This is a genomic window from Acinetobacter sp. ANC 5600 (genome assembly GCF_002018395.1).
Lineage (GTDB): Bacteria > Pseudomonadota > Gammaproteobacteria > Pseudomonadales > Moraxellaceae > Acinetobacter > Acinetobacter amyesii.
This window is the reverse complement of the sequence record NZ_MVKW01000002.1, coordinates 343,204-400,874: the sequence shown is the minus strand read 5'-3', so window position 1 is coordinate 400,874 and position 57,671 is coordinate 343,204. Positions and strand designations below refer to the sequence as shown.

General features: G+C 40.8%; 51 protein-coding genes and 1 pseudogene (2 of these 52 only partly in view). 39 read left to right on the top strand and 13 right to left on the bottom strand.

Annotated features, from left to right (window positions below; genetic code table 11):
* Positions 1-4,411 carry the 3' portion of an RHS repeat-associated core domain-containing protein gene (locus tag B1201_RS05745; RefSeq protein WP_078192683.1) on the top strand. 644 nt of this gene lie to the left of the window's left edge, so 4,411 of the gene's 5,055 nt are visible here — the last part of the coding sequence; the start codon falls outside the window, past its left edge; the stop codon is at positions 4,409-4,411.
* Position 4,412: 1 nt separating this feature from the next.
* A complete protein-coding gene (locus tag B1201_RS05740; protein ID WP_078192682.1) occupies positions 4,413-4,670 on the top strand; it encodes a hypothetical protein in 258 nt (85 codons plus the stop codon).
* 152 nt (positions 4,671-4,822) lie between these two features.
* Here the strand turns inward: B1201_RS05740 and B1201_RS05735 are convergent.
* A pseudogene (locus B1201_RS05735) lies at positions 4,823-5,754 on the bottom strand (IS5 family transposase).
* 497 nt (positions 5,755-6,251) lie between these two features.
* Here B1201_RS05735 and B1201_RS05725 point away from each other — a divergent pair.
* On the top strand, positions 6,252-7,241 hold the full coding sequence (locus tag B1201_RS05725) for a hypothetical protein (RefSeq protein ID WP_078192680.1): 990 nt from the start codon (positions 6,252-6,254) through the stop codon (positions 7,239-7,241).
* Positions 7,242-7,270: 29 nt separating this feature from the next.
* Here the strand turns inward: B1201_RS05725 and B1201_RS05720 are convergent, their stop codons facing one another.
* The 7 genes from B1201_RS05720 to B1201_RS05690 form a co-directional block, all read right to left on the bottom strand.
* Positions 7,271-8,674 carry an efflux transporter outer membrane subunit gene (locus B1201_RS05720; protein ID WP_078192679.1) on the bottom strand — a complete coding sequence of 468 codons (1,404 nt, stop codon included), beginning with the start codon at positions 8,672-8,674 and terminating at the stop codon, positions 7,271-7,273.
* Between the two features lie 10 nt (positions 8,675-8,684).
* Entirely contained in the window at positions 8,685-10,664 is a 1,980-nt protein-coding gene (locus tag B1201_RS05715) for a MacB family efflux pump subunit (RefSeq protein WP_078192678.1), read from the bottom strand.
* Positions 10,665-10,666: 2 nt separating this feature from the next.
* Complete coding sequence (locus B1201_RS05710) at positions 10,667-12,019, bottom strand: MacA family efflux pump subunit (RefSeq protein ID WP_078192677.1); 1,353 nt, start codon at positions 12,017-12,019, stop codon at positions 10,667-10,669.
* A 136-nt stretch (positions 12,020-12,155) separates the two neighbouring features.
* On the bottom strand, positions 12,156-13,139 hold the full coding sequence (gene holA, locus B1201_RS05705) for a DNA polymerase III subunit delta (RefSeq protein ID WP_078192676.1): 984 nt from the start codon (positions 13,137-13,139) through the stop codon (positions 12,156-12,158).
* A 9-nt stretch (positions 13,140-13,148) separates the two neighbouring features.
* Positions 13,149-13,682: an LPS assembly lipoprotein LptE gene (lptE, locus tag B1201_RS05700; protein ID WP_078192675.1), complete on the bottom strand. Its 534-nt coding sequence runs from the start codon at positions 13,680-13,682 to the stop codon at positions 13,149-13,151.
* Between the two features lie 206 nt (positions 13,683-13,888).
* The gene (leuS, locus tag B1201_RS05695) at positions 13,889-16,510 is read right to left on the bottom strand and encodes a leucine--tRNA ligase (protein WP_078192674.1); all 2,622 of its coding nucleotides are present in this window, start codon (positions 16,508-16,510) and stop codon (positions 13,889-13,891) included.
* Positions 16,511-16,637: 127 nt separating this feature from the next.
* Entirely contained in the window at positions 16,638-16,979 is a 342-nt protein-coding gene (locus tag B1201_RS05690; protein ID WP_228144753.1) for a DUF4124 domain-containing protein, read from the bottom strand.
* Positions 16,980-17,678: 699 nt separating this feature from the next.
* On the opposite strand from B1201_RS05690, the gene B1201_RS05685 reads away from it, so the two are divergent.
* The 23 genes from B1201_RS05685 to der all read left to right on the top strand — a co-directional run bounded on the left by B1201_RS05685 (position 17,679) and on the right by der (position 40,779).
* Positions 17,679-19,406: an acetolactate synthase 3 large subunit gene (locus B1201_RS05685; protein WP_078192673.1), complete on the top strand. Its 1,728-nt coding sequence runs from the start codon at positions 17,679-17,681 to the stop codon at positions 19,404-19,406.
* Positions 19,403-19,894 carry an acetolactate synthase small subunit gene (gene ilvN, locus B1201_RS05680; RefSeq protein WP_078189625.1) on the top strand — a complete coding sequence of 164 codons (492 nt, stop codon included), beginning with the start codon at positions 19,403-19,405 and terminating at the stop codon, positions 19,892-19,894. Before B1201_RS05685 ends, ilvN begins: the two co-directional genes overlap by 4 nt.
* A gap of 109 nt (positions 19,895-20,003) precedes the next feature.
* The gene (gene ilvC, locus B1201_RS05675; RefSeq protein WP_078192867.1) at positions 20,004-21,020 is read left to right on the top strand and encodes a ketol-acid reductoisomerase; all 1,017 of its coding nucleotides are present in this window, start codon (positions 20,004-20,006) and stop codon (positions 21,018-21,020) included.
* Between the two features lie 281 nt (positions 21,021-21,301).
* Positions 21,302-21,553, top strand: coding sequence for a hypothetical protein (locus tag B1201_RS05670; protein WP_078192672.1), 252 nt, complete (start codon positions 21,302-21,304; stop codon positions 21,551-21,553).
* Positions 21,540-22,133 carry a DUF2971 domain-containing protein gene (locus B1201_RS05665; protein ID WP_078192671.1) on the top strand — a complete coding sequence of 198 codons (594 nt, stop codon included), beginning with the start codon at positions 21,540-21,542 and terminating at the stop codon, positions 22,131-22,133. The genes B1201_RS05670 and B1201_RS05665 overlap by 14 nt, the downstream gene beginning before the upstream one ends.
* A gap of 114 nt (positions 22,134-22,247) precedes the next feature.
* A complete protein-coding gene (locus tag B1201_RS05660; RefSeq protein ID WP_078192866.1) occupies positions 22,248-23,072 on the top strand; it encodes an XAC2610-related protein in 825 nt (274 codons plus the stop codon).
* Between the two features lie 836 nt (positions 23,073-23,908).
* The gene (locus tag B1201_RS05655) at positions 23,909-24,409 is read left to right on the top strand and encodes a hypothetical protein (protein ID WP_078192670.1); all 501 of its coding nucleotides are present in this window, start codon (positions 23,909-23,911) and stop codon (positions 24,407-24,409) included.
* A 91-nt stretch (positions 24,410-24,500) separates the two neighbouring features.
* Complete coding sequence (locus B1201_RS05650) at positions 24,501-25,229, top strand: molecular chaperone (protein ID WP_078192669.1); 729 nt, start codon at positions 24,501-24,503, stop codon at positions 25,227-25,229.
* A gap of 5 nt (positions 25,230-25,234) precedes the next feature.
* Positions 25,235-27,544, top strand: a complete 2,310-nt coding sequence (locus B1201_RS05645; protein WP_078192668.1) for a fimbria/pilus outer membrane usher protein — start codon at positions 25,235-25,237, stop codon at positions 27,542-27,544.
* Between the two features lie 13 nt (positions 27,545-27,557).
* Positions 27,558-27,968: a hypothetical protein gene (locus tag B1201_RS05640; protein ID WP_078192667.1), complete on the top strand. Its 411-nt coding sequence runs from the start codon at positions 27,558-27,560 to the stop codon at positions 27,966-27,968.
* A 474-nt stretch (positions 27,969-28,442) separates the two neighbouring features.
* Positions 28,443-28,916 (top strand): sensor histidine kinase, encoded by a 474-nt coding sequence (locus B1201_RS05630; RefSeq protein WP_078192665.1) that lies wholly within the window; start codon positions 28,443-28,445, stop codon positions 28,914-28,916.
* A gap of 119 nt (positions 28,917-29,035) precedes the next feature.
* Positions 29,036-30,313: a glycosyltransferase family 4 protein gene (locus B1201_RS05625; RefSeq protein ID WP_373684759.1), complete on the top strand. Its 1,278-nt coding sequence runs from the start codon at positions 29,036-29,038 to the stop codon at positions 30,311-30,313.
* A gap of 190 nt (positions 30,314-30,503) precedes the next feature.
* Positions 30,504-31,055: a phosphatase PAP2 family protein gene (locus B1201_RS05620; protein ID WP_078192663.1), complete on the top strand. Its 552-nt coding sequence runs from the start codon at positions 30,504-30,506 to the stop codon at positions 31,053-31,055.
* A gap of 121 nt (positions 31,056-31,176) precedes the next feature.
* On the top strand, positions 31,177-31,377 hold the full coding sequence (gene iscX, locus B1201_RS05615; protein ID WP_078189615.1) for a Fe-S cluster assembly protein IscX: 201 nt from the start codon (positions 31,177-31,179) through the stop codon (positions 31,375-31,377).
* Positions 31,378-31,486: 109 nt separating this feature from the next.
* Entirely contained in the window at positions 31,487-31,918 is a 432-nt protein-coding gene (gene ndk / locus B1201_RS05610) for a nucleoside-diphosphate kinase (RefSeq protein ID WP_078189614.1), read from the top strand.
* A 123-nt stretch (positions 31,919-32,041) separates the two neighbouring features.
* Complete coding sequence (gene rlmN, locus B1201_RS05605) at positions 32,042-33,277, top strand: 23S rRNA (adenine(2503)-C(2))-methyltransferase RlmN (RefSeq protein WP_078189613.1); 1,236 nt, start codon at positions 32,042-32,044, stop codon at positions 33,275-33,277.
* Positions 33,278-33,292: 15 nt separating this feature from the next.
* Positions 33,293-34,096, top strand: coding sequence for a type IV pilus biogenesis/stability protein PilW (pilW, locus tag B1201_RS05600; RefSeq protein ID WP_078189612.1), 804 nt, complete (start codon positions 33,293-33,295; stop codon positions 34,094-34,096).
* Entirely contained in the window at positions 34,087-34,881 is a 795-nt protein-coding gene (locus tag B1201_RS05595; protein ID WP_078192662.1) for a helix-turn-helix domain-containing protein, read from the top strand. The genes pilW and B1201_RS05595 overlap by 10 nt, the downstream gene beginning before the upstream one ends.
* A 23-nt stretch (positions 34,882-34,904) precedes the next feature.
* The gene (ispG, locus tag B1201_RS05590; protein WP_078192661.1) at positions 34,905-36,026 is read left to right on the top strand and encodes a flavodoxin-dependent (E)-4-hydroxy-3-methylbut-2-enyl-diphosphate synthase; all 1,122 of its coding nucleotides are present in this window, start codon (positions 34,905-34,907) and stop codon (positions 36,024-36,026) included.
* Positions 36,027-36,029: 3 nt separating this feature from the next.
* The gene (gene hisS, locus B1201_RS05585) at positions 36,030-37,325 is read left to right on the top strand and encodes a histidine--tRNA ligase (RefSeq protein WP_078189609.1); all 1,296 of its coding nucleotides are present in this window, start codon (positions 36,030-36,032) and stop codon (positions 37,323-37,325) included.
* Between the two features lie 30 nt (positions 37,326-37,355).
* The gene (locus B1201_RS05580) at positions 37,356-38,054 is read left to right on the top strand and encodes a YfgM family protein (protein WP_078192660.1); all 699 of its coding nucleotides are present in this window, start codon (positions 37,356-37,358) and stop codon (positions 38,052-38,054) included.
* The gene (gene bamB / locus B1201_RS05575; protein ID WP_078192659.1) at positions 38,051-39,196 is read left to right on the top strand and encodes an outer membrane protein assembly factor BamB; all 1,146 of its coding nucleotides are present in this window, start codon (positions 38,051-38,053) and stop codon (positions 39,194-39,196) included. The genes B1201_RS05580 and bamB overlap by 4 nt, the downstream gene beginning before the upstream one ends.
* A gap of 173 nt (positions 39,197-39,369) precedes the next feature.
* Positions 39,370-40,779, top strand: coding sequence for a ribosome biogenesis GTPase Der (der, locus tag B1201_RS05570; protein ID WP_078192658.1), 1,410 nt, complete (start codon positions 39,370-39,372; stop codon positions 40,777-40,779).
* 77 nt (positions 40,780-40,856) lie between these two features.
* Here der and B1201_RS05565 read toward each other — a convergent pair whose 3' ends face one another.
* Complete coding sequence (locus B1201_RS05565) at positions 40,857-41,426, bottom strand: hypothetical protein (protein ID WP_078192657.1); 570 nt, start codon at positions 41,424-41,426, stop codon at positions 40,857-40,859.
* A gap of 277 nt (positions 41,427-41,703) precedes the next feature.
* Here B1201_RS05565 and B1201_RS05560 point away from each other — a divergent pair, with 277 nt between their 5' ends.
* The gene (locus tag B1201_RS05560) at positions 41,704-42,345 is read left to right on the top strand and encodes a 4'-phosphopantetheinyl transferase family protein (protein WP_078192656.1); all 642 of its coding nucleotides are present in this window, start codon (positions 41,704-41,706) and stop codon (positions 42,343-42,345) included.
* A gap of 86 nt (positions 42,346-42,431) precedes the next feature.
* Here the strand turns inward: B1201_RS05560 and B1201_RS05555 are convergent, their stop codons facing one another.
* Both B1201_RS05555 and B1201_RS05550 read right to left on the bottom strand, forming a co-directional pair.
* Positions 42,432-42,851 (bottom strand): hypothetical protein, encoded by a 420-nt coding sequence (locus B1201_RS05555; protein WP_078192655.1) that lies wholly within the window; start codon positions 42,849-42,851, stop codon positions 42,432-42,434.
* Positions 42,852-43,016: 165 nt separating this feature from the next.
* Positions 43,017-43,793 carry an SDR family oxidoreductase gene (locus B1201_RS05550; RefSeq protein ID WP_078192654.1) on the bottom strand — a complete coding sequence of 259 codons (777 nt, stop codon included), beginning with the start codon at positions 43,791-43,793 and terminating at the stop codon, positions 43,017-43,019.
* Positions 43,794-43,897: 104 nt separating this feature from the next.
* On the opposite strand from B1201_RS05550, the gene mazG reads away from it, so the two are divergent.
* From mazG to yjgA, 9 genes are all read left to right on the top strand, one after another.
* The gene (gene mazG, locus B1201_RS05545; RefSeq protein WP_078192653.1) at positions 43,898-44,692 is read left to right on the top strand and encodes a nucleoside triphosphate pyrophosphohydrolase; all 795 of its coding nucleotides are present in this window, start codon (positions 43,898-43,900) and stop codon (positions 44,690-44,692) included.
* On the top strand, positions 44,670-45,101 hold the full coding sequence (locus B1201_RS05540; protein WP_078192652.1) for a ComEA family DNA-binding protein: 432 nt from the start codon (positions 44,670-44,672) through the stop codon (positions 45,099-45,101). Before mazG ends, B1201_RS05540 begins: the two co-directional genes overlap by 23 nt.
* Before the next feature lie 134 nt (positions 45,102-45,235).
* Positions 45,236-46,705, top strand: coding sequence for a polynucleotide adenylyltransferase PcnB (pcnB, locus tag B1201_RS05535; protein WP_078192651.1), 1,470 nt, complete (start codon positions 45,236-45,238; stop codon positions 46,703-46,705).
* Positions 46,702-47,187 (top strand): 2-amino-4-hydroxy-6-hydroxymethyldihydropteridine diphosphokinase, encoded by a 486-nt coding sequence (gene folK / locus B1201_RS05530; protein WP_078192650.1) that lies wholly within the window; start codon positions 46,702-46,704, stop codon positions 47,185-47,187. Before pcnB ends, folK begins: the two co-directional genes overlap by 4 nt.
* Positions 47,188-47,233: 46 nt before the next feature.
* On the top strand, positions 47,234-48,043 hold the full coding sequence (panB, locus tag B1201_RS05525) for a 3-methyl-2-oxobutanoate hydroxymethyltransferase (protein ID WP_078192649.1): 810 nt from the start codon (positions 47,234-47,236) through the stop codon (positions 48,041-48,043).
* A 3-nt stretch (positions 48,044-48,046) separates the two neighbouring features.
* Complete coding sequence (panC, locus tag B1201_RS05520; RefSeq protein ID WP_078192648.1) at positions 48,047-48,895, top strand: pantoate--beta-alanine ligase; 849 nt, start codon at positions 48,047-48,049, stop codon at positions 48,893-48,895.
* Positions 48,896-48,917: 22 nt separating this feature from the next.
* Entirely contained in the window at positions 48,918-49,769 is an 852-nt protein-coding gene (rapZ, locus tag B1201_RS05515) for an RNase adapter RapZ (protein WP_078189595.1), read from the top strand.
* On the top strand, positions 49,766-50,035 hold the full coding sequence (locus B1201_RS05510; protein WP_067763492.1) for an HPr family phosphocarrier protein: 270 nt from the start codon (positions 49,766-49,768) through the stop codon (positions 50,033-50,035). Before rapZ ends, B1201_RS05510 begins: the two co-directional genes overlap by 4 nt.
* Before the next feature lie 2 nt (positions 50,036-50,037).
* Positions 50,038-50,571 (top strand): ribosome biogenesis factor YjgA, encoded by a 534-nt coding sequence (gene yjgA, locus B1201_RS05505; RefSeq protein WP_078192647.1) that lies wholly within the window; start codon positions 50,038-50,040, stop codon positions 50,569-50,571.
* A gap of 175 nt (positions 50,572-50,746) precedes the next feature.
* On the opposite strand, the gene B1201_RS05500 is transcribed toward yjgA, so the two are convergent.
* Entirely contained in the window at positions 50,747-52,387 is a 1,641-nt protein-coding gene (locus tag B1201_RS05500) for an acyl-CoA synthetase (protein WP_078192646.1), read from the bottom strand.
* 534 nt (positions 52,388-52,921) lie between these two features.
* Between B1201_RS05500 and B1201_RS05495 the strand changes: the two genes are divergently transcribed.
* Positions 52,922-54,202, top strand: coding sequence for a D-arabinono-1,4-lactone oxidase (locus tag B1201_RS05495; protein ID WP_078192865.1), 1,281 nt, complete (start codon positions 52,922-52,924; stop codon positions 54,200-54,202).
* A 57-nt stretch (positions 54,203-54,259) separates the two neighbouring features.
* A complete protein-coding gene (locus B1201_RS05490) occupies positions 54,260-55,411 on the top strand; it encodes an alanine racemase (protein WP_078192645.1) in 1,152 nt (383 codons plus the stop codon).
* A gap of 63 nt (positions 55,412-55,474) precedes the next feature.
* Here the strand turns inward: B1201_RS05490 and B1201_RS05485 are convergent, their stop codons facing one another.
* Positions 55,475-57,094 (bottom strand): glutamate synthase-related protein, encoded by a 1,620-nt coding sequence (locus B1201_RS05485; protein ID WP_078192644.1) that lies wholly within the window; start codon positions 57,092-57,094, stop codon positions 55,475-55,477.
* Between the two features lie 319 nt (positions 57,095-57,413).
* On the opposite strand from B1201_RS05485, the gene thrS reads away from it, so the two are divergent.
* On the top strand, positions 57,414-57,671 hold the 5' portion of the coding sequence (thrS, locus tag B1201_RS05480; RefSeq protein ID WP_078189589.1) for a threonine--tRNA ligase. Its footprint extends 1,665 nt past the window's final position; the window shows 258 of its 1,923 coding nt (coding positions 1-258); its start codon is at positions 57,414-57,416; the stop codon falls past the right edge of the window.

Genomic DNA, 57,671 nt, shown 5'->3' with positions numbered 1-57,671 from the left:
TAGCAATTGGGCAAAACCGCTGATTGATTTAAGTAAAACCAGCGCACTTGCCAATATGCTACCTAAAATAAGGAAAGAACAAACAGGCACGCTGCTACAAACTCAAGCAACTCAGGCATTGAGTTCATTTCCAAATGAAATTCAACGTCAAGCTAACGCAAGTCTAAAATACAGTTTGGCATGGCTAATTCAAGAAACCTTAAAAGCCATTAAAACTCAAGGTAACAAAGCCAATGCCAGTGTGCCGATTAATCAAACTGGCGAGCATGAGCAGCATACGACGGGCGATACTTTAGAGTTTTTAGCTTTACAGGCTGACGCATTGAATGATTCGACTTGTTCGATTCCAAATGAGGATGCTACACCTAGTGATTCAGCAACTGATAACAGTATTAGTTATGCTATAGGTGCTGAACGGGTCAATCACACCGATTTTAATTTACCTAAAGTGGGTTTTAGCTTTAGCCGTCAATATAATTCGCAAATGCATGAGTTTGATGGCAGCATGATGGGCGCGCGTTGGATGATGCCTTTTTCGAATGTCATCATCCAAAATAGAAACGGCTATTTGTTTATTGATAGTAATGGGCGCAAGCATCAGCTACCAGATTCAATTACCTATGAAGCATACACGGTGCCTTATGAAGGCTTTACGGTAGAACCTTTAGAAAATGAAGATTTGCTACTAAACTTTGGTTCAGCGTGGAGTTTCCATTTTCACAGCTTTAATGGCGGAAAACACTATCAGTTGATTCAGCAATTCAATGAAGAAACAGATGAAAAAGTTGCTTTAAGTTATTTACTATTTGAACAGCAGGCTTATCTGCAAAGTATTGATTTTCAATTGAAGAAAGCTAAACACCAGCTCAAGTTTGCCTTTAATGATCAAGTAAAAGTTATCGCTGCTTTTGTGGATGAACAGGCAGAGCCAGTGTCACGTTATGAATATGATACGCAAGGCAATTTAATTAAGGCTGTAGATCAAAATGGTCACGTGCGCAGCTATGAATATAATGATGCGCATCAGCTAACCCGTTATACCGACCGTACAGGGCGTGGGCAAAATATTCGTTATGAATCCAAAGAAGCGAATGCCAAAGCCATAGCAGAATGGGCAGATGACGGCAGCTTTAAGACCCGTTTGGAGTGGCATCCACGACTGCGCCAAGTTGCTGTATATGATGCTTATGATGTGCCGACCTATTACTATTTTGACTTAGATGGTTTTACCTATCGCACACGCTTAGCCGATGGCCGTGAAAAATGGCTATCGCGTGACAGTCAAAAACGCATTACCCGTCAAATTGATTTTGCAGGCCTAGAAACCGAACAAGTTTATAACGAGCAAGATCAGCTGATTAAAATTGTACAGCCGAATGGCGGCATCATCCGTTTTGCCTATGATGAAGCAGGAAATTTGACGGAAACTAAAGATCCAGAAGGTCATATTTGGAAAAAAGAATACGATGCAGACGGTAATGTAACGAAGGAAATTAATCCTTTAGGTCATAGCACGCAATATAAATACAACAACGATAATCAAATTGTCGAAATCATTGATGCCAAAGGCGGCGCTAAAAAAATTCAATACAATGATTTGGGGCAAATGACCGCATATAGCGATTGTTCAGGTAAAGAAAGCGCATGGGAATACGATGAAGAAGGCGCACTGACGGCCAAGCAGTCTGCTGATGCGCAGCAAGTCAAATATATCTACAGCTCAGAAGGTAAAGACAAAGGTCAGCTTAAAGCAATTGTTTATCCTGATGGTTTAAAAGAACAATTTGAGCATGATGAAGAAGGGCGCTTGCTCAAGCATACGGATACCAAAGGTTTAAGTACGCAGTACCGTTATAATGCTGCGGGTTTGCTCGAACAGCGTATAGATGCGAACCGTCATCAAATTGGCTACCAATGGGATCAGCAAGGCCGTATTCAAAAGCTGATCAATCAAAATCATGCAGAATATTTATTTGAATATAACCGTTATGGTCAATTGGCGCGTGAACAAGCCTTTGATGGCGAAGAAAAGCACTATAGCTACAATGAAAACGGTCAGCTGTTCCAAATCCGTCAGCCGAATGTGTTTACTCAATTTGCATATTTTGCAGATGGCGCAATCGCTTCGAAAACTTATACCCATGTGCAAACACGTGTAAGCCAAACAGAAGAATTTGAATACAACCTGAATCATCAGTTGAGCAAGGCGACGAATAAAGACAGTCAAATCGATTTTTATCGCAATCCGCTTGGCCAATTGGTACGTGAACATCAGCACTACAAGGTGCCAAATTTAAAGCCGCTGACTGCAGTACTGCGTTATGAGTATGATGAGTTAGGTAATTTAACAAAAACCATCCGCCCCGATGGACAAGTGCAAACTAATTTGAATTATGGTTCCGGGCATATCTATGGCATCGCCTTTAACCAACAAGACATGGTGGCATTTCAGCGCGATGATTTACACCGTGAAACTGCGCGGATGCTCGCCAATGGATTGGTTCAAACCAAAAATTATAATGATGTGGGTTTACTCAGTTCGCAGCTGATTCAGCCAGAGCAAGAGACTTTAGGGCGAGTACAGCATCAGGCGGAACGACATTATCAATATGATCAAAATTATTTGCTCACCCAAGTAAATGACAGCCGATTAGGTAAGCTGACGTATCAGTATGATGCCATTGGCCGTTTAACACAGAGTAAAAGCCTACATCAAACAGAAAACTTTGCTTTTGACCCAGCAGGAAATTTGATTGACCCAATTGCCACGCAAACATCTCAAGTGAAAAGTAATTTGATATCGCAATATAAAGGCAAAAATTATAAATACGATGCACAAGGTAATGTGGTTGAAACTAACCATGCAGGTAAAACATTAAAACTGACGTGGGATAACCTGAACCGTTTGATTCGCAGTGATCATAATGGTCAAGTGACTGAATATGGGTATGATGTATTTGGACGGCGTTTATACAAGAAAAATCAAAATGCGCAAACCCTGACCTTATTTGGCTGGGACGGTGACTTGATGATTTGGGAGTCACAACAATCTAATGACTTTGAAGAAAACTACACCAAACATTATGTCTATGAACCGCAGAGTTTTGTACCGCTGCTGCAAACGGGCTATACAGGTTTTATCAAGCTTTTAGAAACCCCTGACTATGCTCAATTTCAGCATGAAGATTATTCGGTTTATAAAGATCCGCTATGGAAAACGGAAACACGAAAAAATAAAGCTGAATTGGAGCGGGTGCTTTTTTATCACTGTGACCAAGTTGGTACACCACAAACGCTTAGTAATGAGCGAGGTGAATGTATTTGGGAAATTAAGCAGAATGTATGGGGTGACGCTTTAGAAATAAAGGCTTCTCATAATTTACTTGAGCAAAGCAATCTTCGCTTCCAAGGGCAATATTATGATGGAGAGACTGGCTTACATTATAACCGTTACCGTTATTATGAGCCGCATAGTGCAAGGTATGTGAGTAAAGATCCGATTGGACTAGCTGGCGGACTTAATAATTTAGCTTATGTAAGTGATCCGAATCAGTGGGTAGATCCGATGGGGTTGATGGGTGGGAAAGATAATGGATTATTTTGGTTAACTGATTCTGCCAGCGAGGAAAGCAACAATCAAATTAAGAATATGGTGCAACAATCTAGAAATAATCCAAATAATAAAACCCAACTAGAATTAATACAAAGTGATGCGGAAAAAGGGAGGGTTTTAAGAGCAAATACGCCTGCTGTAAGTCCTACAGAAAGTCAAAGAAATGATTTTCCTGTAATCAATAATAGTAGAGGTAGCAGTAACGGTGGAGTATTAGCAAAATTACTTCCAAATACTATGTCACCTTTGGCTAAAGATCCGCAACTCGCTCAGGATTTAAAGGCTCAAGGTGCTATGAGAAATAATAACCTAGGAGCTGTAGCCGTAGCGGGTTATGCCCCTTATGCTATTGTAGGTGGAAAAGAGGCAGCACCAGTGGTTTTAAAAGTAGGTCGAGAAGGAATAAAAAGTATACCGAGTTTATCGAAAACGGCTTTACAAAATGCGAAAAATATATCGGCAACGCCAGTGGGACAGGCTGTGGTAAAAACAACTGGTGGTAGTGTACTGGTGGATAGTAGTTTACAAGCAAAAGATATGTATAAATGTAAATGTTTACAATGGGATGGATCTAGATCTTTAGTTGCCGTAGGTACGGGAGCTGCTTTTGGAGCTTGGGGGGGGGCGATGGCACAAACAGCTAAAGTTCCATTTGTTGGTACAACGGGTGTGCCTACAGCCATTGCTGGAAAAAATACTGGTGGATTAGTAATTTGGGCAAATCAATTTGCATTACAACAAACATCATCTAGAGCAATTAATAGTAGCACCTCTGATGATAAGAAGCAGGATAAATAAAATGTTAACAATTCTAGTTGAAGTAATTTTATCATTTTTTATATCCAATTATGAATCTGAAAATTATCCTTATCTAGCAGGTTTCATAAAGGGAATAGTTTTAGGTATATCAGCTTTCCTCTTGGGGATGTTGATTGATGTTATTAATGATAAAATTATGGAAACACATTTGATAATATTATATTTCATTACTTGCATTGGTATAGGAATAATAGGAGGGCTATTTTTTATGTTTTTTACTTGGTTCACTAAAAAATAATACTAATAACATAAACGCTTGGTGTGACGGTTTTAAAAGCATAAAGGAACCGATTAACTGCACAAAAGACATAAATTTGACCTACAGTTACTTTTAAAAGGCTTTGTTGCACAAAGATTTGAAATACAAAGCCCCCCCTAATTGAGCCAAATTTAAGGCGTAACTTGGGTAAGTGGTCGACCTAATTCCGTAAATCTGTTAAGGACTGCTCCACGTGCATGGATCTCATTCACTTGGCTATCAAAACTCCTTGCACAGAGTTTATCTCCTAATAATTTAATGCAATGCATCTTAGTTTCAACCAAACTTCGCCGATGATAGCCTGACCATTTTTTCCATAGTGTCCGGCCTAAACGTTTAATTGTTCGAAATAATTCATTCCCTCTAGCGAGCTACTCTTTGTATCTTTCCATGGTTTCGCATTTTTTCTAGGTGGAATCACCGCATCCTCTTGCCGATCTGCAATGACCTGACGGCATTGCTTGGTGTCATAAGCTCCATCAGTATAAACAGAGTCAATCCGCTCATCTTGTGGAATCTGATTAAGTAAATCACCAAGCACCTGTGAATCACTGACATTATTGTTTGTAAGCTGAACTGCTCGTATTTGTAGGGTTTTAGCATCTATACCAATATGAAGTTTACGCCATTGGCGACGATATTCAGGTCCATGTTTCTTGCGCTTCCATTCGCTCTCACCTCGAAACTTCATGCCTGTAGACTCCATGAGTAAATGCAGCCCATCGCTACTTTTTTGTTAGCTGATTACAATATCAATATGCTTTTGTCTTCTACAAAGCGTGGTGTAATCTGGAGCTATCCAATTTAATCCGCAAATTTTAATCAGACTTTGCATAAAGCCAGTAACCATACGTAAAGACAGACGAAATAAGGATTTAATTATTAAGCAGCATTGGATGGCTGCGTCGGAGTAGGTTTGATTTCGCCCTTGTTTGCCTTTTGATGGCGCATACCATTGCGTAGCAGGATCAAACCAAAGGGCAATATTTCCGCGACTCATGAGTGCTCGGTTATATGCGGGCCAATTGGTTGTGCGGTAGATTTTGTGTGTAGGTTTCTTCATTTGAAAATTATATCGCTGAAAAAGCCTTTACAGATAGGTTTGTTCAACAAAGCCATTGTACTCCCTCAAAATTTTGATCTAGTAAATTTTTTAATATTCTTTTCTGCGATTTTTACTTTTTATTTATGTATATTATTAAAAGTTCCGCAGCTTCGTTAATATATCTCAGTGAAAACTCTGAACAAGTTTTTGATCTGTATGGCTTTAAAAATCCTCAAGAAATATATCTATTTACTGCACGACATGAAGATACATCAGAGAAATTAATTTTAGAGTCTATTTACGATTATCGAAAAGTTATTAAAGATGATCCTTATCCTGAGGATTATTCTGATAAGAAATGAAAAAGTCTATTTTATCTTTAATTGCATATTTTGCCCAAGATAATGATATCCAAAAATGGATTCGTAAATGTTTATTATCAACGGATCAAAGTATAATTAGGTTTGATACTATTCAACAACAAATGTTGGGCCTAAAGTCGGTATACAATTAATATGAAAAGTAAAATAAAAAATCATGACTTTGGTTATGATGTATTTAAACAGGATGTTCCTTTTTCTCAGTTAGATGAAGGAGACGTTCTACTTAAACCAGAAAATGATTCTAAACGTAATCATAATTGGTCATTTGTTAGCATGAATGATGATTATATCGAATTGATTGATCAATCTTATGCAAGGTTAGGAAAAGGAATAAGTTTATTAATTCCAATGTTTCCATTATTTTTATTTTTATTTTACTACATTGGTATTCTTTCTTTTCTTGATAATTCTAGTGTAGGAGAGGCTTTTTTTTTCCTTATAGCTGTACTTTTTGTAATAGGACTTCCTTGTGTTGCATTTCTACGTCCTTACTTTAAATATGATCATAAACAACCTATTTGTAAGCCTGTTCTTTTTAATAGAAAAACAGGTAAAGTTTTTTTCTATATTAATGATCAAGAATATATAGAAAAGAAATGGACAGATGTAGTTTATATTATGGGCAGTAGTTTTGGGTTGTCTGGCATTCCATTACGAGAGCTTCGGGCACATATCATCGAAGACGGCATCCTAAAACATACCTTTGTGATTGGCTTTCCAATGATTGGAATATTTCGTACTCAAGGTTTATGGACTTTTATTTGTCATTTTATGATGAAAGGACCAGAGGAGCTTTACCCCAAACCGCATCCTATGTACGGTACCATCGATCCGTTTACCCAACTAACCTATTGTCAAAAGGTCGTGGGTGCAAAAGAAAGTTGGAGAGATACATGGAAATCATTTCGAATCATTTATCATTATAATTGGGTTCCAGCTTTATTTGCTTATCCATTTGATGTGTGTAACTTTGTTGCACGAAGAATTTTATTGCATATCAAACCATTGCCCGTTTGGCATGAAGATGTAGTACGAAAAAACAAAATGGATTTAGAGCGCCCAGAGGAAATCAGCGCAAAAGATAATTTTGAATTTACGATGTTTAAAATGATGGATAAATAAAAAGCCCTTTCGGGCTTTTTATAAAGAACTTAAGGCAACTGCTTAATCGGACTACCACCCAACGCCTGCATTAAAGTCACATAAGCATTATATTGACTCTGCTTGGTTTGAACCAAAGACAGTCGCGCATTACGTGTGGTCTCCTGTGCATCAAGCAAGTTTTTCAACGCAATTGCACCATTACGATAACGCACTTCAGTCAAACGCTCAGTCTTTTCTGCAAGCTGCACATTACGCTCTTGCAAAGCAACTTGTTGACTTAACTCAGTACGATTGGATAGCGCATTTTCCACATCGGCAAAAGCCTGATACAAGGTCTGACGATATTGAATAATAGATTTTTCATAATCTAAATCGCTAATCGCAAGGTCTTTCTTCATATCGTTATATTGCAAGAAAGGTAAGCTTAAACTTGCACCCAAAGCCAAAGCAGGGTTTTGTAATAAATTACTCAAAGAGGTACTACTCGAGCCTAAACTGCCAGTCAAACTAATCGAAGGGTAATAACTCGCTTTCGTTGCATCTTTATTTGCCAAAGCTTTACGTAATCTTAATTCGCTCGCTTGTAAATCTGGACGGCGAGACAACAACTCGGCTGGTAAACCCGCTGCAATCGTCGGTAATGCAATTCGAGGTAAACGCTGCGGCTCTGAAATATTCAGTTGTTGCACAGGTTGATGCAATAACACAGCCAATGCAGTACGTGTTTCCACTTTTTGTTGGGCAATTTGGCTTAAGGTCGCTTTTTGACTTTGTACCGACTGTTCCGCTTGGGTTAGATCTAAACCTGAAACGGCGCCGGCTTTATATTGCACTTTGACTAAGTCATAGGTTTTTTGCGTACTGGCTAAGTTTTGCTGCGCAATACTGTAGCGCTCATTTAAATAACCAAGCTGCCAATATAAGTTTGCTGTTGTCGCAATCAAACTTTGGGCAGTGGCTTGCAGGTCTTGTTCAGTTGCTAAAGCTTCCCATTTTGCGGCCTCAGTCTGGCTAGCCAAACGACCAAATAAATCTACTTCATAACTGACGCCACCACTGAGTGATACACCTTTTGATGAGTCATCACCTGAGTTAAGGTCAAAGTTATGTCCAGTAGAGACACTTGAACTCACGCGTGGCCCTTGTTTATTTTCAGCTAAACCTGCTTGTAGTCGAGCTTGCTGTAAATTAATACCTGCAACAGCAAGGTCTGTATTGGCAGCTAAAACTTGATTCACCAACTGGTTTAATTGAGCATCATTAAACAATGTCCACCATTGGTCAGCATAAGTATCTGCATGAACTTGCTGACTCATGGCTTTCGCATTTTGAAATTGCGTCGGGATTTGTGTTGCAGGGGCTTCATAAGGCGTCTTAACCACAGCGGCACAGCCGACTAAGCTACTTCCGAGAATGAAGGCACTTGCAAGTTTACTTAAGGTCATTTGCATCATTATTTCCTTATTCGCGAGAAAGCGCATCGACAGGGTTAAGCTGTGCGGCATTACGTGCAGGAATAAAGCCAAACACAATACCAATCATACTTGAGCAGACAAATGCAGCTACGATAGACGTCGTTGAATAGGCCATTTGGAATGTTCCACCGGCAAAATGACTAATCAATTGTCCAATACCTAAAGATAATAAAACCCCAAGCACCCCGCCTAAGATACATACCAACACCGCCTCAATCAGGAACTGCTGTAAAATGTCACTTTGACGGGCACCCACAGCCATACGTACACCAATTTCTTGAGTACGCTCCGTCACAGAAACCAACATAATGTTCATGACCCCAATACCACCGACGATCAATGAAATCACCGCAATTGCAGAAACTAACAAGGTCATCGTTTGAGTAGTTTGTTGAATGGTTTCACGGATACTATCGGAGTTTTGTGTAAAGACATCTTGCGCGCCATGACGTTGCACTAACAAGTTTAATATGGCGTTTTCAGCAGCAGCACTTGGGTATTCATCTTTCACTCGAACAATAATGCTGCGCACATTCGACTGACCTAGCATACGACTCATGACCGTTGAATAGGGCAAATACACATTCAGGCTATCTGAGTTACCCATCATGCTTTTTTGTTCTTCGATCACGCCAATGATACGGCTTGGCACACTGCCTAATAATATCACTTGCCCCACAGGGTTGGTGCCATCGGCAAAGAAAGTATTTTTAGTATTACTATCAATCACCACATCTTGCGCTTGCTCAGTCACACTTTCTTTATCAAAAGGTTGACCCGAAGCGAAGTTCATTCCTTTGACATAGAAGAAATCTTCACTCACGCCATTCACTGTGGTCGACGCTTCTGTGTCTTTAAAACGTGCTGTGACAGATGAATTGACCGAAGGACTAACGCCATCGACATAAGGCTGCTCAGCAAGGGCCGTCGCATCGGCTGGAACCAATGTTTTTACTTGGGAGGATCTGGAATTATCACCAAAGCCTCGACCTTGATACACCGTGATGGTATTGGTCCCCAAGCTGCTGATATTTTCTAAAATCTGCTTTTGTGAACCATTACCCAAGGCCACAACGGATACCACCGAGGCAATACCGATAATAATCCCAAGCATGGTAAGAAAAGTCCGCATACGGTGAGCATTCATGGCGAGGATCGCCATACGGAATGCTTCACCTAAACGGTCAACGGCTGAGCGCCAGCTCGAGGTTTTTTTCTGGGTATTTGGAACGAGTTGTTGCTTTTCTAAAGGTTTATCATCTGTTTCAGGTACATTGGGCTGATCTGAGATGATATTACCGTCAGAAATTTCAATAATTCGAGTCGCATTTTTTGCAACATTATGGTCGTGCGTGACCAAAATAATGGTATGACCTTTGGCATTGAGTTCGCGCAAAATCCGCATCACTTCAATACCACTATTCTTATCCAATGCACCGGTGGGTTCATCGGCAAGAATAACATCGCCACCATTCATGAGGGCACGCGCAATCGATACACGTTGTTGCTGACCACCCGAGAGTTGGCTCGGACGGTTTTGGGTTTTTTCACCCAGTCCAAGATCGGTTAGTAGTTGCTTGGCACGTGCATTGCGTTCGGTTGCATCTGCACCGGCATAGATTGCGGGAACTTCAACGTTACCTGCAGCATTCAAATCACCGAGTAAGTGATAACGCTGGAAAATAAAGCCAAAATATTCACGGCGCAATTGTGCTAATTCATCAGGTTCAAGCTCACGCGTTTCGCGCCCTTTGACTTTGTAGCTGCCATTTGTGGGTTTATCAAGGCACCCCAAAATGTTCATGAGGGTAGATTTACCAGAACCGGACTGACCTACAATTGCTACCAGTTCACCTGGGTAAATCTCAAGATTCACCCCTTTTAGAATCTGGACTGTGCTTTCACCGGCAGGGAATTCACGCGTCAGATTCTTGACCTCGAGTAGAGGTGTTTGATGTTGACTCATGATTACATTCTCATTGGGCCGCCAGCACCACCACGGTTGCTGCGTTTCGCTGAATCATTAGAGGTATCTGAACCGTCGGCAATCACGACTTTGTCACCTTGTTTTAAGCCACGGATCACTTGTGCGGTCACACGGTTATTTAAACCGAGTAATACCTGTTGTGGTTGAGCTGAACCATCGGCTTGTAGTACACGAACCATCGCAACGCTGGCTTTACCTTGTTTGACCAATGTTTTTTCAGCTTCAGTCAGTTCTAAACGTTTAGGACGGTTTGGAGTGTCTTTGTTCGATCTAGCTTCTGCGCTGGCTTTTTTATCAGCAGATTCACCATTTGCAGATGCATTATTACGGCTACGTTGTGGACGGTTCGAGGTTTGAACGGCTGCGGCAGGTACAGTCAAGACATTCTTGGCTTCATCTAAAATGATATACACCTGAGCGGTCATATCGATACGCAATTTACCGTCTTCATTTGGGACATCAAATAACGCATTGTAGTAAACCGCAGTACTTGAAGACGAAGAGGTGTTGTTGTTACTTTCGGTGTTAATTGAGTTTGGCGCAGGTTCAACTTGGCGCAGGGTAGCATAGTGTTTTGTTTCACTGTCGCCCAAGGTTGTAAAATAAACGTTTTGACCTTCTTGGACTTTCATCACATCTGCTTCAGAAATTTCAGCTTTAATGGTCATGGTGTCGAGTTTTGCCAATTTCACAATGGTTGGCGCACTTTGGTTGGCATTTACGGTTTGACCTTCTTCAGTCACAATCGCCACGATGGTTCCATCCATAGGTGCAACAATTTGTGTATAGCCTAAGTCTTCTTTTGCAGTCGCTAAAGTTAAACGTGATTGTTCGATTTGTGCATTAATGGCTGCAATATCAGCTTGCGCAGTTTTATAACTTGCTAGCGCAGATTCAAGTTCTGCACGACTAGTCGCGTCTTGAGCGTACATTGCTTGTTGACGATTATATTCAGCTTGGACTTTTGCAAGATTTGCTTGTTTAACTGCCAATTGCGCTTGTTGGTTTTTGATGCTGGCTTCTGCAGTTTTTAAATCATTTTCCTGACGTACCGAGTCAATACGGGCAATCAGCTGACCTTGTTTCACTTCATCACCGAGCTGCACATACATCTTTTTCACCTGACCAGAAACCTGTGCACCAACACTCACCATTTTGGTTGCTTCAAGTACACCTGTTGCAAGCACAGTGTTTTCAATGTCACCACGACTCACTTCAGCAGTAATATATTGCGGCTGAGTTTCTTTAGGTTTTAGGAAATGCCATGCAGTGACAGCGATTGCCAAAGCAACGATGATGGCTACGATCAATTTTGCTGGTTTTATTTTTGGCATGATTGGCAGTTAAAAGTTTATAAAGATGAATGAATTATAAGATTTAAATACGGATAAATTGTGAACTTTTTGAACAAATAGTAATGATAATTATTCTTTTATACTGGAATGCAAGTTATTACAGCATTTTATTAGACTAGAAGAGTCTGTGCCCACACAAGCTGGCAATAGCTTGTTGTACCAAGTGCTCAGGATTTTCATGACCTAAACCTTTTATTGACGCGTCTAAACGAAGTAATAGGGCAGGCCAAGTCAAAAAATCGTTCGCATTTAAACGGCGTAACGCTTGTTGATACAGCCCGACTTTGGTTTTCCAAATACCGATTTGCAAGGCATTTTGTGGCTGCTCAAACAGTTGCATCAGCAAACGCATTTCCTTACTGATACTCCATAAAATCAGCGACATCGGCTCGCCTGAAGCGATTAAGTATTGAAAAATTTTAATTGATTGCGCCAAATTGCCTTGCAGCATGGCATCATTTAAATCGTAAGTGGTATAGCGTGACTGATCTTGTAAGCAAGAGTACAGATGATCAATCTGAATCATTTCAGCTTCAGGAAAAGTATCTGCAACACGCATTAAACTATTTTTTGCAGCCAGTAAGTTGTGCTCATGATGCTGTTCTAGCCATTGCCAAGCATCATTGGCGAGTTTAATGCCGAGCTTTTGTGCTTCAACGGCCAAAATTTGCTGACGATCTTTAGGGTAGTTTGCAGTCAGTGCAACATTGACTCCATTGGCATCAATCGTTTGGAAAAAACTGGTCTTTAAACTCGCACTGTCTTGCTTTGGCATGACCACGAGCAGCAAGTTGCTTTCATTTTGCTGCAAATAGCTTTTTAACAGTTTTAGTCCATTGACATCGGGTTTAATGCTGCCATGTGCCTCAATTGCCAGTTGACTGGAAAATAATGACAAGCTATTTAAAGCATTAAAGACATTTTTCCAATCAGCAGCAGAGCTAATGTCATACCGTTGACGCTCGACTTCTCGAGTGTTCCAACTCTTACGAAATGCATCCAGAAGATTTTGTTCAAGTAATGGCTCTTGACCATGTAGCACCCAGGCACCTTGCGCTTCATCTACACGTTTTAATGCCTGAAGATAGTCAAGTTTCATAAATCAAAATTACTCAGCTTTGGTTGGTGCAGTTAGTGGGTTCGCTTTTGGTAAGCGGTTTGATGAAATTTGGCGCACGATCTGTTGTGCAATGTCATCAATAATCACTTGTTTTAAATATTTTTCTTCTTGGTCATCAGTGTTCACGGTTGCTACGTCGTATTGGTAGCTACGTGTTGCCATCAATGTACGTGGTTCTGTCACAGGGTTACCTTGAGCATCTTCAATTTGGAACGTCACATTCAAGCGCAGTAAAGTTTCAACCAATTTACCATTGAGTTCTAAACGTCGCGGAGTGTAATCCAACACATGTAAGACATAGGCATTTTGATTATTGCTCAATTGCACGCCTGCAGAACCTAAATAAATCGCTAACTTTTCATGTAAGTCATCCGTATCTTCAGGAAGTGCCAAACGCATATTGGAATAGGCTACAGGTACAGCAGCAGGGTTGGTGCCTTTTAAATGAAAACCACAACCGACCATGCCTGCGCTCAGGCCCATAGTTAATACAATTGCAGCAACACGTTGAACCAAGTGCATAAAGTGTCCTCTGTTTCCCGAAGGGATAATGTTGAAATCCTGTGTGGATTGTAAAGTCAAAGCCCGTTGACTCGCAACGGGCTTTGTTTGGGAATTGTGAAATCCTTATATTCCCTCTCCTGTTAGGAGAGGGTTAGGGAGAGGTGAGTTTTATTAATTACCCTCATCCCAACCTTCTCCCAAAGGGAGAAGGAGCTGTAAGGTTATTAAACCACCAAATTCACTAATTTATTCGGCACAACAATCTCTTTCTTGGTTGGACCAGTCAAGAATTGTTGAACTTCAGGTAATGCTTTTGCTTGCGCCAAAATGTCATCTTTAGAGGCATCGACAGACACTTCTAATTTGCCACGAAGTTTACCGTTCACTTGCACTACAATCGTTTGTGTATTGCGAGTCAGCGCAGATTCATCTACCGCAGGGAAGCGTGCTGATGTTAATTCGATACCAAACTCAGCCAATAAGGTTTGGCTTAAATGTGGTGCAAAAGGAGCAAGTAAAGTTAGAAGGGTAATGATTGATTCACGTGCAACGGCAACGTCATTGTCATCTTTGGCTTCAAATTTATTGTTTGCATTCAAAAGTTCCATCATCGCAGCAATCGCGGTGTTGAAGGCATGACGACGTGCAATGTCATCACCCACTTTTTGAATGGTTTCGTGTGTTTTACGACGTAAGTCTTGTGCAGCGGTAGATAGTGCCGCTTTGTCAATGTTTGCAGCAGAGTTGCCTTGTTCAAGGAAACCAGATGCTAGGCGCCATACACGTTTTAAGAAACGGTTTGCACCTTCAACACCTGCGTCAGACCATTCAAGTGATTGATCTGGTGGTGCAGCAAACATCATGAATACACGTGCAGTATCTGCGCCGTATTGGTCAATAATGGCTTGCGGGTCGATACCGTTATTTTTCGATTTCGACATTTTTTCTTGACCGCCAACCACGACGTCTTGACCATCACCTTGATATTTCGCAGAAATGATACGACCTTTTTCATCACGTTCTAAATCGATGTCAGCAGGGTTAAACCAAGTTTTCTTACCTGACTCTGATTCACGGTAGTAGGTATCCGCAAGCACCATACCTTGAGTAAGCAAGTTGGTGAATGGCTCGTTCCCTTGTACCACACCTTCATCACGCATCAATTTGTGGAAGAAGCGTGCATAAAGTAAATGAAGAATTGCGTGTTCAACACCACCGATGTATTGGTTCACAGGTAACCAAGTTTGACCCGCTTCAGGTTTCACCATACCGTCAGTGAAATCTGGAGATGCATAGCGTGCATAGTACCAAGATGATTCTACAAAGGTATCCAAAGTATCTGTTTCACGACGAGCATCGCCACCACAGCATGGGCAAGTGGTTTCATAGAACTCAGGCATTTTGTTGAGTGGATTGCCTGAACCGTCTGGAACCACGTCCGTTGGCAATACAACTGGAAGTTGTTCTTCAGGTACTGGAACCTGACCACATTTTTCACAGTTGATCATAGGAATTGGACAACCCCAATAACGCTGACGAGAAACACCCCAGTCACGTAAACGGAATTGAACTTTCGAGTTGGCAAGTCCAGTCGGTTCTAATTTTGCAAGGAATGCATCGTACGCCCCTTGTAAGTCTAAACCGTCAAATTCGCCTGAATTCACCAGTTTGCCTTCTTTAGAACCGTACCATTCTTGCCAAGTTGTTGCGTCAAAGTCTGCATCGTCTGCACCTTTGGCATCAATCACTTGCTTAATGTTTAAGCCATATTTATTCGCAAACTCGAAGTCACGTTCATCGTGTGAAGGCACTGCCATCACCGCGCCTGAACCGTAAGACATCAAGACGTAGTTTGCGATCCAAACAGGAACTTCTTCACCTGTAACTGGGTGCTTCACAGAAAGACCAGTTGCCATGCCTTTCTTTTCAGCAGTCGCAAGATCAGCTTCTGCAACAGAACCCATACGGCACTCTTCGATAAATGCAGCAAGCTCAGGATTGCTTTCCGCAGCTTTAAGTGCCATCGGATGTTCTGCTGCAACCGCAACATAAGTCACACCCATGAGTGTGTCAGCACGAGTGGTAAATACAGTTAAACCATCTGCATAAACGTCTGGATTCGCTGAAGGGAAGGTAATTTCCATACCCTGTGAGCGACCAATCCAGTTACGTTGCATGGTTAAAACTTGCTGTGGCCAGCCGTCTTTTAATGTTTCTAAATCGTCAAGTAATTCTTGCGCATAGTCAGTGATTCGGAAGTAGTACATTGGAATATCACGTTTTTCGACCAATGCACCAGAACGCCAGCCACGACCATTTTCAACTTGTTCGTTTGCTAAAACAGTTTGGTCTACTGGGTCCCAGTTCACTGTTGAAAGCTTACGGTAAATTAAACCTTTTTTATAAAGCTGAACGAATAACCATTGTTCCCAACGGTAGTATTCAGGTGTGCAAGTTGCAAATTCACGATCCCAATCTACAGAAAGACCTAACTTTTTAAGCTGATTACGCATGTAATCAATGTTTTCAAAAGTCCATTTTGCAGGAGCGACTTGATGTGCAATTGCCGCGTTTTCAGCAGGTAGGCCGAAAGCATCCCAACCCATGGGTTGTAGTACAGTTTCACCTTGTAAACGGTGGAAACGGCTGATCACGTCACCAATGGTATAGTTACGCACATGACCCATATGCAGTTTGCCACTTGGATAAGGGAACATAGAGAGGATATAACGACGTGGTCCTTCTACTTGGTCGGCAACTTTAAAGGCTTTGCGATTTTCCCAGTCTTGTTGGACTGTCGGTTCAATCGCACTGGCTTGATATTCAGGGTCAATGTGAGTAGTCATAAACGTAAATAGAAATAACGGTTAAAAAGTTTGTGCTACAGCATAGCGCAAAATACGCCTAGAGTGAATTTTGCGATGCTGTGTAGATGTAAATAATTTAAGTCAAAATTGAAGGCTTTGGCGTAAATTATTGTGGTGCGGAGGCTACGGCTTGACCTTGGCGGAGCGCTGCATTGGCTTCGCGTTGTTGTTCCGCCAGTTGCTCATTTTGTTCATTCGACTGTTCGGCTTCACGTGAAACCTCTTCTTGGTTTTTTGCTGGAGTTGATTGCTTAGTTGTTGTTGCACCATAGGTATTCACTTTACCTTTACGCTGCGCATTTTTTGGCGGTGGCGTGGTGGTGTAATGCGTTGAACCTTTTGCATCCACCCATTTGTAATATTCTTTCGCTGAAAGCTCCAAACTGGTCAGGCAAAACGCCATGCTAGATAAAATACATGCAGTTCGTACAATCATCGTCTTCATCATAAATTCAGTCCCAAAGTTATAGTGATCATGCAAAATTATGCTGAAAATTTTGCGCTTTTTTGACAGCAGAATCTATGCATTTTTTAGCACAAAGGATAAAAGGGGCATCGTGTGGGATGAATAACTTTGTGAATGATGAATTGGGGGATTTATAAGCAATCAAAATATTGTGTTTTTATCATTTAATCCATGCCTTAAGTTGAAAGTGAGGCAATTGAATTAAAAATCCACAGCAATTCATTTAATTTATTTATTAGATTTATAAAAGTATTTTATTAAATACATGCTAACTGGTTATAAATAAACAAACTACAAAGAATGCAAAGAACGGGAGTGTGCTTAAAAAACAAACGGTCTGTAAGTAATCAGAAAAAAGCCCATTTTTAAACTTGACTTTAATGGTTGAAACTACAAAAATGCTGTCTTTAGTTTTATATGCCTTAGATCGATCACCCTTCGAATGAGTGCATTTTAGCAATGGACTTCTTCTCTAGCCGAGAGGTTGAACAAAGCCAACAAAATATGTTTATCCCAACATGTTTTAGACCCCATATTGCTCAAACAGCAAGCAGGTCAGATTTTTTTCTTATTGCTATGAAAACTATGAAATTTGTGTGCTATAACAGAGCACACAGTTAATGAATTAACCACGACAAATGCCCTCCATTTGTGCGTGAAAAAAGATTAGGGTGAATCACGTTGGAACTTTTATCTGGTGGTGAAATGCTTGTTCGCGCTTTAGCGGACGAAGGCGTTGAACATGTTTTTGGATACCCAGGCGGCGCAGTACTGCATATTTATGATGCGCTATTTCAACAAGAAAAAATCAATCATTACCTAGTGCGCCACGAGCAAGCTGCTGGTCATATGGCTGATGCTTACTCACGTGTCACAGGTAAAACAGGTGTCGTATTGGTGACATCTGGTCCGGGTGCAACAAATACCGTAACTCCAATTGCAACTGCCTATATGGACTCAATCCCAATGGTGATTTTGTCAGGTCAGGTTGCAAGCCATCTTATCGGTGAGGATGCGTTCCAAGAAACGGATATGGTCGGTATTTCGCGTCCAATCGTAAAACACAGCTTCCAAGTACGTCATGCAAGCGAAATCCCTTCGATTATTAAGAAGGCATTTTATATCGCTTCAAGTGGCCGTCCGGGTCCTGTTGTCGTTGATATTCCAAAAGATGCGACGAATCCTGCAGAGAAATTTGCTTACGAATATCCTGAAAAAGTGAAAATGCGTTCGTATCAACCGCCGCATCGTGGTCACTCAGGTCAAATTCGTAAAGCAATTGATGAATTGATCCATGCTAAACGCCCAATTATTTATTCAGGCGGTGGTGTGGTTCAAGGCAATGCTTCTGCACAGTTGACAGAACTTGCACATTTATTGGGTTATCCAGTAACCAGTACCTTAATGGGTCTTGGTGCGTATCCGGGCAATGATGAACAGTTCATCGGTATGTTGGGTATGCATGGTACTTACGAAGCCAATATGACGATGCACAATGCAGATGTGATTTTGTGTGTAGGTGCGCGCTTTGATGACCGTGTAACCAATAACCCTGCGAAATTCTGTCCAAATGCGAAAGTCATTCATATTGATATTGACCCAGCAACGATTTCAAAAACAATTATGGCGCACATCCCAATTGTGGGTGCAGTGGAGCCTGTATTGACTGAAATGTTGGCGCAATTAAAACAATTGAATGTGTCTAAACCAAATCCTGAAGATATCGGGGCTTGGTGGAAACAAATCAATGAATGGCGCCAAGTTCATGGTTTGAACTATGACAAACCAACTGATGGTTCGATGAAGCCACAGCAAGTTGTTGAAGCGTTGGATAAAATTACCAATAGTCAAGCCATCATTACTTCAGACGTTGGTCAACACCAAATGTTTGGTGCGCTTTACTACAAATACACACGTCCACGTCAATGGATCAACTCAGGTGGTCTAGGAACCATGGGTGTAGGTTTGCCATATGCTATGGCAGCTAAACTTGCCTTCCCAGATCAACAAGTAGTGTGTATTACTGGCGAAGCATCGATTCAGATGTGTATCCAAGAACTATCTACATGTAAGCAATATGGCTTGAATGTAAAAATTCTATGCTTGAATAACCGTGCATTAGGTATGGTTAAGCAATGGCAAGACATGAACTACGAAGGTCGTCACTCAAGCTCGTATGTTGAGTCACTTCCAGACTTCCCTAAATTAATGGAGGCGTATGGTCATGTAGGTATTCAAATTGACCATGCAGATGAACTCGAGTCGAAGCTTGCTGAAGCGATGGCGATCAATGACAAGTGCGTGTTTATTAACGTGATGGTTGACCGTTCAGAGCATGTATATCCAATGTTGGTTGCTGGCCAGTCAATGAAAGATATGTGGTTAGGCAAAGGAGAGCGCACACAATGAGACATATTATCTCTGTACTTGTAGAAAACGAAGCAGGTGCGCTTTCACGTTTGGTAGGTTTATTCTCTCAGCGTGGTTATAACATTGAGACATTAAACGTAGCGCCAACAGAAGATCCGACGCTTTCGCGTTTGACTTTAACCACGTATGGCGATGAGCATAAAATTGAACAAATCACCAAACAACTCAACAAGCTTGTCGAAGTTGTTAAAGTTGTTGATTTGTCTGAAGGTGCTCATATTGAACGTGAATTGATGTTAATTAAAGTCAAAGCACTTGGTTCAGCGCGCGCAGAAATTAAACGTACTGCGGATATTTTCCGTGGACAAATCGTAGACGTAACACCAACGACATATACCATTCAAATCGCAGGTACAACTGAAAAGATAGATGGTTTTATTGATGCCTTAGCTGAAAATACAATTCTAGAAGTTGTACGTTCAGGTGTTTCAGGTATCGCACGTGGCGAAAAAGTTTTAACTATCTAATTTTATATATTCACCTCACTCCTATGGGTGAGGTACTTGAAACGTGAATAATCAAACAGAATCACGTTATCAAGTTAAAGGAAACAAAAGCATTTTAGCGGAGACAGCAATGCAAATTTTTTACGATAAAGACACAGACTTATCTATCATCCAAGGCAAAAAAGTAGCAATCATTGGTTATGGTTCACAAGGCCATGCTCATGCGCTTAACCTTAAGGATTCAGGCGTTGATGTAACTGTAGGTCTACGTGCTGGTTCTACTTCTTGGAAAAAAGCTGAAAATGCTGGTCTTAAAGTTTCAGAAGTTCCTGCTGCTGTAGCTCAAGCTGACTTAGTTATGATTTTGACTCCAGATGAGTTCCAATCACAACTATACCGTGACGTAATTGAGCCAAACATCAAGCAAGGTGCAACGCTAGCATTTGCTCATGGTTTCTCTGTTCTTTATAACCAAGTTGTTCCACGTGCTGACCTTGACGTAATCATGGTTGCTCCAAAAGCGCCAGGTCATACTGTACGTTCAGAATTCCAACGTGGTTCAGGTGTACCTGATCTTATCGCTGTTCACCAAGATGCTTCTGGTAATGCACGTAATGTTGCGCTTTCTTACGCTTCAGGTGTTGGTGGTGGCCGTACTGGTATTATCGAAACTTCATTCCGTGAAGAAACTGAAACTGACCTTTTCGGTGAGCAAGCAGTTCTTTGTGGTGGTGCTGTTGAATTGGTTAAAATGGGCTTCGAAACTTTGGTTGAAGCTGGTTATGCACCAGAAATGGCTTACTTCGAATGTCTACACGAACTTAAATTGATCGTTGACTTAATGTTCGAAGGCGGTATCGCGGACATGAACTACTCAGTATCAAACAATGCTGAATATGGTGAATACGTAACTGGCGTTGAAGTGATTAACGAACAGTCTCGTGAAGCGATGCGTAATGCGCTTAAACGTATTCAATCTGGTGAATACGCGAAGATGTTCATCCAAGAAGGTGCGTTGAACTATCCTTCTATGACTGCTCGTCGTCGTCAAAACGCGGCGCATGGTATCGAAGTAACTGGTAACAAGTTACGTGCGATGATGCCTTGGATCCAAGCAAACAAAATCGTTGATAAAGAGAAAAACTAATTTCTTGAATCAATTGATTTGAATACGAAGACCCACTCATTTTGAGTGGGTTTTTTAATATTTAAAGTTACGTGTCTTAAAAATAGAAAAGTAGTGCTTTCATTCCTTACGCGTCACTCAGAACAGTGTGCTGCTTCGTTGTACTTCGTACAAAACAATGTTTTGTACTCGTTTATACTTTGGATCCAATCGAACAAAATCGTAAGCAAAGAAAAGAATTTATTTAATTATCTTTTGAGTTTTATGATACAAGGAACCCAATATTAGCGTGGGTTAGAATAATGATTTTATATAAATATGTGAGTTTTGAAGCTGCTTTAACGATTTTAAAAACAAAATCTCTAGGTTTTTCACATTTAGAAGATTTTAACGACCCATTTGAATGCACTGGTTTTGGTTTTTATGATTTGGATGTACCGACATCCGTAGCAATAGGGGCATTCCGTAATCAGTTTTCTAGAAAGTATGTGATTTTAAGTTTGACTAGAACCGCTTTAAATCCACTCATCTGGCCACATTATGGGGATAGTTAAAAAAGGTGTCGTGATCGGAATAGACACATGCAAAGCAGGCCTTGAAGATGGTGATCAATTTATTATTCCTTCAACAAAAGGGGAGTTGAGATATTTAAAAACAGCGCCGAAGCAGGCCAATGTGGCAAGTGTTGAAAAATTAATGTCGGTAGGAAATTCAAATATTTTAAATTGGGATAATGAAGAAGTTTTAATAAAGCATGGTTTGCTTTATAAAATGCAGGAATGGGCATACAAAGAGGAAGTACGTATTGTAAAAAATATTAGCGATGCTCAATTCGGGTATCGCTTTTCTACAAAAATACATGCATATATCAATGACCAACTTTGGCAAAGAGTCCAATTGCAAACGCGTCAAATTTATACGTTAAAATTGCCTGAAGAAGCCTTTGTTGAAGTATATGTTGGGAAAAATGCATATATTGATCTTAGAAGAAAGCAAGAGCTTGTGAAGCCAGTAATTGATCATAAGGTAGATCAGTTTGAATTGCTGAAAGATCTATGTATTCAATTTAATATTGGTTTGAAATGTATTTCATTAGATTTGGAAACTTGGGCTTTAAAAGCGACTCCAATTTAATCTGATGATTTGAGTTGTAGGTGGTTTCAAAACTCCTATATTTGTGTCATCTGTGTTGAATTTAGGTTGTGATAGAGTAGGCATTATTCATGCTGTATGGAGTGTGTAATTGCAATGAAAATATCAAAAATCTCTCTTTTACTCGCTCTTTGTCTACCAGTGGTGAGTTTTGCACAAGAGGCAGATATAACACTGCCTGAGTTAAAGCCTTTACCTGATGTTCGGATATCCATGCAGCGGATGCTTCGCTCGACTGAAGGACGCTATTTCTTAGATTTGTATGCTGGTATATGGAATCCGCACGGGACTTTGACTGATCTGCAAGAGCCCAAACAAATTAACTTTAAAGGGACTCAAAAAGCTGATTTTATAGATCTGAATTCAGTCAATGTTGGGACTGAACAAAGTGCGGCAACTGCTTATCGATTGGCAGGAACCTTGAATGCAAATACAGGCTCGTTTAAAGCAGAACTGACTGAACAAACGGTACCACCATCTACAAGTTATTTACAGTTTGAACCTGCATTTAAAGCAGTAGATAAACCTATCCTGCTGTTTAAGTTTTATGGAGTGCAATCCGCAGACCAACCTTATGGGAAGTCTCTAAAACGCGTAGATGTGATTAATAAATCGAATGGCAAAGTACTACAGTCATTACAAGGCTTTAATGCTTTTGGGAATAGTATGGGATTCTTAGATGTAAACTTTGATGGATACTATGATGTTGTACTCTCAGACACTTCTGATGGTCGAAAAATAGAAGATAAGCGATTTATTTATTGGATGTACAATCCTAAAACGAAAAATTTTCAACGCTCACCACAATTGGAAAAAATTGTTGGCTTCCCAAAATTAAAAGGAGAGTTGCAGCAGATCGACTTTGGATCAGGTCAAATCTTTCGAGTCGATCAAGGATTGCTTTATCCAGTCAGTGAGTAAGTTAAATTTTTTAAAAAGCCCCATAACTTGGGGCTTTTTTTTATTTATAGAATTTTCTAAAGAAGAATCCAGGCAGTTTTAAAAGAGGTAGTCAGTATTTTGAATAAAAAATCAAAGTAAAAAATGCGTTGAAAGAGAGGGACTGAATTTCAATATATGTGATAATTCACGTAATAAATGAGATTCTAAAAATTTGAAAAACAAAAATTTGAAATTTAAAAAAGAAAATATGATTTACAAAAGCTTAACATTGGAAACTAAGACGTGTTTCCAAACCTGTAATTTAATACAAAGGCTCAGTATTTGGTGACGTGATTCTTGTATTGCGTTTCAAAAGACATACCTGAAAGTGGTGATTATACATTTGAGATTCTATTTAAAATTTAAATTTAATCGGTCTTTACTATTAATATAGTTGAATATTCACGTAGTATTGTTTTGTTTGAAAATTATTTTGAACTATTTCACAAATATTTGGTGAAATATGTAACAGCCTATATTATTTTTAATGTTACTAAATTTAATAAAAACAATAAGCTATAATATACCAAAAAATAGGGATATGAAAAAAATCCCCAAAATTTGGGATAAAGAGGAAAATTAAATAAAAACATAAAAATTAAAAATATTTAATATATTACAAACACATAATTTAAATATTTATAAAAAATAATATTACATGAATATTCGTGTGAAATTTCCATATTAGGTTCTTTTTTTCTCAACATGATTAAGAATGAATCAGCACCTAGGGAAAGTAAGATTAATTAGTTTTTCTTAATAAATATCCTTTGATGCACATACTAATAAATCTCATATGAGAATGGAGAAGTGAAATGTCTACATCTAAAATTTTAACCGCAGTACTATCTGCAACATTGTTCGTAGCACTTCCAGCAACATCTGCAATCGCTGGTGGTAAAAAAGAATCTAAACAATGTGGCGGTGCGCCGTGTGAAGGCGAAATCGACATCGAGTTACAGATTCTGAAAGCATGTGAGCTTTTGGTAGGTAAAGACATCAAACTCGTTGAAGACAGTTATACAGGTGCTAGTAGCTTTCAAGTTACAACAAACACTCCATATACACTGAATTTATCTACAATGAATGCAGGCACAAGTGCAGATACTTTTGTAAAACATGAAACGACTACTGATAAAGTAGCTACAAAAATCACGACTACAAAAGGTGGTGTGAATTATCCAATCGGCTCTACACCTGTAGCTGGTATGAGTGTTGATAACTTCACAGTATCAGTTGCTCCAAAAACTGCAATTTCAGCGACTCAACGTGCTGGTACATACAAAGATACTTTATATATCAAAGTAGCTTACTAATCCAAATTTAGGGAGTTGATTCTACACAGTTAGGGTCAACTTCTTTTTATTTTGAATTGATAATAATATTTAAATGTACTGGGGTGAGTATATGAAAAGTTTATTCAAAGTCGTTTCATTAAGTTTAATGACTTGCTTATTGAGTGCTCAAATATTTGCAGGTATTTCAATTAGCCCTGTGCAATTATATTTAACCGATAAATCTAAACAACGCAGTGCGACATTTACTTTGGAATCGAAAGGGGATGATGAGACACCACGTATTTTTGAAGCTAAAGCATTTAAATGGACTCAAAATGCTGCAGGTGAAGATATTCTTTCACCTGAATCCAATATTATTATCAATCCGAAAAATTTCATTCTAAAACCAAACTCAAAACAAATGGTTCGTGTGGGTTTTACTCAATCTGTAGAGAGTATGAATCTACAACAAGAAGAAGCATGGCGTATTATTTATACTGAGCTACCTCAAGTGACGAACTCTGAATCGAAAATTGCACTGTTATTAAGTATTAATGTGCCATTTTTTGTCGGCAAACAAGAACCAGCTTATTTAAAATTTATTGCCAAAAAAATGAATGGTCGCACCATTATTCAGGTTGAAAATTTAGCAAAATCACACATTCAAATCCAAAAAATTTATGTCATCGATAAAAGCAAGAAAACAGTCGCTGAATCTTCCGATATGAAATATTTATTGGCATTAGGTAAAAACCAATACGACATCGGGAATGTTTCTTTACAAGGCGCTAGTAATTATAAAGTCGTTGTGGAAACAGATAAAGGTGACACTCCTTTGGAGTTTAATTTAGTTGAGTAGTGGCTATGAACAGAATTACATTGCTTCTATATTGTATTTTATGTGCTAATTCTGCTCATGCAGAAGCCGTTGATATGCCTGATGATTTATTTCCAACCAGTATTTGGGTAAACGAAGTAGACCGCAAGAGCGAAGTATTATTACTGACTGAAAATAACAAGTTTTATATAGAGTGCGCAGATCTTGATAAGCTGCAAATTAAAGTAGAAATTCTGAAACGACATGCAACTAAAAATTCATTTTGTTTGGTAACGGATCAAGATATTCAGTCTGGATTTGATCCTCAATTGCAAGCCGTCAAAATTAATCTTCCATCAAAATATTTCTTTGGGCTAGAAACTGATACCTTAATCAGCCAGCCGATGCCTGCAAATTTTGGTGCATTTCTTAATTATGAAATGCATTTTGAAAATAATACTCAACATAATAATTTTGGTGTGCTACCTGAACTGGGCGTGTTTAAAGACAATTGGATTTTAAGAAATAATGCCTTTTATCGAAATAATAAAGGGGATGATTATCGTGAAGAAAAATTCGTCAGGTTAAATAGTAGTCTTGAGTTTGATTTTTCTAAAAGTGCGACCAAACTGATTATTGGTGATACGACCTCTGCATATAGTGCATTAATTCATGGTGTGCGATTTGGTGGTTTGAGTTTTGGTACAGAGTATACGTCACGCCCAGATTTCGTGTATTGGAATATTCCAAGTCTAAAAGGTAGTGCGGTTTTACCTTCGACTGTTGATTTATATATTGATGGCGTAAATATTTATCAGAAAAAGATTTCACCTGGAGATTATAACTTACAAACAGGTGCCAATATTGAAAGTGCCGGTACAGCGCAAATGGTTGTACAAGATGTATTGGGGAATACCACTGTTCGAAGCTTCCCGGTATTAATTAGTAGTAAATTGCTTAAAGAAGATTTAAATGATTACAACATATCATTAGGGAAACTACGCTTCAGTTATGACGAAGAAAATAGCGATTATCGCGATTTTTTCAGTTCAGCCTATTGGCGTAGAGGTGTTACCAGTCGTACCACTTTAGGTGCAAGTGCTACCTATAGTGACAAAGTAAAAAATGCAGGACTGCTATGGACGCAAGCGGTCAATCGATGGTTTGTTTTAGACAGTATTTTTTTAGGCAGTAAAACCGATGACGACGATGGCTATTCTGCAGGTTTGGCTATCAGTCGTAATTTCGGGAAACTCAATTTTGGTGTGAGCTCACGTTACGCTACAAATGATTATCGGGCGTTGGGTTATGAAGATAATCATATTTTTCCAAAATTTGAAAATATGGCGTATTTGAGTTTTGCTAATTTTCCATTCTTTCAAAATTTAAACCTGAACTATATCGAACAAACCCAGTATGAATCTAATGATCCTTTATTTGAATTAGAGGATCGCAAAATGCTCACAGTGGGTGTGAGTCGCGAAATCACACAGAATTTAATGTATACCGCCAATTATTTTAAAGAATTTGGTGATGGCGATGACTCAGGTGCCTTTATTACATTTTCTTATAATTTTGGTGGTGGTAAACGTATTCAGGCTGATGCAGGTACCAATAAATCCGGCGGTGTACGTTTCATCCAAAATGCATTTGGTGAATATGGTGCAAATTATGCGCTCGGTGTGGATTATCGTAATGATGAAACGGTATTAAATGCCTATGGTGGTTTGTCCACTAATGTTGGTGATTTAACCTTGAGTCATCTCTATAGTGAAAATGATTCAACAACACAGGTTGGCTACCGTGGCGCTATGGTGTGGTTGGGTGGTCAATACGCATTGACCAGTTTTGTCGATAATGCTTTTGCTTTAGTGAATGTTGGTGGTCGTGAAGATATTGATGTCATGCGATCAATGTCTCCAGTCGCGAAAACCAATAAAAAAGGCTATGCCTTTGTACACGATATTGTTCCTTATATTAATTACGATATTTCATTTGATGAAAATCAATTGCCGATCGAAAGTAAAGTTCCAAATGCTGCACATCGTTTAGTCGCATTAAGGCAGCGTGGTTATAACATTAATTTTTCAGTATTTGATACACAACAAATATTGGTCAAAATATTGGATGAACAAGGTCATCAATTTGTTGCAGGAAGTGAAGTTGCAATTGATACCCCAGAAGCTGATGTTTATCCAGTGGGTTCAGATGGCACGGTGATGTTATATGGTTTGGTTGAAGGCTACTACAAGTTGACGGTGAGGACCAGTGGTGGTCGATCTTGCCAAACAGCATTAACAGTGCCGAAAAAGGTAGAAAACCAAACTCCTGAATTAATTACATTGCAGTGTAAATAAAGGAGTATTTCTAATGAAAAGTATTTTATTCATCTCAGCAGCGTTATTTAGTTCAATGACATTTGCAGCACCGAGTCGTTGTGAAATGGGACGAATCAGTGAAACCAATATGCGCTTGGCAAATTACTATAATAGTCAAGCGGCAAGTTCATTTAGTGTCGATTGTTCAGGTAAATACCGCATACGCTTTAATAGCCGAAATTTGCAGGATACTTCGGGCAGTAGTTTTGTGACGAATGGCCCGATTAAGCTCAAAACACGGATGACTGTTTCAGGTGCGATGGAAAATCTGTGGAATGTTTCTACCGAGCAAGGCGCTGGCAAAAATAACTATGTGATTGCTGTGCGTTTGGTAGAACGAGTGAATGCAACGACACCTGCAGGAATCTACCGCGATACAGTCTTTGTAAATATGGTGTTTTGAGATGCTTAGCGACCGATTTTCTTCATGGCTAAGGTGAATATATGCAGAGTGCTGATTTCGTTCATACCGCTAGATTGAAGCTTGATGATAGATATTTAGGTGAATCTTGGGCTTTAATCTAAGTAGCTTAATTTTCTGCTATGCGTATAAAGTCAGAAATGAAGGAAATTTGATTTCAGCATATGCTTCCCCGATAACTACTTTGGGTGTGGCGATTATTTTTGCACTACGCTTGACTAAAAGTGTAAGACGAATTGAAAAATTTAATGGCACTTTGGCCACACTGGTCACGCAAGCAAATGAGAGTAAATACACATTTTACACAATCATTATCAGTTGGAAATGGAAAATACTCGCTTGCAAGAGCGTATTCAAACAGCACATGACCTACATGATGGCTCAGCTAGATCATTGCGATTAATGGCATAAGCTGAGCAGAGCGCCAAAGATCTGACCAATCCACAATTTTTATCGATGTTGAAAATTTTAAGAGATGATTTACGACATATCATAGATAGCGGTTGTAGTTTAGGCACTAAACTACCTGAAACACCTTTGTTATGGATGGCACCCTTTAGACACCGTTTTAATCAGTTATTTGATGAGCTCGTTATACACGCTAAATGGTCAGTTCCTGCGAAATGGGAAGTGGATGTTACTCCATTGGAATGTCTAAGCTTACAGCGTGTAGCTGAAGAAGCATTAACCAATATTGTGAAGCATAGTCATGCGACCGTGGTGCAGATCCGAATTTATTATGAAAACTCGGCGTTGATAATGGAAGTTGAAGACAATGGCGTGGGGGGTGATGTGGATCTGGTCAATCAAGCCGGTTTGAGTGTGGGGCTTCGTAGTATGAGTGGGTGTTTAGAAAGGATGAACGCAGATATGCAAATCACTTCTCGTGCGGGTCAGACGATTTTAAAAGTGATTAAAAATTACGGATAAATCATGATTTTGTAGATGAAATAAGATAATTTTTTTCAATAAACTGTCATCAAATAATCATCAAAATGCAAAAAACTGCTGCTTAAACTGTGGATAAACATTTATAAGAAGCGTGTAAGATCATGACAGAATCGGCTAACGATTTGGGGTGTATGCAGGATGAACCTGCACGCTTTCAATTCCAATTTAAGCATATGCAATCACGAATGGATGTGCAAACGGTCTCAACTTTAATCCGTCCAGGTCTAAAAATCGCCATTGTTACAGATACGTGGGCGCCAGAAATTAATGGTGTTGCACATTCTTTATTGCAGTTGTGTAAAGGCTTGCAGCAACAAGGCAACTCAATTTTTTTAATACGTCCTGAACAGTCCGAAAGTTGTCATGATTTCAGACCTGATCAAGAGTGTTTGGTTCGAGCGCAGTCGATTCCTAAATATTCAGGTTTACAATTTGGCTGGCCGCAATTGATCAAACTCAGTAAAGCTTTAAAAAAAGCCCAAGTCGACATTGTGCATATAGTCACTGAAGGACCTTTGGGATTTGCTATGCTTCAACTGGCGCGTTCTTTACAGATTCCTGTGTCCAGTGGTTTTCATTCGGCCTTTCATGATTTTAGTCGCTTCTTTGATTTAGCGTTTTTAATGAAGCCTGTACAACATTATTTACGATGGTTTCATAACAATACTCAACTCACCTGTGTCCCGAGCCAAGATACTGCGGATGCCTTGCATCGATTAGGTTTTAGTTGTCCATTGGTGGTGGTGGGGCGAGGTGTGGACCATAGTCGATTTTCTCCCTCACATTATCGAGCAGAACTGAGACAACAGTGGCAAGCAGATGAACATACCCGCGTGATGCTCTATGTCGGTCGGCTATCTCCTGAAAAAGAGGTGGATGTTTTAATTTCAGCCTATCGTTCGATGTTGGCCATGGATGCACGAACGAAATTGGTCATTGTGGGTGATGGGCCAGATCGTGAACGATTAATGCAACTGGCAAAATCACTAGGTGTTATTTTTATGGGAAGTTTAAGTGGTCAGGTTTTATCGGAAGCCTATGCCAGTGCGGATGTGTTTGTTTTCGCAAGTCAGGTTGAGACCTTTGGTAATGTGGTTTTGGAGGCAATGGCCAGTGGATTGCCGGTGATTGCATATAATGCTGCATGTGCCCAACTGCACGTGAGAAATCAGCAAACGGGATGGTTATGTCATTTATCCCGAACCGATGAATTTATACGTCTTATGCAGCAATTGCCGCAACGCGCTAAATTAAAAACAATGGGCATCGAGGCGGCAAAAGACGCTGCTAAAATCGGATGGCAATATCCTGTACAGCAATTTGAGCAAGCGCTATATCGCGTGGTGGATCAAGCCATGATGAGCCAATGGAGCTAGCGCTATTGGTTATATACTGGTTGAGCATCCTCATAACCAATATTCATTGAACTGTCATCAAAGCATCATTGCACTGTCAAAAAGATAACTTAAGCTGAGTCAAATACAGATCTCAACTTGTAAAAATAACAACACAAATCTAGCTCAACCCCAACACAGTCAGGCTTTGACTGTAGATAGGAGATTAGCGATGAATTTTAAAAATGCAAAAACAAGAATGCTGCATCTCGATTTAAAAGGCTGTATTTATCTTAATCATTTTTCACATCAACAAGTTGTGGCTGACATATTTAAAATGGTGAGTCGACTTGGTGATGGTGTGTTTTGGTATGTTATGTTGGCGACGGTTTGGATCGTGCAGGGCATGTCTTACAGTGTACAAATCGTCTATGTATTACTGGGTGGTTCAGTCGGCACCTCGATCTATAAACTCCTCAAAAAGAAAACTGTGCGTCCAAGACCTTATCAAGTGCATCAAGTGATTCGCTTAGGTGAACGCCCTCTAGATCATTTTAGTTTTCCATCGGGGCATACTTTGCATGCGGTCATGGCGACAACAGTGCTGGGCTATATTCAACCCATGCTGTTGGTCTTGATGTTGCCCTTTACGTTATTAGTGGCGTTATCCCGCATGATCTTAGGTTTGCATTACCCCAGTGATGTCGCAGTCGGTGCTGCAATAGGCGCTGCAGTGGGTGCCGCAATGATTCTCTGTGCACCTCTTTTTGGTTTGGTTTTATAGTTTGATGTGGACATCACAATTGCAAAATCTGGTAATAAAAAAATTAAAAGGGTTTATCACGTCCAATTGCTGAAATTTGTTAAAGTAAGCCATCATTCTATAGACGATGTTAGGAAGACCCATGGGTTTACGCTGGACAGATACCATTGATATCGCAATTGAGCTGTATGAAGCTCACCCTGATGTTGATCCGCAATGGATTCGCTTTACTGACCTACATGCATGGGTATGTGCATTGCCAAATTTCACTGATGACCCAGAAAAGTCGACTGAAGGTCTGCTTGAGGGAATTCAGATGGCCTGGATTGATGAGGCAAGTTAATCCCTACATCGAAAAAAGCAATTTTTTTGTATAGCAAAAGCAGAAAATAGCGCATTATTCGGTATAATGCGGCAAATTTTTCACGTCAAATTGACTTAAGGAGCCTCTCATGGCTATTGAACGTACTTTATCTATCGTTAAACCAGACGCAGTTGCTAAAAACCACATCGGCGACATCTTTGCTCGTTTCGAAAAGGCTGGTCTTCAAATCGTTGCAACTAAAATGAAACACTTGACTCAAGCTGAAGCTGAAGGCTTCTACGCTGAGCACAAAGAACGTGGTTTCTTTGGTGACCTAGTTGCATTCATGACTTCTGGTCCAGTTGTAGTTTCAGTTCTTGAAGGCGAAAACGCAGTTCTTGCTCACCGTGAAATCCTTGGCGCAACTAACCCTAAAGAAGCTGCTCCTGGTACTATCCGTGCAGACTTCGCTGTAAGCATCGACGAAAACGCTGCTCACGGTTCTGACTCTGTAGCATCTGCTGATCGTGAAGTTAACTACTTCTTCGCTCAAACTGAGATCGCTCCACGTACTCGTTAATTCGAAGTATTCAAACCAGATAAGTGGTATACTGCTTGTCTGGTTTTTTTATTCTCTGAATAATTCTTTGCTCAATAACTGAGCTTCTCCTTTGATCTTTAGACATGGTTTAGGTAATTACACATGAGTACTGAAGTAGTCGCTACATCAGCTGTTTCTGATGCACAGCAACAATCTCCATCCGCTCCGACGCAGCAAAATACTGTGGAGAAAGTGAATTTACTGGGCATGTCACGTCCGCAAATGGAAAAATTCTTCGAAGAAATGGGGGAGAAAAAGTTCCGTGCTGGGCAGGTGATGAAATGGATTCATCAGTTCTTCGTGACTGATTTTGCTGAAATGACCAATATTTCTGGCAAATTGCGTGAAAAACTAGAAAAGATTTGTGAAATTAAAGCGCCTGAAGTGGTGCATAAAAATTATTCTAAAGACGGTACTCGTAAATGGGTGTTCCGTGTAGGTGATGGTGCAGGTTCATTGGTTGAAACCGTGCTCATTCCTGCAGAAGATAAAACCGGCGCACGTAAGACCTTGTGTATTTCGTCACAAGTGGGCTGTGCTCTGGACTGTTCATTCTGTTCAACGGGGAAACAAGGCTTCCAACGTGACTTGAGCCAAGCTGAAATTATTGGACAGCTTTGGATGGCGAACTTCTCTTATATGGAAGATGTGCCAGTTGCTGATCGTGAGCGTTCAGTGACCAACGTGGTGATGATGGGCATGGGTGAGCCACTATTGAACTATGATGCTGTATTGAATTCAATGCGTATCATGCTGGATGACTTTGCGTATGGTATGTCGAAGCGTCGTGTGACTTTATCAACCTCAGGTGTGGTACCTAAAATTGACCAATTGGCACAAGACATTGATGTAGCCTTGGCAATTTCACTTCATGCGCCAAATGATGAACTACGTAACGAACTTGTTCCGATCAATAAAAAGTATCCGTTGGAACAGTTGATTGCCGCGTGTCAGCGTTATATCGCCAAAGATGGTAATGAAAGTTCGCGTAAACACGTGACCATCGAATACGTGATGTTAGATGGTGTAAATGACCATCCTGAACATGCACAGCAAATGTTAAAGCTGTTGAAAAACCTCCCAAGCAAAATTAATTTAATTCCGTTTAACCCGTTCCCGCATGCGCCATACGGTCGTTCAAGCCGTAACCGTATTATTTCTTTCCAAAAAACTTTGTCTGATGCTGGTTTTGTGTGTACGATTCGTCAGACACGTGGTGATGATATCGACGCTGCGTGTGGACAACTCGTGGGGCAAGTTGCTGACCGTACTCGTCGTGCGGAGCAATGGAAAAAGAAAGTTGCGCAGCAAAATGAGATACTGCGCTCACAAGGATAATAAAGAGGCAGCCAATTGAAAAAGTTAACGTATAAGTTCACTTTCGTTTCAGCTTTATGTGCATCGGTTTTGGCATTAACAGCATGTCAAACGCCTGAGATTGGGAAAAAAGACCCAGAGAAAGCCGTAAAAATCAGAACGCAATTGGCTGTTGAACACTTAAAAGCAGGGGATTTGGACTCTGCTAAACGCGCATTAGATCAGGCTTTAGAGGTGGATTCTCGTGATTCTCAGGCCAATATGATGATGGGTGTCTTACTACAGCGAGAAGGCAGCCCAGCCAACTTAGAAAAAGCAGATAGTTATTTTAAGCGTGCAATTTCAGCAGACTCAAAAAATTCTCAAGCACGTAACAACTACGGTACGTATTTATATCAAGTTGAGCGCTATAATGATGCGATTGAACAGTTCAGCATCGCAGGTTCAACTTTAGGTTATGATCAACGTTTCAAAGCATTGGAAAATTTAGGTCGTATTTACCTGAAAGTGGGTGATGTGGCGAATGCTGAAAAATCATTCAAACAAGCTTTGCAGGCTAATCGTGATTCTTATGTTTCAATGTTAGAGTTGTCTGAAATCTTTTATTTGAATCAGCAGTTCCCTGCTGCCACACAAATGTATGAACAATTTGTACGTGCAGTAGGACAAAAAAATCAGGGTGCGCGTGCACTCTGGATTGGCATTCGAACAGCGCGTGCCAATGGCGACAATTTGGGTATGCAAGTACTGGTCAATCAGTTACGTGCTTTGTTCCCAGAAAGTCCTGAATACCAACGCTATTTGCAATTACAGTACAGTACTGAGGCCGTATGGAAGTAAATCCTAATTCACCGCAATCGAATGGTTCGAGCGTAGCTCCAAATGCATTAGGAAATGTACAACGCCCAGGTGAGTATTTACGTCAAGTACGTATTACGCAAAAACTGGAACTTGAAGCTGTCGCATCAGAACTCAATATTCCATTAAAAACACTGACTGCACTTGAGCAAGATGATTATAAGTCATTGCCTGAAGCGACCTTTATTAAAGGTTACTACCGCACTTATGCCAAATATTTAAAAGTTGATGCAACCAATATCATTCAACGTTTTGATGATATTTATGCCAACGATACGGGATTGTTGCCAAATCACGCGTTAAACAATTCACCGATTAAAATAATGGGTAAATTACCCGGTTCTAATCGTGACCGTAATCGTAAATGGATCAAACGGGGTCTGATTGCATTGGCGGTGTTGTTGGTCATTGGTGCGATCGTGGCAGCGATTCAGGGCATGACCTCAGGCAGCGATAATGAAGACGCTGTGACCAATGATGTCGCTTCAGAAGTTCAAGTCCTCGACATGAATGGCGGAAATGCAGCGGTCAGTGGCGATCAATTGACATTGACCTTTAGTAGCCCGACTTCAGTACATATTGTTGATTCGACGGGTAAGGTGTTGGCGACGGGTCGTCAAGCATCGACGCTCAACTTAAACGGTGAAACACCATTCCAAATTCGTTTGGATGATGCAACAGCAGTGTCATTAAGCTTAAATAATGAAAATATTTCATTGTCACCATATACCGTAAACGGCAAAGCAGATTTCCGTTTATCACGTTAAGGGACAACAGAGCAGACTGAACAATGATTGAAAATCCAATTAAGCGCCGTCCAACGCGTAAAATTAAAGTAGGTTCGGTGTATGTCGGTGGTGATGCGCCGATCAGCATCCAAAGTATGACCAATACTGAAACCTGTGATGTCGAAGCGACCGTGGCACAGATTCAGCGCTGTGTTGATGTAGGCGCAGACATCATGCGTGTGTCTGTACCAAGTATGGAAGCTGCAGAAGCTTTTGGTGAAATTCGTAAACGTGTGCAAGTGCCATTGGTTGCCGATATTCACTTTGATTATAAAATTGCTTTACGTGTTGCAGACCTTGGTGCAGATTGTTTGCGTATTAACCCGGGTAATATTGGCTCAGAAGCTAAAATTCGTGAAGTGGTAGCTGCTGCACAACATAATGACATCTCTATGCGTATTGGTGTCAATGCCGGTTCACTGGAAAAAGATATTCAAAAGAAATATGGTGAGCCTACAGGTCAGGCTTTGCTTGAATCTGCAATGCGCCATATTGATATTTTAGACCGTTTAAATTTCCATGAATTTAAAGTGTCAGTCAAAGCATCCAATGTCTTTCTGACGATGGATGCTTACCGTTTGTTATCTAAACAAATTGATAACCCATTACACTTGGGTGTGACTGAAGCTGGTGTCTACCGCACGGGTTCAGTCAAATCTGCTATCGCTTTAGGCGGTTTGTTGATGGAAGGCATTGGTGACACCATGCGTATTTCATTAGCAGCTGAGCCTGAAGAAGAAATCAAAATTGGCTTTGATATTTTAAAATCATTGGGCTTACGTTCAAACGGCATTAACTTTATTGCATGCCCAAGTTGTTCACGCCAAGAGTTTAATGTCATCAAAGTCATGCAAACATTGGAAGAGCGTTTAGAAGATATTCGTACCCCAATGGATGTATCGGTGATTGGTTGTAAAGTGAATGGTCCGGGTGAAGCCAAAGAAGCCGATATTGGTGTAGTAGGTGCAAGTCCGCGTTCACTGGTGTATCGTAATGGCGAAAAGAGCCATTTAATTGATACAAATCAGTTGGTTGACGAAATCGAAGCGATGGTTCGTCAACGTGTTAGCGATCTTGAAGACGCTAAAGCTAAAGAGATTATTCGCACAAGTTTTTCTGAGTAGATCATGAGTTCAATCGTCGCAATCAAAGGTTTTAATGACATTCTCCCTACGCAAAGTCCTGCATGGAGACGTCTAGAACAGCATCTATCAAGCCTGATGGATGCTTATGGTTATCAGCAAATTCGCTTGCCGATTGTGGAGCAGACTCATCTGTTCAAACGTTCTATTGGTGATGCAACGGATATCGTTGAAAAAGAAATGTACACATTCTTAGACAAAGGTAATCCGCCTGAGTCTTTGACTTTGCGTCCTGAAGGAACAGCAGGGTGTGTGCGTGCAATGCTTGAACATAACTTACTTCGTGGTGCTACACCGCGTGTATGGTATGTTGGCCCAATGTTCCGCTATGAAAAACCACAAAAAGGTCGCTACCGTCAGTTCCATCAATTTGGCGTAGAAACTTTTGGTGTTGCAACACCAGATCAAGATGCAGAATTGATTTTAATGACTGCACGTTTGTGGAAACGCATGGGCGTTGCAGATAAAGTTCAATTAGAACTCAATACTTTAGGTGAGTCTGATGAACGTGCAGCTTATCGTGCAGCATTGGTTGAATTTTTAGAGTCACATAAAAATGACTTAGATGAAGATTCACAGCGTCGTCTAACTACGAATCCACTGCGTATTTTGGATTCTAAAGATGCAAAAACACAAAGCATTTTGGAAAATGCGCCAAAACTTCACGACTTTATGGGTGAAGAAACGTTGGCTCACTTTGCCCAATTGCAGCAGTATTTGACTGATGCTGGTATTGGTTTTGTGATCAATCAAAAATTGGTTCGTGGTCTCGACTACTACAATAAAACGGTCTTTGAATGGACAACTACGCATTTAGGTTCTCAAGGAACAGTATGTGCTGGTGGTCGTTATGACGGTTTAGTCGGTCAGCTTAAAGGTAAAGCAGACCAGTCGGTGCCTGCTGTTGGTTTTGCAATGGGTATGGAGCGTTTGCTTCTTCTCCTTGAACAAGTGGAAGACAATACTCCTGTACGTGACTGTGAGCTATTCTTGGTTTCAGATCCTGCAACTCAAGGTAAAGCGTTGGTGCTTGCTGAACAAATACGTGATCAACTTGAAGCGGCGGGTAGCAACATTCGCTTAAAAGTTGGTTCACAAGGTTCAATGAAATCGCAAATGAAAAAAGCCGACCAATCGGGTGCTTTATTTGCTGTGATTTACGGTGAACGTGAGCAAGCAGCAGGGCAAGTGCTGGTAAAAGAGCTAGCGATTGCAGAACAACACGAAGTGAATGTGGCAGACTTTGTTGCGTTCATTATCGAAAAAATTTCTTCAAAATAATCCCTATAACATAAGGAAAAAGGTAATTTCATGAGCGCATTGAGTGAAGAAGAACAACTTGATAATTTAAAATCGTTTGCTAAAAAATATGGCTCTGCCATTGTTAGCGGCATTTTAATTGCGTTGATTGCCTTTTTCGGATGGGAATACTGGCAGAAGAAAACTTTGGCTGAATCGCAAATGCAAACAGCCAAAGTACAGCAGTTAATGGATGATGCTCAGTCGGCGACTGGCGATGCGTTTACACAACTTTCTGCGACTGCAGATAAAATTGTAAAAGAAGCGCCAGATTCGCCACAAGCCATCCAAACTCAGTTGCTTATGGCAAAATTGGCGTATGATAAAGCGGATTATGCCAACGCTGAAAAAGCTTTGAAAAAAGTTGAAAATTCAAAAGTTGATGATGCAGGCTTAATTCAATTGGTGAAATTACGTTTGGCGTATGCACAATTGGCGCAAAAGAAATTTGATGAAGCATTAAAAACCTTAGAAGCGGTTAAAGAACCTGCTTTCCAAGCGACTGCAGATGAAGCCCGTGGCGATGTCTATGTTGCAAAAAATGATATCGAAAATGCAAAGAAAGTTTATCAAAGTGCATGGGATGCTTTGGTTGAACGACAAGAAGAACGTCAAATTTTACAAATTAAACTCGAAAGTGTAGGCGTTTTAGTTGATGATCCTGAAATTGAACGTCCAATTATAGATACACAAGTGGAAGCAACTGAATGAATAGAAAATACAAAATTACCTGTGCGCTGACAGTTTTAACACTTGCTTTGGCTGGTTGTGCAAATAAAGGAAAAGTAGAAAAAGTAAAACCAAATCCTTTACCAAAATTGGAACAGGCAAAAACTTTAGCACCTGTATTTTCAAACAGTGTGGCTTCAACTGAAGAAGCAGATCCACTGCGTTTACGTATGGATGCAGATAATGGCGTTGTTTTTAGCGTAAATCCTAATGGTGAAGTTCAAGCCTACAAAGGCAAAGAGCGTTTATGGCAGAAGAAAATCTCTAAACAAGGTTTGACTGCAGGTGTAGAAGCAGCTGACGGAATTGTGGTTGTTGGTAATGCAAAAGGTCAATTATTTGCATTAGATCAGGCAACAGGTGAACAAAAGTGGACGGCGCAATTAACCGGCGCGTTACTTTCACCGTCGTTGATTCAAGCTGGTCGCGTTATTTCAGTTACCAATGATGGTACGGTATACGCAAACGATGTGGCAACGGGCCAACAAACTTGGACCTATAACTTGCCAAATGTGCAGTTTAGTTTACGTGGTATGGCAGCACCGGTATCACTCGATGCGCGTCATGTTCTCATCGCTTCTTCAAATGCCTATATCTATGTGATTGATGCATTGAGCGGTATTCCGAAAATGCAGCGTCGTGTTGCAGTGTCAGACGGTCGTTCAGATGTACAACGTCTCATTGATATTGACGGTGAACCGACTGTAGCAGGTCAATTTTTAATTACCACCAGTTACCAAGGCCAAGTGACAGCGCTTGATCTTGCCTCACAACAAGTGATCTGGAGCAATGATGCGAGCAGCATTCAGCGTCCTGAAGTTGCGGGCAATGGTGTCTTTGTGGCACAAACTGATGGTAAAATTGTGGCTTATGAAATTACCACTGGTCAAACATTGTGGGAAAATGACCAATTGCTTAATCGTAATTTGAGTAACCCAGTGATGTTAGGTCAAGACCTTGTGGTTGGTGATCTGGATGGTGTACTTCACTTAATCAACCCAGCGACAGGTGAGTTGGTTGGTCGTTCTAAAACCAGTGGTGAAGTACGTTCACTACGTGTAATTGACAATCAATTATATGTGTCGACACGTAAGGGTGCATTAAGCATTTGGCAGAACCGTTAATTTTTCTGCGGCTTATGTTAAAATAAGCCAAACCGTATTTTTAACGCGGGGGATTGAATCATCAATGCCCCGTGTTTTTATTTATTTTAGGCATTTATCCTATTTCCATTCTTCCTAAGCTTTCTGATGTTCAGACCAGACCAAACTGGCTGATCTGGAATAAAGGTTAATCTATGAAACCCGTAATTGCGCTCATTGGTCGTCCGAACGTCGGAAAATCAACGTTGTTTAACCAGATAACCAAGAGCCGTGATGCTCTCGTTGCTGACTTTGCCGGTCTGACTCGTGACCGTAAGTATGGTGACGCGACTTATCAAAATAAATCCTTCATCGTCGTTGATACTGGGGGTATTGGCGAAACTGAAGGTGGTATCGATTCGTACATGGCAGAACAGTCAAAAACTGCCATTAATGAAGCAGATATTATTGTCTTCGTGGTCGATGCGCGCGCAGGCCTATTGGCATCTGATGAGCAAATTGCACGTGACTTACGTACGCTAGGTAAAAAAGTTTATCTTGTTGCCAACAAAGTTGATGGTGTTCATGCCGAAGCAGCTTTAGTTGAATTCTTCAAATTGGGTATGGGTGAACCACTTCAAGTGGCTGCCAGCCATGGTCGTGGTGTTCAGCAAATGCTTGAAGAAGTGTTAGCTGAAGTGCCTGAAGATGAAAGTGAAGAACAACACGATAAAGACACAGGCTTACGTTTAGCGATTATTGGTCGTCCAAACGTGGGTAAATCGACTTTAGTGAACCGTTTGTTGGGTGAAGACCGTGTGGTTGCATTTGACCAGCCGGGTACTACACGTGACTCAATTTATATTCCATTTGAACGTGATGGCCGTAAATACACATTAATCGATACTGCGGGTGTACGTCGTAAAGGTAAAGTGGACGAAATGATCGAGAAATTCTCGATTGTGAAAACTTTACAAGCGATGAAAGATGCGCATGTTGTGGTTATTGTTGTCGATGCACGTGAAGGGATCGTTGAGCAAGACTTGCATTTGATCGGTTATGCGCTTGAAGCAGGCCGTGCGATGGTGATTGCCATCAACAAATGGGACAACATGTCTGACTATGACCGTAAACAGTGTAAATTAGATGTTGAACGTCGTTTTGACTTTATTCCATGGGCAAAAATTCACTTAATTTCTGCACTTCACGGTACAGGTGTTGGTGATCTTTATCCATCGATCCACCGTGCTTATGATTCTTCGCATTTGAAAGTATCACCTGCGAAAATCACTCAGATCTTGAATGATGCAACTGATGCGCACCAACCACCAATGGTTCAAGGTCGTCGTATCAAAATGCGTTATGCGCATATTGGCGGACAAAATCCACCGACGATTGTGATTCATGGTAACAAGGTCGATAAAACGCCAAATGACTATCGTCGTTACCTAGAAAACGTGTTCCGTAAAGTTTATAAACTTGAAGGTACGCCAGTCAAAATTGAATTTAAAACCTCTGATAACCCATTTGAAGGTCGTAAGTCGCAAATCGATGAGCGTACGGCTGCACGTAAACGTCGTTATGTTCAGAAGTTCAAAAAAGCGGAAAAGAAATTCAAACGCTAAGTTTGGATAAGAAAAAAAAAGCCTGCAGATATGCAGGCTTTTTTATTTCACTTTATTTATCTAAAAAGATGTGAAAATTAGTTTTTGCACTTTTTAGCTTGGCGGTAAATATCAATATTATCTAGGTTAGCTTGAGCAATTTCCATGGCTTGCTGTGCGCTGCTGCTATCCTGTTGTGTATTTTTATTGCCAGAAAAAGCCGTAGCAAATTGTCCCATACGCGCGGCTGTTTCAGATTGACCTGAAAATGCGGATAGCGCGTTGCCAGCAAGACCAGCCCATTTTGAAACTTGATTATTTTGCTGTGCTGACGCTTGGCTTAATGCCAGTTGAGATGCTTCCAATGTACGTTCAAAGGTCTTACGCTCAACGCTTAGGTCAGTGCAATCTAAGGTTTTTAAATAACTGGTGCTATAAACACTATTGTTGGTTTGACTAGCTTGATTGAAATTTGAGGCATAGCCACGGTCTGCTTGAGCCACGGCATTGGCAGCTTCTTGACGGCTTTGATTCATACGCGCTTCAGCTTGGTCCATGATCGCGCCATTTTTGGCACCCATTACTGCAACAGCTGCATCCAATAAGCCTGCTTGAACGAAACATGGTAGGACACAAAGTGAACTGATTAACGTGATTTTTCTTAGCATCTGATTTACCCCGAGTTTTAAATTAAAGTTATAAAAATCTAGAGTATTTTATCTAATTGAAGATGTATTTAAAATATTTATTATACTTAAGTGTTTGAATATATTTATAATATTAAGTATTTCTTAAGTGGTTTGAAATATTTTTAAACTGAGTTTTAAAATCTCGATAAGTCAAAGGACCGATGCGCTCATCTGTATTGTGGTGTATTTTGTGTCGGAGAGTCGCATAAAATATAGCGTCATGGACGTAGTGTAAAAGATATTGGATCAATAACTTATGGCGAAAATTCAGCTTGAATATAGTGCAATTACTGACTTCTTTGTGGAGCCGCATGGCTTGAGTCGTCAAGAGGTAATTGCCGTGCGTAAACAAGCCATTTACCAATATCGCAATCAATTACTTGCGCAGCGGCTTAATAGATCAGTTGAAAATTCAGATTTTTCAAAGTCTGCGTTTGGTAAGCCTTTTCTTCCTGATTTTCCACACTTTCATTTTAATCATAGTCATAGCCAGCAGCATTATGTTTTGGCCAGCAGTGAAAAAATCGCCAATATTGGTGTGGATATTGAAGATTTAAATCGAAAAGTTCGTTTTGATGCGATGGCTCAACACAGCTTTCATCCCGAAGAATTACTCAATTGGGAGAACTTTGAGCATGATCCTGATTTTTGGTTTAAAGTTTGGACCACCAAAGAGGCGGTACTTAAAGCATCAGGTTTAGGGATTCGAGTGAACCTGAATGAACTGAATACACAGTGTCATCCTGAGCAGAATGGTGGGATGTGTAGTCATCCCGCAATTGGCACTTTTGCTTATCAGAATATTCAACTACCGCATGTCATGTTGACGGTGGCATGGCAAAGTGAACAATCTTGCCGAGGCTTTCATTTGCCGAAAATTGAGTTGAGTGTCTTATAAATCGGTATGACATATAAATCACCATGAAAAAAGCCCTGTTCTAGCTGAACAGGGCTTTTTTTAAATCAATCTAAACTGGCTTTAGATTAGATTTTGCATTTTTTAGAACCTTGATAGATACCAATGTTGTCGATGTTTGCTTGAGCAGCAGATTTGTTCGCTTGTTGAAGTTCAAGATTACCTGCATCAGAAGTATCTTGCTCACCAGCCAAGCTGTTTGCAATGTTGCCTGCACGAGCAGCTTTTTCAGAGTTACCACCGAAAGCAGCAAGAGCGCCGCCCGCTAAACCAGCAAATTTGCTCAATGATTTGCCTGGCGCTTGAGCAGATGCTTGGATGTTTGCAATGTTTTTGTCAGCAGCTTCTAAAGAGCGCTTAGCATTCGCTTTTTCAACAGCAAGAGTTGCACAATCCATCGCTTTTAATTCTGAAGATGCGAATTGAGTTGTAGCAAAAGCAGAAATTGAAATAGAAGTAACAGTTGCAAGAACAAGTAATTTTTTCATGAAATAATTCACTTTTATTGTTAGAAAATAAACGCCCGAAAGTAATGGGCGGGTGAATATTATTCAAAAAAAGGAATTTTGTCCTGTTAAAATGTGACAATTATGTAACTTTGTGTAATTTGCGTACAAATATGATTGCAAAATTAAATGATTAGTAACACGTTACTATTTGGGTTTTTGTGCAATCCAAATATTACTTAAGCGGTTGACAAATTGCGGGCTAAACTTCGATAAATTAAATAAAAATTTAGCTTTCATCCCCACAGGTGTATGTGTGGCCATTAAGACCGAATCCCGTTTTTGTACCAAGGCATAAATTTGCTGAGCGACATCGCTCGGTTGAAGATTGACGCCCATTTTCTTAATACTTTGTGCATCCATGTCTTGCACCATCGAGGTTTGAACAAATAAAGGCATCACATCTAAAACGCGAATATTGTATTTTTGCCATTCAATATCCAAACTTTCAGTGAACCCGCGGACAGCAAATTTAGATGTGGCATAACTGGCTAAATCCGCTTGTCCATAAATTGCTGAAGCCGAAGAGAGGTTAATCACACGAGCAAAATTACTTTGTTTTAAATAGGGGAATGCCGCATAGCAACCGTTTATCACCCCTTTGACATTGATATCAATCGTACGGTGGTGTGCAGACAGTTCCGTATGTTCAAAGTTGCCTGAATGCAGAATTCCGGCATTATTGACTAAGATATTCAGCTGACCTGCCCATGCAACAAATTCAGCTAAAGCGCTTTGCCATTGCTCTGGTTGTGTTACATCTAAATGTCCAGCTTTGGCATGGCTACCGAGTTCGGCAGCTAAGGAGGTAACTTGAGATTGGTTAATGTCGTAGAGCCCAACTTTATAGCCTTGTTGTATGAACAGTCGTGCAATTGCTGCACCAATCCCTTGTCCTGCACCGCTAATAAAAATACTTTGCATGTTATGCTTCCCTGAATTGAGTTGCTCATTCCCTGAGTGAATTTTGAGCATATCAAATTCTGTAATCGAAACAATGTACTGATGAGTAAATAGCTGGAGTTCACATGGAACAATTATTAGCAGTGATGAAAGAATTACGTGAAAAATGTCCATGGGATCAAAAGCAAACCCCAGAAAGTCTGACTCGTTATGCTATTGAAGAGGCCTATGAAGTTGAAGCGGCGGTTCGTTCAGGTCAGAGTGATGATGTACGAGATGAACTGGGGGATTTATTACTGCAAGTAGTTTTTCAGTCGCAGATGTATAGCGAACAAGGCGCATTTGATTTTCAAGATGTGGTGCAAGCCATTACAGATAAATTAATTCGCCGTCATCCCCATGTGTTTCAGGCAGAGCAGTTCTCAGCACTCAATGCGGATGATGTGGCAACACTATGGAAACAGATTAAACAACAAGAAAAAGCAGGGAAATCAGTATCTAGATTAGATGAGGTTAAACATGCACCTGCATTAAGCCAAGCAGATGAAATCCAAAAAAATGTGGCGAAAATTGGCTTTGATTTTCCAGATATTGAAGGGGCTTATGGCAAGCTTGAGGAAGAGCTAGGGGAGTTAAAAGAGGCCTTAGCAGGCAAAAAATCCGACGAAATATTTGATGAATTTGGTGATTGCTTATTTTCTCTAGTGAATGTTGGACGTAAGATTGGCATCTCAAGTGAGATGGCGCTTTTAAGTACCATTCATAAATTTAGAAGCCGCTTTGCTTATATTGAAGCACAGGCCACATTACTACAAAAACATGTAGAAGACTTGTCCTTAACTGAGATGGATCAGTTGTGGGAACAGGCAAAACAACAATTAAAACAACAGGCTGAATATGTACAACATCCTAAAGAATAAATTTTTTACACAACTACTTATCTTGGTTTTGGGTTTAATGGCAGATTTGACTTATGCTCAAAGCCCTTCGGGCTACGCGGAATGGAAAGCCATGCAGCAAGCTCAAGATCAGCAATTAAAAAAGCAATCTGAGGCCTCGAAGTCCAAAGTGGCAACTGCACCGAGCAATGCCAACTATTATTTGTCACGACCCAGCACCCAACAAAATAGTCGAACAGATCAGGTACGTTTAAATACAGCCTCAGTCGATGAACTGCAGACATTGCATGGAATTGGTCAGAAAAAAGCAGAAGCAATTGTGCAATATCGCAAAAGTAATGGCTTATTTAAAAGCATTGATGATATTCAACAGGTTAAGGGAATCGGTCCTGCGCTGTTTGCTAAAAATAAAGCAAAATTGGCACTTTAAGTGAAGTGTAAAAAAAAGAATTAGGTTAAGCTCAGCTTGAGCATCGAGATAATCAAATTGCCCTTTGATTGTGTTAGAGATATCATTAGCGACATCTTAAGAATTTTACGTTCAGACGTAGGAGACAGCGTCTTTTGCAAACTTTGCGCGCGTCCAAATGTGGTTTATCAACCACACAATTACCTTCTTCCATTTTAGATGTGATTGATGCCTTAACTAAGGCAGGCTATGAAGCTTATATCGTGGGTGGCAGTGTCCGCGACCTAATGTTGGGTCATGCACCTAAAGATTTTGATGCCGTAACTAATGCGACACCAGCTCAGGTGAAAGAAGTCTTCGGGCGACGTTGCCGAATTATTGGTCGTCGTTTTGAGCTGGCGCATGTCTACTCAGGACGTGAACTGATCGAAGTTGCGACCTTCCGTGCGCCGCCTAAAAAAGCCGTGACTTCTGCTGCGGGCATGATTTTACGTGATAATAATTGGGGTACGATTGAGCAAGACTTTGCACGTCGTGACTTCTCGATCAATGCAATGTATTACCAACCACGCAAAGGCGAAGTGCTAGATTTTTGTCATGCAGTAGATGACATAAAACATAAAATGTTGCGTTTATTGGGTGATCCACAACTACGTTTTGAAGAAGATCCTGTGCGGATGCTTCGGACTTTACGTTTTGCAGCCAAATTAAACTTTAATATTGATGAAAAAATTCTGGATGTCTTTACCCCAGAACTTACTCAATTGCTGCGTGATGTGTCTCCACATCGTTTATACGACGAGTCACAAAAACTATTTACTATGGGGCATCTCAACCGCGTCTTACCGATGCTGATCGATTTTGGTATTTGGTATCAGTTATTTGCAGATATCAAACCGGTCGTAACCCCATTTATTGAGTTGGCTGCAAAAAATACCGATCAACGTATTTCGATTGGGAAAACCATTAACCCTGCATTTTTCTATGCCGTGTTATTGTGGATTCCGTTCCAAGAGCGTTGTACGTTCTATCTAAATAAAGGTGTTGTTCCTGCTGAAGCACGTGCTCAAGCAGGCTTGGATGTATTGAAACGTCAGGCTACACGAACCATTATTCCACGCTTTGCCGAAACGTTTATTCGTGAAGTTTGGGAAATGCAAACCCGTTTACTAAGTCCAAAGCCACAGCAAATTGAAGCACTTTCAGGTCATGCACGTTTCCGTGCAGGCTTTGACTTTCTGCTGCTGCGTGAAAAATCGGGCGATACAACCACGCAAGGCATGGGGCAGTGGTGGGATGCTTATCAGCAGATGAGCACTGACGAAAAAGAACGAGCAATTAGCCAATACAATCGTCAACGTGCCAAGAGTCGTCGTAAAGCGGCGCATGAAGATGTGGAAGCCAAAACTTCTACTCATCAGCAAGTTGAAATTGAACCGCTGGTGAATGAACCAGAAAGCAGAAGTCGCCGTCAACGTAAGCCTAAATCACATGCCAATAGTCTAGAGACAGTGTCAATCGTTGCAGCGTCAGCCAGTGGTGAAATTGGTGCAGATCATCCGATTTTAAAACGTAAACGTGTGAAACGAGATTTGACTCAGGTTATTTTTGGGCCAACACAATGACGCTGACATATATTGGTTTAGGCAGTAATTTAGGTGATTCTCTACAGATCCTTAGTGAAGCGGTGCATAAACTTGCAACACTAGGAAAAGTGAAAGTCTCAAAACTGTATCAAAGCCCGCCAATGGGGCCACAAGATCAGCCGAATTATTTAAATGCAGCGGTTGCATTAGAAACTGATCTAGCACCTTTGGCCTTGTTGGATGAATTGCAACGCTTTGAACAAGAGTCGGGGCGTGTACGCCTACGTCATTGGGGGGAGCGTACACTGGATTTAGATTTACTGATTTATGGTGAACAGCACATTCAAAATGAACGTTTGACGGTGCCTCATGTTGGTGTTTTAGAACGTGATTTTGTGTTGAAACCTTTGTTGGATTTAGATGAGAATCTACAGATTAAAGGACAACCATTAAAAGATTTACCTATTTTGAATAATCCAAATTTAACTGTATTGGATGCAGGAAACTGGGCCCATCTTTAATTTTTGTATGACCACTTGAGAAAGCCGTCATCTGAGGAATATTGAAATGATTAGTCTAAGTGACTTGAAAAAATTTAAAGCGGAAGGCCGCAAATTCTCCTGCCTGACTTGCTATGATGCGAGCATGGCAAAAGCAATGGAAGTTGCTGAAGTCGATAGTATTCTGATTGGTGATTCATTGGGGATGACCATTCAAGGGAATGACTCAACTTTGCCTGTCACTGTTGAAGATATGGTATATCACACTGCTGCAGTGCGTCGTGGCAATAAACATGCGTTTATTTTGACTGATTTGCCATTTATGACCTATGCCACTTTGAATGACGCTTTGGTGAATTCAAAGACCGTGATGCAAGCAGGCGCACAGATGGTCAAATTGGAAGGTGGTGCATGGTTGTCAGAAACAGTTGAAGTATTGACCCGTAATGGTATTCCAGTGTGTGTGCATTTAGGGTTAACTCCGCAATCGGTTCATGTGTTTGGCGGTTATAAAGTGCAAGCACGTACACGCGAAACCGCGGATCAACTCATTGCAGATTGTAAAGCTGTGGTTGATGCAGGTGCAGCACTTTTACTTTTGGAATGTGTTCCTGCCCAAGTGGGTAAAGAAATTAGTGAATTATTCCCAAATACACCTGTGATTGGGATCGGTGCCGGTGCAGATACGGATGCTCAAGTCTTGGTTCAACAAGATATGTTGGGACTGACGTTTAGTCACGTGGCGAAATTTGTTCGCAACTTTATGAAAGAGCAAGCAGGGGAAACAGCAATTGTGGATGCGTTTAAGGCGTATCATGCTGCCGTACTTGATGGTAGTTTCCCTGCCAAAGAACATACATTCCAAATTGAGCTGTAAGACATGAAAACTGAAACAACGATTCAAGGTTTAAGTGCATCGCTAAATCCAGCACGTGCTGCGCGCAAAATCATTGGTTTTGTACCAACGATGGGGAACTTGCATGAAGGTCACCTTAATTTAGTTCGTGAAGCACGTAAACTGTGTGATGTCGTGGTGGTGAGTATTTTCGTTAACCCAATTCAGTTTGGTCCAAATGAAGACTTTGACAACTATCCACGTACTTTGGAACAAGATCAGCACTTATTGGCTGAAGTGGGTTGTGACATTGTGTTTGCACCGACTGTTGAACAAATGTATGGCAACAAACCGCGCTTAACCAATATTAGCGTGGGCGGCATTACCAATGATTTGTGTGGCGAACAGCGTCCGGGTCATTTTGACGGTGTTGCTGTTGTTGTGACAAAACTCTTTAATATTGTTCAACCGAATTTTGCATTCTTTGGGCAAAAAGATTACCAGCAACTTGCAGTGATTCGTCAGTTTGTACGTGACTTAAATATTCCACTAGAAGTGATTGGTGTGCCGATTACTCGTGCTGAAGATGGTTTGGCATTGAGCTCACGCAATGGTTATTTGAGTGCGGAAAATCGTGCGATTGCACCAACGATTTACCAAAGCTTGAAAACGGCTGAGGCAGAATTACATGCTGGAACTCAACTGGCAGATGTGTTAGCGAATATTAAAGCAACATTGACAGCAGCGGGTTTTGTTGTGGACTATGTTGAAGCACGTACACCTGAATTACAGAAAATTGAAGAATTTGATCAAGACGTGGTGTTGTTTATTGCGGCTAAATTAGGCGCAACACGTCTTATTGATAATATGCAGGTTAAATATACTGCAGTTTAAAACGGCTATGGGGTAGCAAGCGATGAAGCGCATTTTAATTGTTACAGGACAATCTGGATCTGGAAAGTCATCTGCATTACAGATACTTGAGGATTTGGGCTATTACTGTATCGATAATTTGCCATTGGCCTTACTCCCCGAAATTGTTGAAAAACTCGATTCAGAAAATAATCTTGAACAATTGGCACTGGGTGTGGATGTCCGCAGTACACGTGCAGATTTACAAGAGTTCGATTTGGTTTTTCAACAGCTACAACGCCATGGCTCAGTCGATATTATTTATTTGACCACGCGTGATCAGGAATTGATTGCGCGATTCAGTTCATCTCGACGTCCCCATCCGTTGGCAAGTCGTTTCAAAAGTTTAAATGAGTGCATACAGGAAGAAAAATCTTTACTGTTGCCGATTCAATTACGCTCGACAGTACATATTGATACTACAGATAAGAGTGTACATGATTTAAAACATACCTTGCTGTCTAAACTTGGACAGGCAGATAATTTAATTTTGATCTTACAGTCTTTTGGCTATAAGCATGGTATTCCACTCGATGCAGATTATGTTTTTGACGTCCGTCATTTGCCCAATCCGCACTGGGATATGGAATTACGTAAGTATTCAGGATTAGATGAGCCAGTTCGTCAGTTTTTACAACAAAGTGAACAAACCAATGAAATGTTCCAAGATATTTATAATTTCTTGGATAAATGGCTGCCGGCATTTGCCGAAGGGCATCGTCATTACATGACGGTGTCGATCGGTTGTACAGGTGGGCAACACCGTTCGGTATATATCGTAGATAGACTAAAAAAAGCACTTGAGGCAAAATGGTCTATTCAGGTTCTACATAGAGAAATGAAGCACTGGTCATGATCGACACAACTGTTGACGTAATTAATAAACTGGGTTTACATGCGCGTGCATCTGGCAAGCTAATCGAAGTCACGACCAAATTTCGCTCGTCGATTCAAATTGGTAAGGGTGGAAAATTAGTAGATGCCAAAAATATTATGTCTTTGCTGATGCTTGGCGCAGGCAAGGGCACAACTTTACGCTTAGTGATTGAAGGTGCAGATGAAGAAAAAGCTTTATCTGAAATTCAAGCACTGTTTGCGGCAAAATTTTACGAGGCAGATTAAACGTGGCACGTCGACCGAACCGCTATACCGAAGAAGACTTTGAATCCTTAGAAGGACGTGCAAGTAAAACTGAGCAAAAGAAAGCTGTACAACGTATGGCTGCTTTGGGCGAGGAACTTGCAAAACTGAATCCTAAACAGATTAAAAATCTTCCTGTTGAAGAGCGTCTGATCGAAGCACTACTAGATGCACAAACAATTACTTCACATGAAGCGCGACGCCGTCAGTTTCAACGTGTAGGTAAATTACTGCGTAATGAAGATGAAACCATGATTTTATCTTACTTAACCCCGCAGCAAGGTGCGAAAAAAACAGCGCAGCTTCAACGCTGGACTGAACGTATGATTGCCCAAGGTGATCCCGTCATTAAAGAGTTCATGAAAGCACATAATGCTGCTGAACATCATCCTATTCGTCAGCATATTTTGCGTATTCAACGTGATATAGCAAAAAATGTAAGCGAAGAAGAACTGTCTGCGTCAAAGTTGAAATTGTTTAACTACATTCAACAAGTGGCTTTATTATCTGATAACTAATGCATGATTAGATAGTCAAGTACTTAGATAGCTCAATGATCAGAGAATTCAACATGATCTGATCATTGAAGCAAAACGTGAAGTTATAGACTTCACATCAAAAAAGCGACCTGATTAGGTCGCTTTTTTTGCTTAAATGATTGAAAAAATCATGCTTGGCTTTTGAGTTTTAATATTAACCAAATTCACCAACAGCGCGCTCTTTAGCCCATTCACGGAGAACGAACTTCTGAAGTTTACCTGTCGAGGTTTTTGGAATTTCGGTAATCACTACATCTTTAGGTACTTTGAAACGTGCAAGGTGCTGCTTACAGAATTCGATCAGTTCTTCAGGCGTTGCTTCTTTACCTGCTTTTAATTCAATAAAGGCACAAGGCACTTCTTGCCAACGAGGGTCAGGTTTTGCAACCACTGCAGCTGTCAGTACAGCAGGGTGTTGATATAGAATTTCTTCTACTTCGAGCGATGAAATGTTTTCACCCCCTGAAATGATCACATCTTTAGAGCGGTCAGTAATTTTGGCATAACCGTCAGGTTGGCAGACTGCTAAGTCGCCGGTATGGAACCAACCACCGGCAAAGGCTTCAGCCGTTGCTTCCGGGTTTTTCAAATAACCCTTCATTACGATGTTGCCACGGAACATGATTTCACCCATGGTCTGGCCATCATGCGGAACAGGTAACATGGTTTCAGGATCAATGACTTTCATGCCATCTTGAAGCGGGTATGGCACACCTTGGCGAGAATGCAACTGTGCTTGTTCTTGAATGGAAAGATCAGACCAACCAGCTTGCGATGCGCAAAGTGCCGATGGACCATATGTTTCAGTCAAACCATAAACATGTGTGACATTGATGCCAATATTACGCATCCCTTCAATAATCGCTGCAGGTGGCGCTGCACCAGCAACCATCACTTCAACGCGATGGTCAAATTGTGCTTTTTTCTCTTCAGGCGTATTGATCATCATTGAAAGTACGATTGGCGCACCGCAGAAATAATCTATTTTGTGTTCTGCAATCAATTTGAAAATCAGTTCAGGGTCAATTTTACGTAGACAAATATTGGTTCCGCCATTGGCTGCCATTGTCCAAGCAAAGCACCAGCCATTACAGTGGAATAGAGGAAGCGTCCACAGATACGTTGCACGTGGCGTCATGCCGCAAGCAATGATGTTACTCGCTGCATTGATATATGCGCCGCGGTGATGATACACCACGCCTTTTGGATTCCCTGTGGTACCCGAGGTATAGCTTAAACTAATCGCATCCCATTCATCTTGAGGTAAGTGCCATTCAAAGTTCGCATCGCCTTGCGCCAACCAGTCTTCAAATTCAATTTGTCCAATCGGTTGTGCTGTGCCTTCAAATTCAGCATCTGCAACATCAATGACATAAATGTCTTGATCGATCAAAGCCAAAGCTTCGGTGGCAACTTGAGCAAATTCAGGGTCAACCAACAGGACTTTGGTTTCTGCATGTTCCAGCATGAAGGCAATGGTTTTCGCATCAAGGCGTGTATTTAGCGTATTTAGTACAGCACCCGCCATCGGTACGGCAAAGTGTGCTTCAACCATAGCCGGAACGTTCGGTAATAACACAGACACGGTGTCGTTTTTGCCAATGCCTAATTGTTGCAACTGATGTGCAAATTGACGACAGCGGTTATATGTTTGGCGCCATGAAATATGACGATTGCCATGGATAATGGCATCCTGATCAGGATAAATATAAGCTGCACGCTCTAAATAACGTAGAGGCGAAAGTGCCACAAAATTTGCCGGGGTCCGTGGCAATTCATCGTATGCGCTAACCATCGTGGTACTCCAAGTCCATGTCTATTTGTTTTAAATCTGACTTAACAATAATTCAGTCCGTAGCTTCTCTGCATTTATGCTTTAGTCGAGTATTTACACTAAATTTTTAAGTGATTGAAATTTAACATAATAAAAACAATAAGGTGACGAAAATGAACCCTGTGGTTCTCAAAATTGATTTTTTAGCATAAATAATTTAGTTGAAAAATATACAGGGTTTGTTGGTTTTTTATACTAATTTGGCAGATATTTCCGTGTGTGATCTTTTTTATTGATTCGGTTTGAATGATGCTTAACGAATAATGTAGAGCGCCTTGAATAGTCTTTGTGGGGATATAAACGAATGATATTTTTTTTAATTGATCGTGGCTTATTTGCTGTTTTATAACAATAAACTTAAATTTGAGAAGATACAGAACTTCGTATAATCTAAGTAAAAAATCAAGATGGCTTGTGCATTAACATTGCAAAAGCGGAATCAAAAATAAAACAATACGGCTAAATACAATAAAAAGTATGGCGACAAGGATGAATATGACAATTCAACACGACATTGCATGGGAAAATTGGTCAGGTGCTCAGAAGTCGATCCCGAAGTCATTTATACAACCGCAAAATCTTGAGCAATTAATGGATGTGGTGCAATCCCATCCTAAGATTCGTATGGTCGGTGCAGGGCATTCTTTTAGCCCTTTGGCAAAAACTACAGATACCTTAGTACGTTTAGATCATTTCAAAGGCATTTTAGATATCGATGTAGAACGCTGCCAAAGTACCGTCCAAGCTGGCACACGATTATTTGATTTGGGGGAGAAGCTCGCGTCTTTTGATCAAGCACTGATTAATCAAGGAGATATTGATCGTCAAAGTTTGGCTGGAGCTATTTCAACAGGAACACATGGTACCGGACTCGAATTACCGTGTTTATCGGCGCTGGTTACGAGGTTTGAATTATTAACCGCGCAGGGTGAATTAATACAATGCAGTGCTGAACAGAACAACGAAATTTTCCAAGCAGGGCGTGTTTCACTCGGGAGTTTAGGCGTGCTGACGCATGTACAGCTGCAAAACCGACCGATGTATAAACTCAAAGAACAAACGCGATTATGTCCGCTGAAAGAAGTCATGCAGAATATGCAGCAATGGCAATATGAACATCGACATATTGAGTTCTGGGCATTTAGTCATGCCGATCAGGTTATTTTAAAAACCTTAGATATGACAGAAGATGACCTTCAACCACGGAAAGAACAGTGGTTAGATGACGACGTATTACTCAAATTTTGTGCAGAATTGACGCGATTCTTTCCACCACTGAATCCATGGCTACAAAAATTATTAGGTGTTTTTGTCAAACCTTCGATCAGCGTAGACTGGTCAAGTCGAATTTTTCCTTCTGCTCGAAATACCAAATTTAATGAGATGGAATACCAGATTCCGCTGCAACACGGGATGAATTGTTTAGAAGAAATTTTGCATACCCTTCGACGTCATAAGGTTCCGATGTTTTTTCCGCTAGAATATCGACTTGTACGTGGGGATGATATTTGGCTCAGTCCGTTTTATCAGCAAGATTCGGCCTCAATTTCGGTGCATCAGTTCTATAAGCAAGATTATCAAGTCATCTTTAAACTCGTGGAGCCGATTTTTTTAAAATATGGCGGGCGACCACATTGGGGGAAATTACATAGCCTAAATGCGCGGCAGCTTCAAAATGTGTATCCCAAGTGGCAGGATTTTTTAAAGATTCGACAAGATTTAGATCCAAAGCAAAAGTGGCTCAGTCCAGAGCTACAGCAATTACTGATTGAATAAGCATCGTGGAACGTTAAACGTTGAAGACCAATTGAACGATATGAAAAAGGGGATGGCATGGATGCATATTTTCAAAAGTTGAATTCGCTGTTAAAACAAAATGGTACGGGGATGCCCCAGTTAATCGTGGATGTTGATGCATTAAATCACAACTTGGTGATCACTCAGCAGCAAATGCCAGAGCGTCTGCATCCGCGCTTGGTGGTGAAATCCTTGGCCTGCATGGCATTGCTTCAACACTGTGCTACACAGCTTCAGACACAGCGTTTCATGCTATTTCATTTTGCACATCTAAAAACGCTTTTTGAATCGATTCCGCAAGCCGATGTATTGTTTGGAAAACCGATGCCGATTCAGGCTTTGAACCATGCAGACAAGGCAGTTTTGCAGGCAACGCAATCGCAAGTGCAATGGCTGATTGATAGTGAACAGCGTTTAGCCCAATACCTCAAATTTGCTGAGCAGCATCAACTGTGTCTACGCATCAATATCGAAATCGATGTGGGGCTACACCGTGGTGGCCTGAAAACCATCAATGAGCTAAAGGCTATTTTGGATGTAATCGTTCGACATCCTCAACATTTAAAATTTTCAGGATTGATGGGCTACGACGCACATGTGGCGAAGATTCCACGGCTGATCCAATCTGCTGAACAGACTTATCAACAATCCCAGCAAAGTTATCAACAATTCAAAGCTTATGTACAACAGCGCTACCCAACCTTATGTGATGAACACACCTGTTGGAATGGTGGTGGTAGTCCTAGTTTTAGTTTTCATTGTCAGCAGAGTGTCTGTAACGAAGTCTCGTTTGGCTCGATGTTATTAAAACCTGCAGATTTTGAACTGAAAAATTTACAAGCTTTCCAAAGTGCCTTGTGGATCGCCACGCCTGTGTTAAAAGTGTTGCCACGGACTGAATTACCACAGTTAGAATGGCTCAGTCGTTGGGCAAAATATCAGGCTGTATTTATTTATGGAGGCTATTGGCGAGGGGACTATGTTTATCCTCAAGGCAGTCAGCCCCATGCATTATATGGTCGCAGTAGTAATCAGGAGCTTGTGCAAATTCAGCAGAAAAGCAGTATAGAAGTAGATGATTATATTTTTTTACGCCCTGCCCAGAGTGAAATGATCATCCCTCAATTTGCACAGCTTTGGTTGTACCAAGCTGATCAATTCATGGCCTTTGAGACCTTCAGAGAATAAAAAAGAGCCCGTATGGACTCTTTTTAGGTTCAATTGTTTTGAAAAAAGCTCACGATTTGAAGCTTACTCAAATCCACTGTAGTGAATACCCGTGAGGTTCGACATTTCTTTTTTCCATGTGGTCAGGTCATCTTTGCAGAATTGATTCAGATGATGATGTCCGCAGGCACGAGCCATGACTTGCATCAGTTCAACGGATGCATTTAGAAAATTCGCCAGTTGTTGTGCCGATTTGTCTATTTCTAAACGACGACGTAAATGATCTTGTTGTGTGGCGATGCCGACAGAACAATCATTGCTTTGACAGGCACGCATAGCTAAACAGCCAATGGCTTGCATGGCAGAGTTTGAAATCGCGATGGCATCTGCACCTAAAGCGAGTGCCTTAATAAAGTCAGCGGGTACACGAAGTCCACCTGTGATCACTAAACTAATATCTGACCGTCCTAAACGGTCTAAATGACGACGTGCTCGTGCAAGTGCAGGAATGGTCGGTACAGAGATATTGTCACGGAACAGCGTGGGTGCTGCACCTGTACCACCGCCACGTCCATCTAAAATAATATAGTCCACACCGATGCTGAGTGCTGCGTCAATATCACGTTCAATATGCTGTGCGGAGAGTTTATAGCCGATCGGGATGCCGCCGGTTTCTGCTCGGACATATTCTGCAAATTCACGATATTGTGAAAGATGAGTCCAGTCGGGGAAAGTTGCAGGAGAAATGGCTGCGGTGCCTTCTGGTAATTTGCGCACTTCTGCAATCTTGCCAACCACTTTATGGCCTGGCAGATGTCCTCCCGTACCTGTTTTTGCAGCTTGACCGCCTTTAAAATGAAAGGCCTGACACTGTTTAACTTTTTCAATGTCATAGCCAAAACGGCCCGAAGCCAATTCATAAAAATAGCGTGAGTTGGCGGCTTGTTCCTCAGCAAGCATTCCACCTTCACCTGAGCAAATGCCTGTACCTGCAAGTTCAGCACCTGTTGCAAGGGCAACTTTGGCTTCTTGAGATAACGCACCAAAACTCATATCTGACACAAACAGGGGGATTTTGAGTTTTAAGGGTTTTTTAGCATTTGGGCCAATTACCACTTCGGTTGCTACGGGTGCATCATCTAACAATGGGATTTTCCACAGTTGTGCGGTGATCAGTTGAATGTCCTCCCATTTCGGAAGTTGATTAAAAGGTACGCCCATCGCCGCTGTCGGACCATGATGTCCAAATTTACTTAAGCCATTTCGTGCGAGTTCTAAGATCAATTTATTATGTGGTTCTTCTGGCGCGGGCGCGGAATCAGCATATAGGCCTTGGTATTGATCACGCTTATATTGTTGAGGATTTCTTTTCTCCCACGCTTGAATTTCTTCAAGATCGACATACACCTGATCGCCTTCCACCCACGCTTTAAACTTTTGCAGATTTTTATTCAGATAACGTGGGTTGATACCAGTTTTATAAATATAGTGCGAGCCATGCAGCCCACAGACGATTTTATCCCCTTGAATATGGGCATCAGCCATGAGGGCGCCGCGATGCTGACAGCGACCATACATGACCACGACTTGTTCTGCATCATCATCTTCAAGCCTTAAGACCACAAGATCGACATTGGCTGCAAGGGCATAAGCGGGTTGGAGCGGTTTTAAACTAGACCAAGATATAAGTGAATGTGCTTGCATGATACCTGCCTACATAAAGATTTCAGTGGGTATAGGTGTTCGAAATTCGGAATAATTTTATGAATTAGAACGTGATTATTATGTTGACAGCATAAAGCGTATTTCGGCTGAAATCTGCTTGAATTATCAGGAGTCTTGTAAAAGGCAGCAGAAAAATCAACTTCCATGGGATTAGAGGTTTATTAAAGTTGGCAGGGCGTGTAAAATTTAGGTCGAATTTTATTTATCCACCGTTTTTATCTTTTGAGGGTCTCCCTCGATCATAATCTCGCGGTGACATGCTCCATTGTACGGGGCATCACTCCTTAAGGATTTTTATATGCCAATTATCACTTTGCCAAATGGCGATCAAAAAGAATTTGATCATGCCGTGTCTGTGATGGAAGTTGCTCAAAGCATCGGTCCTGGTCTAGCAAAAAATACAGTTGCGGGTCGTGTAAACGATCGTTTAGTTGATGCGTCTGATTTAATTACAGAAGATGCTAGCCTACAAATTATCACGCCTAAAGATGAAGATGGTATTCACATCATTCGTCACTCTTGTGCGCACTTGGTGGGTCATGCAGTTAAGCAATTG

Bases quoted from the DNA above. Each gene is read 5' to 3' on its own strand.
- leuS (WP_078192674.1), bottom strand. From the start codon at position 16,510: ATGACTACTCACATTGACCCTGAATATCAAGCCAGTGCGATTGAACCG.
- B1201_RS05645 (WP_078192668.1), top strand. From the start codon at position 25,235: ATGAACAGAATTACATTGCTTCTATATTGTATTTTATGTGCTAATTCT.
- B1201_RS05495 (WP_078192865.1), top strand. From the start codon at position 52,922: ATGACAATTCAACACGACATTGCATGGGAAAATTGGTCAGGTGCTCAG.
- B1201_RS05500 (WP_078192646.1), bottom strand. From the start codon at position 52,387: ATGGTTAGCGCATACGATGAATTGCCACGGACCCCGGCAAATTTTGTG.
- der (WP_078192658.1), top strand. From the start codon at position 39,370: ATGAAACCCGTAATTGCGCTCATTGGTCGTCCGAACGTCGGAAAATCA.
- B1201_RS05650 (WP_078192669.1), top strand. From the start codon at position 24,501: ATGAAAAGTTTATTCAAAGTCGTTTCATTAAGTTTAATGACTTGCTTA.
- panC (WP_078192648.1), top strand. From the start codon at position 48,047: ATGAAAACTGAAACAACGATTCAAGGTTTAAGTGCATCGCTAAATCCA.
- B1201_RS05540 (WP_078192652.1), top strand. From the start codon at position 44,670: ATGTACAACATCCTAAAGAATAAATTTTTTACACAACTACTTATCTTG.
- B1201_RS05715 (WP_078192678.1), bottom strand. From the start codon at position 10,664: ATGAGTCAACATCAAACACCTCTACTCGAGGTCAAGAATCTGACGCGT.
- bamB (WP_078192659.1), top strand. From the start codon at position 38,051: ATGAATAGAAAATACAAAATTACCTGTGCGCTGACAGTTTTAACACTT.
- B1201_RS05655 (WP_078192670.1), top strand. From the start codon at position 23,909: ATGTCTACATCTAAAATTTTAACCGCAGTACTATCTGCAACATTGTTC.
- B1201_RS05565 (WP_078192657.1), bottom strand. From the start codon at position 41,426: ATGCTAAGAAAAATCACGTTAATCAGTTCACTTTGTGTCCTACCATGT.
- B1201_RS05510 (WP_067763492.1), top strand. From the start codon at position 49,766: ATGATCGACACAACTGTTGACGTAATTAATAAACTGGGTTTACATGCG.
- B1201_RS05490 (WP_078192645.1), top strand. From the start codon at position 54,260: ATGGATGCATATTTTCAAAAGTTGAATTCGCTGTTAAAACAAAATGGT.
- mazG (WP_078192653.1), top strand. From the start codon at position 43,898: ATGGAACAATTATTAGCAGTGATGAAAGAATTACGTGAAAAATGTCCA.
- B1201_RS05690 (WP_228144753.1), bottom strand. From the start codon at position 16,979: ATGATGAAGACGATGATTGTACGAACTGCATGTATTTTATCTAGCATG.
- B1201_RS05725 (WP_078192680.1), top strand. From the start codon at position 6,252: ATGAAAAGTAAAATAAAAAATCATGACTTTGGTTATGATGTATTTAAA.
- B1201_RS05580 (WP_078192660.1), top strand. From the start codon at position 37,356: ATGAGCGCATTGAGTGAAGAAGAACAACTTGATAATTTAAAATCGTTT.
- B1201_RS05710 (WP_078192677.1), bottom strand. From the start codon at position 12,019: ATGCCAAAAATAAAACCAGCAAAATTGATCGTAGCCATCATCGTTGCT.
- ilvC (WP_078192867.1), top strand. From the start codon at position 20,004: ATGCAAATTTTTTACGATAAAGACACAGACTTATCTATCATCCAAGGC.
- holA (WP_078192676.1), bottom strand. From the start codon at position 13,139: ATGAAACTTGACTATCTTCAGGCATTAAAACGTGTAGATGAAGCGCAA.
- ndk (WP_078189614.1), top strand. From the start codon at position 31,487: ATGGCTATTGAACGTACTTTATCTATCGTTAAACCAGACGCAGTTGCT.
- B1201_RS05665 (WP_078192671.1), top strand. From the start codon at position 21,540: ATGGGGATAGTTAAAAAAGGTGTCGTGATCGGAATAGACACATGCAAA.
- folK (WP_078192650.1), top strand. From the start codon at position 46,702: ATGACGCTGACATATATTGGTTTAGGCAGTAATTTAGGTGATTCTCTA.
- rlmN (WP_078189613.1), top strand. From the start codon at position 32,042: ATGAGTACTGAAGTAGTCGCTACATCAGCTGTTTCTGATGCACAGCAA.
- B1201_RS05550 (WP_078192654.1), bottom strand. From the start codon at position 43,793: ATGCAAAGTATTTTTATTAGCGGTGCAGGACAAGGGATTGGTGCAGCA.
- B1201_RS05595 (WP_078192662.1), top strand. From the start codon at position 34,087: ATGGAAGTAAATCCTAATTCACCGCAATCGAATGGTTCGAGCGTAGCT.
- iscX (WP_078189615.1), top strand. From the start codon at position 31,177: ATGGGTTTACGCTGGACAGATACCATTGATATCGCAATTGAGCTGTAT.
- B1201_RS05660 (WP_078192866.1), top strand. From the start codon at position 22,248: ATGAAAATATCAAAAATCTCTCTTTTACTCGCTCTTTGTCTACCAGTG.
- B1201_RS05630 (WP_078192665.1), top strand. From the start codon at position 28,443: ATGTTGAAAATTTTAAGAGATGATTTACGACATATCATAGATAGCGGT.
- hisS (WP_078189609.1), top strand. From the start codon at position 36,030: ATGAGTTCAATCGTCGCAATCAAAGGTTTTAATGACATTCTCCCTACG.
- B1201_RS05560 (WP_078192656.1), top strand. From the start codon at position 41,704: ATGGCGAAAATTCAGCTTGAATATAGTGCAATTACTGACTTCTTTGTG.
- B1201_RS05640 (WP_078192667.1), top strand. From the start codon at position 27,558: ATGAAAAGTATTTTATTCATCTCAGCAGCGTTATTTAGTTCAATGACA.
- B1201_RS05620 (WP_078192663.1), top strand. From the start codon at position 30,504: ATGAATTTTAAAAATGCAAAAACAAGAATGCTGCATCTCGATTTAAAA.
- rapZ (WP_078189595.1), top strand. From the start codon at position 48,918: ATGAAGCGCATTTTAATTGTTACAGGACAATCTGGATCTGGAAAGTCA.
- B1201_RS05720 (WP_078192679.1), bottom strand. From the start codon at position 8,674: ATGCAAATGACCTTAAGTAAACTTGCAAGTGCCTTCATTCTCGGAAGT.
- B1201_RS05740 (WP_078192682.1), top strand. From the start codon at position 4,413: ATGTTAACAATTCTAGTTGAAGTAATTTTATCATTTTTTATATCCAAT.
- B1201_RS05555 (WP_078192655.1), bottom strand. From the start codon at position 42,851: ATGAAAAAATTACTTGTTCTTGCAACTGTTACTTCTATTTCAATTTCT.
- B1201_RS05670 (WP_078192672.1), top strand. From the start codon at position 21,302: ATGATTTTATATAAATATGTGAGTTTTGAAGCTGCTTTAACGATTTTA.
- panB (WP_078192649.1), top strand. From the start codon at position 47,234: ATGATTAGTCTAAGTGACTTGAAAAAATTTAAAGCGGAAGGCCGCAAA.
- ispG (WP_078192661.1), top strand. From the start codon at position 34,905: ATGATTGAAAATCCAATTAAGCGCCGTCCAACGCGTAAAATTAAAGTA.
- lptE (WP_078192675.1), bottom strand. From the start codon at position 13,682: ATGCACTTGGTTCAACGTGTTGCTGCAATTGTATTAACTATGGGCCTG.
- B1201_RS05485 (WP_078192644.1), bottom strand. From the start codon at position 57,094: ATGCAAGCACATTCACTTATATCTTGGTCTAGTTTAAAACCGCTCCAA.
- ilvN (WP_078189625.1), top strand. From the start codon at position 19,403: ATGAGACATATTATCTCTGTACTTGTAGAAAACGAAGCAGGTGCGCTT.